Annotated in this window: 36 protein-coding genes and 1 tRNA gene (2 of these 37 cut by a window edge); 23 read left to right on the plus strand and 14 right to left on the minus strand. The window is 42.2% G+C overall.

Features of this window, described 5'->3' with window-relative positions; translation table 11 throughout:
- From MusilaSJ_RS25590 to MusilaSJ_RS25600, 3 genes are all read left to right on the plus strand, one after another.
- Positions 1–425, plus strand: the 3' portion of a protein-coding gene (locus MusilaSJ_RS25590) for a hypothetical protein (RefSeq protein ID WP_274987591.1). The gene continues 10 nt to the left of window position 1, outside the view; the window shows 425 of its 435 coding nt (coding positions 11–435); its start codon lies beyond the left edge, outside the window; the stop codon is at positions 423–425.
- Positions 426–717: 292 nt separating this feature from the next.
- Positions 718–1,377 (plus strand): tRNA1(Val) (adenine(37)-N6)-methyltransferase, encoded by a 660-nt coding sequence (locus MusilaSJ_RS25595; protein WP_274987592.1) that lies wholly within the window; start codon positions 718–720, stop codon positions 1,375–1,377.
- 65 nt (positions 1,378–1,442) lie between these two features.
- The gene (locus tag MusilaSJ_RS25600; protein ID WP_274987593.1) at positions 1,443–1,934 is read left to right on the plus strand and encodes a metallophosphoesterase family protein; all 492 of its coding nucleotides are present in this window, start codon (positions 1,443–1,445) and stop codon (positions 1,932–1,934) included.
- 46 nt (positions 1,935–1,980) lie between these two features.
- Here the strand turns inward: MusilaSJ_RS25600 and rnhA are convergent, their stop codons facing one another.
- The gene (gene rnhA / locus MusilaSJ_RS25605) at positions 1,981–2,451 is read right to left on the minus strand and encodes a ribonuclease HI (RefSeq protein WP_274987594.1); all 471 of its coding nucleotides are present in this window, start codon (positions 2,449–2,451) and stop codon (positions 1,981–1,983) included.
- Positions 2,452–2,554: 103 nt separating this feature from the next.
- Complete coding sequence (locus MusilaSJ_RS25610) at positions 2,555–4,651, minus strand: heavy metal translocating P-type ATPase (RefSeq protein ID WP_274987595.1); 2,097 nt, start codon at positions 4,649–4,651, stop codon at positions 2,555–2,557.
- 121 nt (positions 4,652–4,772) lie between these two features.
- Here MusilaSJ_RS25610 and MusilaSJ_RS25615 point away from each other — a divergent pair.
- Positions 4,773–4,846 (plus strand) — tRNA-His (locus MusilaSJ_RS25615).
- 325 nt (positions 4,847–5,171) lie between these two features.
- On the opposite strand, the gene MusilaSJ_RS25620 is transcribed toward MusilaSJ_RS25615, so the two are convergent.
- Together MusilaSJ_RS25620 and MusilaSJ_RS25625 are read right to left on the minus strand one after the other, a co-directional pair.
- A complete protein-coding gene (locus MusilaSJ_RS25620) occupies positions 5,172–6,005 on the minus strand; it encodes a DUF4249 domain-containing protein (RefSeq protein ID WP_274987596.1) in 834 nt (277 codons plus the stop codon).
- Between the two features lie 32 nt (positions 6,006–6,037).
- A complete protein-coding gene (locus MusilaSJ_RS25625; protein ID WP_274987597.1) occupies positions 6,038–8,413 on the minus strand; it encodes a TonB-dependent receptor in 2,376 nt (791 codons plus the stop codon).
- 478 nt (positions 8,414–8,891) lie between these two features.
- On the opposite strand from MusilaSJ_RS25625, the gene MusilaSJ_RS25630 reads away from it, so the two are divergent.
- The gene (locus MusilaSJ_RS25630; RefSeq protein ID WP_274987598.1) at positions 8,892–9,938 is read left to right on the plus strand and encodes a sensor histidine kinase; all 1,047 of its coding nucleotides are present in this window, start codon (positions 8,892–8,894) and stop codon (positions 9,936–9,938) included.
- A gap of 1 nt (position 9,939) precedes the next feature.
- Positions 9,940–10,662, plus strand: coding sequence for a LytR/AlgR family response regulator transcription factor (locus MusilaSJ_RS25635; protein ID WP_274987599.1), 723 nt, complete (start codon positions 9,940–9,942; stop codon positions 10,660–10,662).
- A gap of 106 nt (positions 10,663–10,768) precedes the next feature.
- On the opposite strand, the gene MusilaSJ_RS25640 is transcribed toward MusilaSJ_RS25635, so the two are convergent.
- Positions 10,769–11,440, minus strand: coding sequence for an NUMOD4 domain-containing protein (locus MusilaSJ_RS25640; RefSeq protein WP_274987600.1), 672 nt, complete (start codon positions 11,438–11,440; stop codon positions 10,769–10,771).
- A gap of 887 nt (positions 11,441–12,327) precedes the next feature.
- Here MusilaSJ_RS25640 and MusilaSJ_RS25645 point away from each other — a divergent pair.
- The 14 genes from MusilaSJ_RS25645 (at position 12,328) to MusilaSJ_RS25710 (ending at position 39,032) form a co-directional block, all read left to right on the plus strand.
- Entirely contained in the window at positions 12,328–13,146 is an 819-nt protein-coding gene (locus MusilaSJ_RS25645; protein ID WP_274987601.1) for a hypothetical protein, read from the plus strand.
- A complete protein-coding gene (locus MusilaSJ_RS25650) occupies positions 13,143–13,877 on the plus strand; it encodes a hypothetical protein (protein WP_274987602.1) in 735 nt (244 codons plus the stop codon). The genes MusilaSJ_RS25645 and MusilaSJ_RS25650 overlap by 4 nt, the downstream gene beginning before the upstream one ends.
- A gap of 13 nt (positions 13,878–13,890) precedes the next feature.
- Positions 13,891–17,733 (plus strand): hypothetical protein, encoded by a 3,843-nt coding sequence (locus tag MusilaSJ_RS25655; RefSeq protein ID WP_274987603.1) that lies wholly within the window; start codon positions 13,891–13,893, stop codon positions 17,731–17,733.
- 85 nt (positions 17,734–17,818) lie between these two features.
- Positions 17,819–21,553 carry a DUF6443 domain-containing protein gene (locus tag MusilaSJ_RS25660; protein ID WP_274987604.1) on the plus strand — a complete coding sequence of 1,245 codons (3,735 nt, stop codon included), beginning with the start codon at positions 17,819–17,821 and terminating at the stop codon, positions 21,551–21,553.
- Positions 21,554–21,557: 4 nt separating this feature from the next.
- Positions 21,558–22,409, plus strand: a complete 852-nt coding sequence (locus MusilaSJ_RS25665; RefSeq protein ID WP_274987605.1) for an ankyrin repeat domain-containing protein — start codon at positions 21,558–21,560, stop codon at positions 22,407–22,409.
- 116 nt (positions 22,410–22,525) lie between these two features.
- Complete coding sequence (locus tag MusilaSJ_RS25670) at positions 22,526–23,020, plus strand: HI_0983 family protein (protein ID WP_274987606.1); 495 nt, start codon at positions 22,526–22,528, stop codon at positions 23,018–23,020.
- A gap of 1,429 nt (positions 23,021–24,449) precedes the next feature.
- Positions 24,450–25,724, plus strand: coding sequence for a group II intron reverse transcriptase/maturase (ltrA, locus tag MusilaSJ_RS25675; protein ID WP_274985539.1), 1,275 nt, complete (start codon positions 24,450–24,452; stop codon positions 25,722–25,724).
- Positions 25,725–26,280: 556 nt separating this feature from the next.
- Positions 26,281–27,996, plus strand: coding sequence for a putative phage tail protein (locus MusilaSJ_RS25680; protein WP_274987607.1), 1,716 nt, complete (start codon positions 26,281–26,283; stop codon positions 27,994–27,996).
- 15 nt (positions 27,997–28,011) lie between these two features.
- Entirely contained in the window at positions 28,012–29,877 is a 1,866-nt protein-coding gene (locus MusilaSJ_RS25685) for a glycoside hydrolase family protein (RefSeq protein ID WP_274987608.1), read from the plus strand.
- An 83-nt stretch (positions 29,878–29,960) separates the two neighbouring features.
- Complete coding sequence (locus MusilaSJ_RS25690; protein ID WP_274987609.1) at positions 29,961–30,494, plus strand: RNA polymerase sigma factor; 534 nt, start codon at positions 29,961–29,963, stop codon at positions 30,492–30,494.
- A gap of 38 nt (positions 30,495–30,532) precedes the next feature.
- Complete coding sequence (locus MusilaSJ_RS25695; protein WP_274987610.1) at positions 30,533–31,657, plus strand: FecR family protein; 1,125 nt, start codon at positions 30,533–30,535, stop codon at positions 31,655–31,657.
- 227 nt (positions 31,658–31,884) lie between these two features.
- Complete coding sequence (locus MusilaSJ_RS25700) at positions 31,885–35,334, plus strand: SusC/RagA family TonB-linked outer membrane protein (protein WP_274987611.1); 3,450 nt, start codon at positions 31,885–31,887, stop codon at positions 35,332–35,334.
- A 23-nt stretch (positions 35,335–35,357) separates the two neighbouring features.
- On the plus strand, positions 35,358–36,827 hold the full coding sequence (locus tag MusilaSJ_RS25705; RefSeq protein ID WP_274987612.1) for a RagB/SusD family nutrient uptake outer membrane protein: 1,470 nt from the start codon (positions 35,358–35,360) through the stop codon (positions 36,825–36,827).
- Positions 36,828–36,866: 39 nt separating this feature from the next.
- Entirely contained in the window at positions 36,867–39,032 is a 2,166-nt protein-coding gene (locus MusilaSJ_RS25710; RefSeq protein WP_274987613.1) for a glycoside hydrolase family 2 protein, read from the plus strand.
- On the opposite strand, the gene MusilaSJ_RS25715 is transcribed toward MusilaSJ_RS25710, so the two are convergent.
- The 9 genes from MusilaSJ_RS25715 to MusilaSJ_RS25755 all read right to left on the minus strand — a co-directional run bounded on the left by MusilaSJ_RS25715 (position 38,963) and on the right by MusilaSJ_RS25755 (position 49,047).
- Positions 38,963–40,483 carry an FGGY family carbohydrate kinase gene (locus MusilaSJ_RS25715; protein WP_274987614.1) on the minus strand — a complete coding sequence of 507 codons (1,521 nt, stop codon included), beginning with the start codon at positions 40,481–40,483 and terminating at the stop codon, positions 38,963–38,965. The two genes, MusilaSJ_RS25710 and MusilaSJ_RS25715, sit on opposite strands and share 70 nt — an antisense overlap.
- Positions 40,483–41,457, minus strand: a complete 975-nt coding sequence (locus MusilaSJ_RS25720; RefSeq protein WP_274987615.1) for an ABC transporter permease — start codon at positions 41,455–41,457, stop codon at positions 40,483–40,485. Before MusilaSJ_RS25720 ends, MusilaSJ_RS25715 begins: the two co-directional genes overlap by 1 nt.
- Positions 41,458–41,466: 9 nt before the next feature.
- Positions 41,467–42,972 carry a sugar ABC transporter ATP-binding protein gene (locus MusilaSJ_RS25725; RefSeq protein ID WP_274987616.1) on the minus strand — a complete coding sequence of 502 codons (1,506 nt, stop codon included), beginning with the start codon at positions 42,970–42,972 and terminating at the stop codon, positions 41,467–41,469.
- Positions 42,973–42,975: 3 nt separating this feature from the next.
- Entirely contained in the window at positions 42,976–43,599 is a 624-nt protein-coding gene (locus MusilaSJ_RS25730) for a DUF2291 domain-containing protein (RefSeq protein ID WP_274987617.1), read from the minus strand.
- A gap of 6 nt (positions 43,600–43,605) precedes the next feature.
- Positions 43,606–44,544, minus strand: coding sequence for a D-ribose ABC transporter substrate-binding protein (locus MusilaSJ_RS25735; RefSeq protein WP_274987618.1), 939 nt, complete (start codon positions 44,542–44,544; stop codon positions 43,606–43,608).
- A 10-nt stretch (positions 44,545–44,554) separates the two neighbouring features.
- Positions 44,555–45,523: a transketolase family protein gene (locus MusilaSJ_RS25740; RefSeq protein WP_274987619.1), complete on the minus strand. Its 969-nt coding sequence runs from the start codon at positions 45,521–45,523 to the stop codon at positions 44,555–44,557.
- 11 nt (positions 45,524–45,534) lie between these two features.
- Entirely contained in the window at positions 45,535–46,359 is an 825-nt protein-coding gene (locus MusilaSJ_RS25745) for a transketolase (protein WP_274987620.1), read from the minus strand.
- 11 nt (positions 46,360–46,370) lie between these two features.
- Entirely contained in the window at positions 46,371–47,783 is a 1,413-nt protein-coding gene (locus MusilaSJ_RS25750) for an L-fucose/L-arabinose isomerase family protein (protein WP_274987621.1), read from the minus strand.
- 499 nt (positions 47,784–48,282) lie between these two features.
- Positions 48,283–49,047, minus strand: a complete 765-nt coding sequence (locus MusilaSJ_RS25755; protein WP_274987622.1) for a DeoR/GlpR family DNA-binding transcription regulator — start codon at positions 49,045–49,047, stop codon at positions 48,283–48,285.
- A gap of 306 nt (positions 49,048–49,353) precedes the next feature.
- Between MusilaSJ_RS25755 and MusilaSJ_RS25760 the strand changes: the two genes are divergently transcribed.
- The 3 genes from MusilaSJ_RS25760 to MusilaSJ_RS25770 all read left to right on the plus strand — a co-directional run.
- Positions 49,354–53,544 carry a hybrid sensor histidine kinase/response regulator transcription factor gene (locus tag MusilaSJ_RS25760; RefSeq protein WP_274987623.1) on the plus strand — a complete coding sequence of 1,397 codons (4,191 nt, stop codon included), beginning with the start codon at positions 49,354–49,356 and terminating at the stop codon, positions 53,542–53,544.
- Positions 53,545–53,837: 293 nt separating this feature from the next.
- Positions 53,838–56,933, plus strand: a complete 3,096-nt coding sequence (locus MusilaSJ_RS25765; protein ID WP_274987624.1) for a SusC/RagA family TonB-linked outer membrane protein — start codon at positions 53,838–53,840, stop codon at positions 56,931–56,933.
- Positions 56,934–56,944: 11 nt separating this feature from the next.
- Positions 56,945–57,671, plus strand: partial view of a RagB/SusD family nutrient uptake outer membrane protein gene (locus MusilaSJ_RS25770; protein WP_274987625.1) — the 5' portion only. It continues 725 nt past the right edge of the window; the window shows 727 of its 1,452 coding nt (coding positions 1–727); its start codon is at positions 56,945–56,947; the stop codon falls past the right edge of the window.

The following is a 57,671-nucleotide window of genomic DNA, read 5'->3' on the forward strand; positions in this document are numbered from 1 at the left end:
TATTTCGGCATCCCACAGAACAAGTTTTCTTCGTTTTTAAAATTGCTTCTGTTGTTATTAACAATCATCGGCCCGCTCAATCGCCGCGGGTTGGCTTTGTTCTTTTTCTTGATAAAAAGAACCAAAAATCAAGTCAGCAGATAGGCTTCTTTGCCGCACAGGCCTTTGCCCTGCAAACCGGGCAGAACCACGGGCTGCAATTATTTTGCCCTGCTTCGCCCGCACTTAGCCCATGCTTCTGCAAAAACTTGCTATGCCCCTGCAGCCGCACAAGGCCACCATTGTTCTGCCCGCTTTCGCCCGAAGCTTACCTGCTGACGGGGTTGGGAAAAGATTCAGGAGATCAGGATGCAAGAGACAAGAAAGAGGTGGGGAAAAAGAAGCGAGAAATCGATATATTAGAAGTAAGGCAACTGCTTCCTTAGGAGAAAAAAATAACCTTACGATTCCCAAATCAAAAGCGGGCAGAGGCCCGGCAAAAAAGCGGGCCAGGGAGTATGGCCTCCCGATGGGCATCGGGACAGGTCGTGGGGGGAAGCATTTTTTTGCCTTGATGTTTGGTTACTTTGCATCTAAGGTAAAGTAACTGGCCTCGCCCGGCCAAGAGGGCGACGATGTAAGTTATTTAGCAGAAATGTAGTTTATTCCCAACCAATAGATAACTTCGCCCTCATGTTCCGTTTCAAACAATTCAGCGTTGATCAAACCGGTTGTGCTATGAAAATCAATACTGATGGTGTATTGCTTGGCGCTATGGCCGGTGAGGGCGAGCCGTTGAATATACTCGATATCGGCACGGGTACAGGTGTAATAGCCCTGATGCTGGCGCAACGCTTTATGAACGCCAAAATTGATGCAGTTGAAATTGATGAGCAGGCGGCTATAACAGCGAAAAACAATTTCAGCAATTCGTCATTTGAAAGCAGGTTGACGCTTCACGCACACGGGTTTGAACAATTTTTTGAAGATCATCCTGAAAAGAGATATGACCTCATTGTATCAAATCCGCCGTTTTATATTAATTCTCTTCAATCACCGGGAGTTAAAACTAATTTAGCCAAACATGCTGCTGATGGTTTCTTCGAAAAGCTAATATCGGTAGTTGCCCCGCAGCTTACCGAGCAGGGTATTTGCTGGCTGATACTGCCTGTAGATACTTCGGCACTGGTGAAAAACCTCGCCTTACAAAGCGGACTTTATCTGAAAAAAACGATCAGTATTCACTCCTTTAAGGATGATGCAGCGCACCGGGAAATTCTTGCTTTTGGAAAAAGCAACACGCCGACGCAAACCGATAAATTTGTAATCTACAGCGAACCAAAAGTATATACGGAAACATACCGGGAAGTGCTAAAAGATTTCCTGACGATATTTTAGCACCGTCTCGAATCTTAATTCTTGACTCTTAACTCTTGCTTCTAATTAAATTCTAACTTTACCGCATGACCCGCATAGGCCTAATTTCCGACACCCACAGCTACCTTGACGATGCCGTATTTAAACATTTTGAAAATTGCGACGAGATTTGGCATGCAGGCGATTTCGGTACGATTGAACTTGCAGACAGGCTTGCTGCTTTCAAACCCTTAAAGGGCGTATACGGCAATATCGACGGTAAAGATGTACGAATTGTTTACCCCGAACATTTACGCTTTAATTGCGAGGAGGTGGATGTTTGGATGACCCACATCGGTGGCTATCCCGGCAGGTACAGCCAAAATATCAAAGCCGAAATATATAGCAATCCGCCTAAATTGTTCATCACCGGGCATTCACACATCTTAAAAGTGATGTTTGATAAAAAGATCAACTGTTTGCATATGAACCCCGGCGCGGCAGGCAAGCAGGGCTGGCATAAAGTGCGTACCCTGTTAAGGTTTAATATTGATGGTGATAAGATCCAGGATTTACAGGTGATTGAATTGGCGGGTTAAGATGTGTAGTTGATTGGGTTGATTAAGTGAGTGGTTAATACGAGAATCACGCCATCCCCGCTTTTGCGTTCTCTGCCTCAAAAACCGAATCAATAAGCAGGGGAGGGCGCTTGCCTGCTGCTACGGCTAATTGGTCGCAACGCTCGTTTTCCGGGTGTCCGTTATGACCGCGAACCCAGGTAAATTTAATTTTATGCAGTTTACTAAGTTCTAAATAGCGCATCCACAGGTCTTTGTTTTTTTTGCCTGCGAAACCTTTTGCCACCCAGCCGTTAACCCAGCGTTTTTCGATAGCATCAATAACATATTTGGAGTCGGAGAAGATCATTACATCCTGGTTGGGCGCTTTAAGAGCTTCCAGGCCTTTAATAACGGCCATTAGCTCCATCCGGTTATTGGTGGTTTTGCGGAAACCCTCGGATAGCTCTTTATAATGCTGTCCCGAACGCAATATCACCCCATATCCACCTGGTCCTGGATTACCGCTTGAAGCTCCGTCTGTAAAAATCTCGATCATATTTTAAGTCCATGGACGATAGTTGATAGTCCATGGCAAAAGTAAGAAACTTTAAATCATACGTTGTATTGATCTAAAGCAAATAAAAACTATGGGCTATAGACTATGGTCTATCGACTTTCTTAATCTTCAACCTCAATGAATTACCTATAACTACAACATCTGAAAAAGCCATGGTCAGTGCGCCAATCATAGGATTAAGGAAACCCATTGCCGCCACAGGAATGGCTATGATATTATAGGCAAAGGCCCAGAAAAGGTTTTGTTTTATGGTAAGCAGTGTATGCCTGCTGATCTGCAAAAACTTGATCACCGAATGCAGGTCGGTATTTAATAGCACCACACTGGCCGACTGAATTGCCACCTGGCTGGCATCGTTCATAGATATGCCGACATCGGCATGGGTGAGGGCAGGGGCATCGTTAATGCCATCGCCTATCATAATGGTTTTACCTTTTTGTTTATAAATGTCAATTACCTTCAGTTTTTCTTCGGGAAGTCTTTCGCCATGAATCTCCGTGATACCTAATTGATGAGCTATGTTAAGGCAACGATCTTTTTTATCTCCGCTTAACAGTACCGGGGTAATGCCCATTCGTTTAAGCTGTGTTATAAGTGTGGCTGCTTCGGGTTTTACCTGGTCATCAACGGCTATCTGTGCCATTAGTACCTGGTTTTTATATAGCACAATGTTGAAATTGGCCAGGTGATTTGTTTTGGCAGTACCTAAAAAGTAATGATTGCCGTTAATATCTTCCGCACGCATACCAAGGCCTTTTTCTTCCTTAACTGATTTTAAAATGAGCTTTTGCTGCGGCAAGCCTTTTAAACCGTTTACAAGCGATTTAGCTATGGGGTGATTAGATCGTTCCTCGATAGCGGTGATCATGCCCCTGATGTGTTCTATATCGGCACCATCCTCAATTTTGATCTCATTAACAGTAAACTTGCCGGTTGTTAAGGTGCCTGTTTTATCAAACACTACATATCTGGTATTGGTAACGGCTTCAATCGTATCTCCGCCTTTTACCAGGATGCCGTTCCTGGCTGCCCTGCCCAAACCAACCATAACAGCAGTAGGTGTGGCTAAGCCCATAGCGCACGGACAGGATATTACCAGTACTGCAATGGCATTCATCATAGCATGTTGAAAACCGGCGTTACCGACAAAATAAGTGAGAATAAAGGTGACCAATGCTATCAGTATTACCGCCGGTACAAATACAGCTGCAACCTTATCGCCAAGTTTTTGAACTGGAGGTTTAGCTGCCTGGGCTTTCTTCATGAGGTCGATGATCTGGGAGAGGATGGTATTTGACCCAACACGGGTTGCCAGCATGTGGAAATTACCGTTAATTAGTATAGTGCCGCCAATAACTTTATCATATTTCTGCTTTTCAACCGGGATACTCTCGCCAGTAAGCATAGCCTCGTCAACAGAGCCCTGGCCAGAAAGGATTTCGCCGTCAACAGGTATTTTATCACCCTGGTTAACCAACAGCGTATCGCCGGGGCGAACATCTTTGGCATTAATTATTTCGATACTGCCATTTACCATGCGATTAGCATTCACCTCCTGAAATTTGATCAGATCTTTTACTGCCGAGGTGGTTTGACCTACCGAACGCTTTTCAAACACATTGCCAAGAAGTACCAGGGTAATTATTGTAGCACAGGTTTCATAAAATTGGTACTGGGGACCAAGGTTTTGGACGGTGCCAATAAGGCTATATATAAATGCCGAGGTTGAGCCAACAAAAATAAGCACATCCATATTAGGGACGCCACCTTTAAGCGAGCTGATGGCACTTTTACCAAAATGTAAACAACCAACAATAAAAACCGGCAGACATAATAGCAACTGAACTATGGGTTGATGAAGAAAATGCCAGGGCATCACCATGTGCAGTAAAAGCGGAGCGGTAAAGATGGCGCAGAAGATAAATTTGTTTTCTACCCGTTCATAAAACGGCACCGAGTGGGTATTGATGTCATCAACAACTTTAAATCCTAAATTTTCTATGCCTTTGATTACTTCGGGGAGCCTGCATTCGTCATTGGTTGAAAATTTTACTTCTTCGCTCGCGAAATCAACCAGGATATTATGTAAGCCCTTTTTTTCGAGAAATTTATGGACAGACATGGCACAATTATTACAATGCATGCCGGTTACATTCAGTTCAATTAATTGCTCAGCCATAATTACAAAACTACCGATTAATCATAATCGTTCTAAACTGAATAGGTAAGTTTAATGTAATTTTAAAAAAGAGTTTGCAAATAGCCGGGAGATTCCTATTTTTGCACACCCGAAACAAATGGTAGGCATAGCTCAGTTGGTTAGAGCACCAGATTGTGGTTCTGGGGGTCGTGGGTTCGAGCCCCATTGCTTACCCTTTATGGGGCAAGTCATTAAAAAATGATTTTGCCCCATTTTTTTACTATTTAATTGTTGTTAATCAGGTATATGGGGGCGGCTGCATCGGTTAGCTTTCCGGTTCGATGTTGCATGCCGTCAAAACACAATTTTTCACGGAAGATCGAACCGATAATTTCTCTTTTCCTGGCAATATTTGCCTTTAGGTATATAGAATGAATTACGCACAAAAATATTTGTCTATATGCTTTATGGCATCGCTTAAATTGCACCACAATATGAGGTAATCAGACTTTTAATACAGCGAATGGTTTTTGTTTTTTATTCCACGCACAAAACTTAATTACTTAATCGTATAGCTTTTAGTAGCTACTTCTGCCAGCCTGAAATAGCCAAAAGCGTAATTGTTGTCATTGGTCTGATTGATAATATTACCCCGGACTGCACTTGGTGTTGTAGGGAAAGGGTTGCCATCATTGCCGGTAGCCAATATTAATTTGAACATGTAATTGTAATAGCTTTTTGAAATTCCGTACAGTTTAAAGTCTACCTGGTCCCCAGGTTTTAACTTTTCATGCGAAAAGGACTCCTGCATTAAATTACCATTCGTGTGTTCATCATCTTCAACTTCAAGTTCGGGGAACGGCGAGTGCGGCTGGGTAATACTGTTTAGATAAGAATTTGCCTGACTTGCATCATCCTTATAGTAAAATGTTACTTCGATTTCATCACCCATTTCACCCCCTTTGTCCTTCTGATCAATATTATCTTCAATTTTTGGAACAGGGGTAAATGTTTCTGATGCCGTATAGGTTTCGCCGTTTATTACAATTTTTAAGTTGTAAGTCTGGCCGATAACAGGTAGGAAATTATGACAAACATATTGCCCCGTTCCGGGAGTTTCTACAAAATTAAAAACCGTGTTAGACGCGTTTGTTACCGTAATTACTGCTCCTGAAACGCTTGGAAAATCGGAGCTGTAATAACCTGTTGTTGTCGACAATACGATCTTTTGTTCATTGCCTGCTGTATTTTTAACCCAATCAATAGACGCATCTATAACCAATCTTGGTGGTGCTGTTTTAAGAGGCACATTAATAGCTTTCTCGCATCCTGTCACAAACAGTCCAAAGGATAATCCAACAGTTAGAATTATAATTTTTTGTAGTAGTTTCATTTTTTATCTTTTTATAAATAGGTGAGTTGCTTTTAAAATTTTACGTTATAGGTTACGCTCGGAACAATACCAAAAATGGATACTCTTCTTGTCTCGCTTGTTCCCGTATCTTCATTCTGTCTGAAAGCGTACGATGCTGCATTGTTCCTGTTATAAAGATTGTAGATGCTGAAATTCCATTCACCCTGCCATCCTTTTTTCTTGTTAGGTTTAGGCGTATAAGTTGCGGATACATCTAAACGGTGGTACGCAGCTAAAGAATTTCCATTTCTTTCGCCGTAACTCGCCACATTAACGCCCTGATATTGGTATTTTCCATCAGGAAAGGTTGCTGCTTTGCCGCTCTGGAAGGTTAAAATAGCCCCAAAAGACCATTTCGGACTTACAGCATAAGCACCCGTAACTGATAAATTATGCAGTTTGTCATAATTTGCCCGGTACCATTGCCCGTTATTTATACCGGGTTCATCTCCATTTCTGCCTGGCGTTCTTTGTTGCGCTTTAGAAAGCGTATAGGATATCCAGCCCGTCAGCCTCCCTGTATTTTTTTTCAACATCATTTCCAGACCGTACGCTCTTCCTTCTCCGTTTAAAAGCACGCTTTCTACAGCATCGATTCCTAATAAATCTGCGCCGTCAATATAATCTGCCTTGTTTTTTACTTTTTTATAGAAGGTTTCAGTTTCCAAGGAATATTTACCGTCTTTAAAATTGTGAAAGTACCCCAGTGCTACCTGGTCTAAAATTTCCGGTTTAAGGTATTGATCAGAAGGCGCCCATATATCAAGCGGACTTGCAGAAGCAGTATTAGAAATCAGATGAACATATTGGCTCATTCTATTGTAACTGGCCTTGATAGATTGGGCATTGTTTAGCGAATAAGCAATGGCAAGTCTTGGTTCCAGATTATCAAAACTGGCAATCTTTTTATTTTTCGCATAGTATATTGTTCCTGTGGAGGTAGCCTCTTCATAAATATGAAGCTCCTTATTGTACACAACCGGTTGATGATTAGCATAGGTGTACACTTCCTGCGCGCCTAATCTTTGAAAATTACTGTAGCGAAGTCCGTAATTCAGTGATAATTTGTCAGAAAGGTTTTGTTCAGCGCTGATGTAGGCGGCATTTTCAAAAGCATATTTTTTGGCCAACTGGTCCGGATTTACACTTGAAATCATTCCGAACGGCCTGATCGTTCCCGGATTAAAATTGTAGTAAATTGTATTTACACCATAATTTAAGGTCAGGTTATTTGAAACATAATGTTTGAAATCATATTTGAAATTGTAATTTTTAACCTCTGCTTTCCAGTCAAGACCGGCGGATTTTACTTTGATCTGATAATCATAATCACTATAAATGGCTGATGTATTAGAAAAGATCTTATCTGAGAATATATGGTTCCACCTGAGGTTAAAAAGTTTGTTACCATAAGTGTTTATAAAACTGTTATTGAAATTCAGGTTGTCGTTGCCAAAATATCCTGATACAAAAACATTGTTTTTATCGTTGAATTTGTAATTGAACTTGGTGTTCAAGTCGTAGAAATAGGCTGAATTTGGTTCATTCGCCATTTTCAAAAAAAGATGTGCGTATGATCCCCTTCCCGCAACCACGAAAGAACTTTTATCTTTAACGATAGGACCTTCAACAAGCAATCGGCTTGAGACTAATCCAATCCCCGCGTTAACGTGATACTCCTTGTTATTCCCTTCTTTTTGATAAATATCCAGTACTGATGATATACGTCCTCCAAAATTAGCGGGAATTCCTCCTTTGTAAAGTTTTAGATCTTTGATTACATCGGCGTTGAAAACAGAAAAGAATCCGAATAAATGCGAGGTATTGTATACAACAGCTTCATCAAGCAGTACCAAATTTCCATCAACAGAACCTCCCCTGACATTAAATCCCGACGCACCTTCCTGAGCATTGGTAACCCCCGGGAGTTGTAAGATCGATTTTAGGACATCTACTTCACCCAAAACGGCCGGCATCTTTTTTATCGTGGCAATAGATAGTTTATTGGTGCTCATTTCAGGTTTTCGGATGCTTGCTTGTGCTGTATTGGATTTAATTACAACTTCACCCAATGTCTTAGTACTTTCTATCATTCCAAAGTTCCTCTTTGTGTTTTCGGCCAGCCTGATAGTTTCTTCTATATTATCAAAACCCATGTGGCTTATGATAACGGTGTAAGTCCCTTTTGGCACTGTTGTGGTATAAAATCCGTAAGAATTGGTAGTGACGCCGACTTTCGCTTCCAGAATGTAAATGGTTGCGCCAATTAGTGTTTCGGTATTGGACTTATTAGATATTGTGCCCCTAAGGGTAACTTTTTCCTGCGCATAGGCATGGCCTGCAAAGGCAAAAAAGAGTATTAGCAAGGATAGTATTCCGCTTTTCATTTATTAATGTTTAGAGTTAAATGTTATGATTTTCGGCTAAACTAAATTTTTGCAGACCTCGCATATTTAATATATACGAAACGCGTTTCTTTATATATTAAAGAAGCTTTCACATATAGTAAAATAAATGCGCACTAAGACTTCAACGAAAGAAGCAATACGGGAAGACTAACATCGTAATCCAATACCGCATGTAGTTTTGCAGCAACTTTAGCGGTTTGGGAAACGCCCCGCGAGGTATATCCAGACAAAACGGATGATGCGCACATGCATTTGGCAAATATTTCGCTTAAACTCAGAACTCTCCTCCCAGCGAAACTTGCCTGCTAAGCAGATGATCAGTTGATATGTTCTTATTCAAACCTTAAAAAAGGTATATCATCTTTAAATCTTATTTTGGTATATAATTAATGGGCTTTTGTATAGTAATTTTTTTTATTTCTGACGTATCGCTTCATTTGCTCTAAATTTTAAGCTTATGGGTAAACCTTTACATAATAAAACTATGGATACCAATTGGATGCTTCAGTTGATCATTTCAGAAAAATATCGATTTCAACGTCATTTGTTTGTACTTGCATTTTGTATCGTTGTTTTGTATTACAGCCCGGCAGACTATGTAGAACCTTTCGAAAGCTACAATCGGCTGGTTATTTTTTTCCAGATAATTTTGTTGGCCTACAGCAATATGTATTTTTTTGTGCCTAAACTTTTATTCAAAAAAAGATACCTGAGTTATGGTCTTTCTGTGCTTTTAGGCATTATCCTTTCGTTCTACATTCATGAGTTTTTTGCTTATTATTTTAAGGCTGATTCACTGCCTTACCAGGATGACAGTATTAATTTTTTTACCTTTTCCTTTATGATCATGATGCTTATTGTTGCATCGGCAGCAGTTAAAATATTCCAGCAGTGGATCTCTGATGCTCAACTGATCTATGAACTGGAACTGGCAAAAACTAATGCTGAACTGGAACAGCTCAAGAACCAGATCAATCCGCATTTCCTTTTTAATATGCTCAATAATGCCAATGTTTTAATTGAAGATGATCCTAAAAAAGCTTCACAGGTTTTGATGAAATTAAGTGACCTGTTGCGCTATCAGCTTTATGACAGCTCAAGAGATAAGGTTTTATTAACAGCAGAGATCCATTTTTTAGAAGATTTTCTGAACCTGGAAAAAGTCAGACGTGACAACTTTAACTTTTTAATATCTAAAGAAGGTGAACTGAGCGGTGTTCAGGTGTCGCCTTTATTATTTATTTCATTTGTTGAAAATGCTGTTAAACACAATAATGACTCAACGAAATCATCCTATGTTAATTTATTTTTCGATGTTCGCCCGACTGAGGTTTTTTTCAAATGCATAAACTCAAAACCCGCTGTAAAAGCAGTTAATAAATCCGGAGGATTAGGTCTGGACAATATTAAAAGAAGATTAGAACTCCTGTTCCCTTTTTCACATGATTTGAAAATAGAAGACAATTCAGAAACATATTGCGTTACCTTAACTTTAAAATTATAATATGAACTGCATAATAGTAGATGATGAGCCATTGGCAAGAAAAGCAATCGAAAAGATGGTTTATCAGACAGATAATCTTGAAGCTATAGCTTCATTTAACGGAGCCGATGCTACAAGAGATTTTCTGACAAAAAATGCTGTTGATTTAGTATTTCTTGATATCCAAATGCCGGGAGTAAATGGAATTGAATTTGCCAGAAGTATTCCTAAAAAAACTTTAGTGGTGTTTACGACAGCTTTTCATGAATTTGCTTCTGAGAGTTATGAGGTCGACGCCATTGATTATTTAATCAAGCCTATAAAATTAGAACGCTTCCAAAAAGCAGTTGAAAAAGCACAAACCTATTGCAAATTATTCCATACGGATTATATAAACAGTAATATAGAAAACATAAGTGATGATTATATTTTCGTAAGGGCAGAAAGAAGAATTCATAAAGTACATTTTAGTGACATCCTTTTTATCGAGGGGTTAAAAGATTATGTGGTTATTTATTTAGAAAATCAAAAAGTGATTACGCTGATGAACATCAAAACTATTCATGATTTAATTCCAAAAAGTTTCTTTGTCAGAGTTAGCAAATCTTACATCATCAATGTCAATAATATAGATTCAGTGGACAACAATACAGTGTATATTGGAAAAAATGAAATCCCAATTGGAAATATATATAGAGATTTCTTTTTTAATGAATTTGTAACCAAAAAGATTTTGACCAAGTAATACAATCAAAAAAGCATAAACTATTTCAGGCCTAAGATATATCGCTTTAGCTGACTTAGGAACCCCACATTGACCTTACCGCATGTTTTTTGGGAAGATTTCATTTTCATAGATATTTCCAAACAAAACCGTTCCATTGTTTATACATTCCTTTAGCTACCTGGATAATGGCTTTATCTCCCAAATTTACCTGCCTGGATGCTTCCTTAATGCTTGGAAATTTTTTGATTAGGTTTCCTTCCAGATCATATTGTGCAACCGGCTTGCTGGTTGAATAGTTCTTTTTCCAGCCAGACCGGTCAGCTGTTTTAAGATAAGGGAGTACGCGGTCCCTTAGCACGGCCCGCTTTTGCTTTTCACTTTTGGTTACGAGCTTTAGATTGTCCGGGCTATTGTTGTATCCGTTATTATCTACATTAATCACATATAAGCCATTTTTCCTGTAATCCAGGTGCGGGTCAAGAAAGGTTAGATAAATGAGTCTCCGGGTATTGAAATAATATGCCCTGTTTTCGATAGTAAGTGTTACCCGTAGATCGATCATGGGTTCACCCGTCACCAGGTTATTATTTTTATGAATGGATTGACTTAAAATACGGCCTTTTACAAATTGCGTATAAAGCCGGGGATGCCTGATCGTCCGGTCCAGCGATTTTACCCTCCCAAGTGTGGAAGCCTGGTAAGAGCCTTCAAAACGAGGTACATCTTTCCAAACTTCACCGGGCAAATCAGCTAATGATTTATTCAGGTAAATAGTATTGACATCTAAATCTGACATGTTAATTTTTCAAAGTCTTGCAAATTCCGTTAACTGATCTTACATAAAAATAAAGCATAAAGGCGTTTGCTTTGGTAGAATACAATGATAAAGAAAATTGAAAAATCTTCATATGATTCCTGATGCATCTTCAAATACGCTGTATCAACTATTCACAAATAAAATTGATTTCTCTTTTATTGATGCCTTATTTGAGTAAAATTTATCCGTGCCGGTAGCAGGCCAAAATAATTAGCATCTAAACATGTGTGAAACCAAAGCAGAATTGGCATAACAGCTAAGAATGTTATACTCACGCAGTATATAAAGTCGCATATTGAAAATAACTTCCTGATTAATTTTCTCTCACTTTTCGTTTATGATTTTGATTGATATTTAAAAATATTGCCCATAGCTATATTTTCAAATATAATTGTTGTTTTAACATTTTAATAATTAACATTGAATAATAAAAATGCTACTGCATCTGATTTTAAATGGCAGCCAGGCAGTAAGTAATAACAATAAACCTTAAACCTTTATCACAAAGTATATGAAAAAAACTTCTGATTCTTATTTTACTCCTGATCGTTTTTCCGGCGGCGAATTCTCCAAATATCTTTAACTACCGTGTTTCAAATTATCCCTCCTGGCTTGATGTGCCGGAAGAAACAGCCATGAGCTGTAGGTAGTTTTTGCGAAGATCGATGGTGTTTGCTCTTATCCGGTGTATGCCCCAATAACGGCATATGCCTATTATCCCCAATAAGCATGATGAGCATAACAGACCTCTTTAAGGGATGGTTACAAGTAAATAATAATAACAACAAAGTATCAGGGGGTAAGACGAAAACATTTTCAAAACATAGAAAATCATTACCCCGGCCAACAACATTTAAATAACCCTCATGAAAAGATTAACCTTAATCACAATCCTGTTCATTTTTATATCAAACTATCTTTTTGCACAATGGACAACAAGCGGCACCACTATTTACAACAATAATACGGGCAATGTGGGGATTGGAACGACAAGCCCTAAAACCCTTTTAGACGTCGGCAAACCATTGAACCCCGGCGATGTAAGCGCCGTTTGGGCACGGCTGTCGGAGGGTAATACTACAGGCGGAGGTACGTATCTCGGTACCGTAGGCTATAACACGCAGCCGGGCGGAACGATCACCGATTTGACGGATGTGAAAAGCTTTGCGATTGAGCACAGCTTTTACGGATCGACGAACAGCTCTATTAACTTTTTGAGAGGTGTAGGTATGATTGGAGGAAGCATTTCTTTCAATACTAACGACAATACTGAAAAGATGAGAATTTTATATAATGGGAATGTGGGTATTGGCATAACTCATCCACAAAATAAACTGGATGTGAACGGAACTATTCATGCAAAGTCTGTAAAGGTTGACTTGAATGGCTGGGCGGATTACGTGTTTAAGAAGGATTATCAGCTGCCATCATTAAGCAGCGTGAAAAGCTACATCGACCAAAACCACCATTTACCAGAGATTCCTTCAGAACAGGAAATGGTTAAGAATGGGCTTGATGTGAGTGAGATGAACAAGCTGTTAATGAAGAAAGTGGAAGAACTGACCCTCTACCTGATCGAAAAAGATCAGCAGGACGAGGAAAAGGACAAGGTCTTGGAAAACATGCAGAAACGAATCGCGCAGCTTGAAAAAAGCAACTCAAAATATAAAACACACAGAAAATGAAAAAAACTTTATTATCACTATCATTTTTATTCGCTACATCAATCGTAGCCCATGCCCAATGGACTACCAATGGTACGGTAACAACGACCACGAATTCAGTTGCGATTGGCACTTCGACAGCCCCCGTTTCTGTATTCCAGGTTAATAGTGGCCCTTATAAATTTTCTGCTGGTAGTGCTCCACAGGGTGACCTAAATTATGGTACCTCGTACATTGGCTTCAATGCTGCGAGAATAGGAACTGCAGGATCCGCAAACTGGACAATTGAAGGGGACGGGTCACATAATGGCGGTGGAGTAATCTATACAGATATTTCAGGGAATATTTATTTAGTACCGCTCGTATCAACCGGAACTGGCTCAAGAACACTCACCGATCTCCAGATTAAGAGTGCGATTGCATTTAAGGTTGCCAACAACGGAGCTGTCTATGCAAAAGCGGTATCTGTGCAGACAACGGGCTGGCCGGATTACGTGTTCAAAAAAGACTATGAACTACCGCCGTTAAGTGAACTAAAGAACTATGTCGACCAAAACCAGCACCTGCCGGGAATACCATCAGCTGAGGAAATCGCCCAAAACGGGCAAAACCTGGGGGAGATGAACCGGCTGCTGCTCAAGAAAGTCGAAGAGCTGACTTTGTACCTGATCGAGAAAGATAAACAGGATAAAGAGCTAAGAGAACAGCTTGGTGAATTAAAAAAGCAAATGCAATTATTAAAAAAACGATAGTCGATTCCTTATCATGAAAAAAAGTTATTTGATCCTTGCAATGCTGTTTGCCGGTTATCGAGCTTCTGCACAAAATCCCAAAGTCACGCCGGTATCTCCTGAAGCATCCGCATTAGCGAAAATGGTTAACTATCCTGTTAATTTAAACACGGGTATTCCAGATATTTCTATTCCGCTTTATAAAATAGAAAGTGGCGGTTTAACATTGCCAATAACACTGAACTATCACTCCGGAGGTTTTAAAATCAATGAACGCTCTACAAACGTTGGTTTGGGCTGGTCCCTAAGCTGCGATCTGCAAATTACAAGGGCCATAAATGGACTTGATGACATTCTGGGTACATCAACCGGTGGCGTTGGTTATATAGCCAATACAAAAATGAAAATTGGGCCAAGTCCCAATTATGCAGGTGATCCTTCAATCGCTTATCCTTTAAATGATGGCAGTCGTAGCGCCTACGACTTAGCCGCTGGTCTTGTAGATGGTATGCCTGATAAGTTTAATTACAGATTACTCAACAAGTCAGGATCGTTTTATTTTCAAAAAGATCAATCTGGAAGCGGATATACGATAGTGCCGGTACCTTTCGACAATTTAAAAATAAGCTATGACAGTACCAACGGCGGTTTTATTATTATTGATACAGACGGAACAAGCTATACTTTTGGCGGTTCAGCGGCGAGGGAATATTCAACTGCTGCTGATAATAATGTTACCGCCTGGAAATGTACCCAGATCGCAAACCCTACTAATACGGAGGTTATTTCATTTACCTACCAAAGTAAGTCGGCATTGAGGAATGTTATCGCCCAGGACCGGATAGAGTATATCAACAATGAAAACCCTTGTTCTTTGAGAGGTAATGGATTTGATACACAATATATTCGCGCTGGTCAGGTAAGCCCTTCGATAGCAACTTATGAAGCTTTAACTACACAATACCCATCTTATCGGCTGTCATCTCCCAGGTATACCGAGTATTTTGGATACCGGCCTGTGCAAGCGTTATTTCATTTGCCCGACCTGGACGCCCAAAACCAGGTGCTGGATAGAACATTTACTGTTAATCAGGGTAATATAGCTTCAACTTCAACCGCCGCAGGCCTGGCGCTATCCGCAATCTCATTCAGGGGTGGCAATGTTACTTTTTCAGGTGCTGATCAACTATATTCAATTAGCATAAACGATGGAAATTCGGAAATAAGATCTTTCTCTTTTTTTCAGTCAAACGCTTTGCCGGTTAGCATTAACGGAGCAAGAACTGTGAACGGTGATAGTTTTACCGGCACTTACTATCTGGATTCTATTCAGGTAAAAAGCAACGGGGCTATTTTTGAACGTTATAACTTACAATATAAAGATAAATACTGTTTCGGTAATCACTTATCGGGTAAGGATGCCTGGGGATATCCTAATGATTACACTATCGATAATTCCGCAGCAGCGGATCCTGCAAATTTCTGTAACTCCTGCGACCACACGATCTGGCTACCCGGCGCTGCAACAACTGTTCCGAACCAGCAAATTGTACAAAGGTTTCAAAAAGATATTTATGGGGGCTGTACTAATTCTGTAGATAACGTAACGTTTAAAATAGGTAACATTACAAATACTGAGAAGCCGTCGCTTTCAGGAGCGCAGCACGGGATATTAAAACGGATAGTTTATCCAACCGGTGGTTTTGTCGATTTTGATTTTGAATCCAATAAATATAAACAGTTAACAACGCCCGCTCAGGTGGTTAGGATGGGAGGTGGCCTTCGTGTCAGGTCAATAAATTACTACGACGGGAAGTCTGATTTACCTGTTAGTCAAAAATATTATACTTATGGTGATTATGAAGACGGCATTGGCCTACTGTTAAACTTACCGAGCCGGAACTTTATTGATTCAAAATTTGAATATGATCCATATTCATACAGCCAGACAATCTCTTACCTCTCAGGTCCTGGTTCTGCAAATTTGGGACAGGATTTTGCGCCGGTACCCATAGATTGCACTAGTATCGATTGTATGACCTTGCGATTTTCGGAAAAGAAAACCACTTATCTTCCCGCATCTTCTTTAGACAATACTTATTCAACAGGAGCCCCCATATATTATACTAAAGTAACAGAATACAATAGCGACCTGGGTATAAAAACAGGTAAAAAGGTATCTGTTTTTTATAAACCGGATGCTTTTTCGCCTTATACCTATGGCCCCCAAAGTAAAGTTATAGGTACCAATATCGATGTGCTGCAAACCGACGGGTTAATGGGTGAATTAAAGTATATAAAAGATTATAAATATGAAAATGGAAAGTACCTTCCGCTGCATAGCAAAGAATATACATTTACAAAATATAGCCGTGATCAGATCAGGGTTGCTTACTCTTATTTTAATGTAATTTACCAGGTTTTGGGAGGGAATTATCAGGGAACTCCTAGTGATTTTTATCACAGCGGATATACTAACTATTATTCGAACAGCGAATTTATAACCGGCCAGTACGGAATACAAGTTGGCAGACTCCTGCTGTCTACAGAAACGGAAAAGTGGTATAGAAACTCGGATAGTACTTCTGTGGTTACTCAATATAGCTACGATGGGAACGGGCATATGCAGCCATCGGGGATCGTAACTACCAATAGCAAAGGCCAGCAGTTATCCAAATCGATCAAATATGCTTACGATTTTGTTGATCCGGTATACGTTCAGATGACGACAAATAATATGATTAGTCTGCCAATAGAAGAAATTTTATCCAATACGACCTTAAACAAAGAGATATCGCGGACCAAAACAAATTATGGTTCAATAGCCATCCCGTCGGGGCCGACCTTTATAGGGCCGCTTATCACAGAAAAGTCTGAAGGGGGCAATGCATTGTATACCGTGGCCACTTATGACAAATATGATCTGTACGCTAATATCTTACAAGTTACAGGTATAGATAAGCAACCGATATCTTATTTATGGGGTTATAGTAGTAAATATCCGATTGCTGAAGTTAAAGGAACCACTTATGCCAATGTCGTTAACGCTGTAAATGCTACCAGTGTTAGCATAAGCACCCTGTTAAGTACTACCGATGAAACCCAATTGAGGAATACTATGAATTCGCTTAGAACAAGCTTGCCCAATACGCTCATAAACTCCTTTACTCATAAACCCCTGACAGGTATATCAAGCCAGACCGACCCTGCCGGGGTAATCAGTTACTATGAGTACGATCCATTTGGTCGTTTAAGGCTCGTCCGGGATCAAAGCAATAATATCATAAGAAAACTAGATTATAAAATGCTTAACTCATCCTCATCATGGGCCAGTACCGCATTGTACGCCAATTATCCTATGATGGAAACCTACTACGGCACCTTATATGATGGCACAGCAGCTTCGCTTACCACTAATAAACTCTACAATTTAATATCGCCGGGGGGGAAATACACAACATATGATGCCTTCGGAGCAAATAACCTCGCCCGTGGAGGCAGCGTACTGGATTCCTTAAGTGTTTCTGTTTCACCTGCTAATTTAGCGAATATATCTATGACAAACTGGTCTCCGTCTGATCTGCCGGATCCGGGTTATGTACACCTTGACTTAATACAAAACGGGTCGGTTGTCTTTAGCAAAACATTCCCCCGAGACAGCAATAATAACGCTACCCATACTATAACATTTACCGTTCAAGCGGGGCAATACCAGGTAAGTTTAAGGCAGGAAAGCAACTTTCCGGGAGCCGTTTTGACATACCGTTTTGATAACGGGAGCGGAACACCTACAATTTTTTTAAATACAGCAGACACGATTAATCTCGTCTCCGGGCAGTCATACAACCTGATGCTGTATAACAACTACCCCCATTAAAATAGCAGTAAAGTCAATAATGAAAAACGTATTGATTGCAAGAAAAGGAATCTATGATCAACCTATCACTTTTAAAACTTTAATAATGATACGATATAAAAGAGCCTTAAAAAGGGTGATATTCGCTTTTGGCCTCGCGCTATCAGTTTTATCACTTAAGGCGCAAACATATGTAACAGCGCCTATGACTGGAACACCTGTCGCGGGTTCTTATTATAGTAACAGCAGCATTATATTGAACCCAACCTTCAGCTTTACGGCAGCGGCTGGCAGTAGCTTGAACCTGTATATTGTGAACCCCGATTGTGTGCCTCAAAATATTGCGCCAAGTACCGGTCAAAACTACATCATAACCTCAGTGCCCCGTAATGGAGGATTTATTAATGCCGGAACAGGTATTAATACAGGTGATTTTGCCAATCGCACTACCTGCGATCTGATGCAAACCATTCAATATTTTGACGGGCTGGGCAGGCCATCGCAAACTATTCAACTAAAAGGCTCGCCTTTAGATAAAGATATAGTCCAACCTTTTGCTTATGACGCCTATGGGAGGGAAGCTATAAAATATTTGCCTTATGCGTCGCCGACGGCTGATGGTAGCTACAAGACAGCAGCTATCAGTTCAGAATTAGGAAATTTTTATTATCCTGCGGGCAGTTCAGCAGCGTCAGGAGCTCAACAGGGTAATGCTATTGTTTATAATCCTGTACCTAACAGTGTATTTAATTTTGAACAATCACCATTTAATCGTATTATCGAAAAAGGCGCACCCGGCCATGATTGGCAGCCAGGCGCGGGGCATACTTTGAAAGCGGTTTACACTTACAACAATAATAATGCTTTCAGTGGTACTGATACGGCTACAAGCATGTCGGCGGTATTATATAGCGCCATGGTCAACAACGATCAAAGCCGGACACTTGCCGGGGGCAATTATTACCAATCAGGGCAGTTATTCGTAACAATTAACAAGGATGAGAATTGGAAAAGCGGACGCGGAGGAACTATCGAGGAATACAGAGATATTGAAGGCCATACCGTACTTAAACGCACATATAATTTTACAGGAGGGACCTTACAGCAGCTATCTACCTATTACGTTTATGACGATTTGGGTAATCTGGCCTTTGTGCTGCCACCTTTGAGTCAGGCAGACAATATCACCCCTGATCAAACGACGCTGGACAATTTGTGCTACCAATACCGTTATGATGAACGTAACCGTCTTATCAAAAAGAGGAAACCGGGCAAGGGCTGGGAGTTTATAGTATATAATAAACAAGATCAGCTAGTTGCCACCCAGGATTCAGTACAGCGTGGTAAAGCTCCCCAGGAATGGACTGTAACCCGATATGATGCTCAGGGGCGCATTGTAACAACCGGAATTTATAAATATGGAGCGACTGCCAATCAGAATTATTATGCTGATGTAAAAGGCCAGGCTGAAAATGCAGCATTCAGCATTGCGGAAACATACACCGGAAGCGCCTCCAATTACGGCTATAGTAATACCTGTTTTCCGGCCTCCATTAGCCAGGTATTATCCGTTAGTTATTATGATACGTATGGATTTGCGGGAACAAACCCATACCCTTACAGCTCTGGCAGTAACAAGACGAAGGGATTGCCTACCGGTTCACTAACCAATATATTAGGCAGTACGGACATGCTTTGGAAAGTACAGTACTATGATAATAAAGGCCGGGTAGTCAAAGCTTTCCAGCAGCATTATTTCGGCGGTGTACAAAGTGCTTATAATTATGATGAGCTAAGTAGTACCTATAATGACATAACTAATGAGGTGACGGATAGCAAGCGGGAGCATTATACTAAAAATGCAAACAACACAGATAAAGTGAAAGGAATAACGGTAGTAAACAATTATGCGTACGATCACGTGGGCCGTAAAACCCAAACTAAGGAGCAGATAAATGATGGTGCAAATATTGTGTTGAGCCAAAATGCCTATAACGAGGTTGGGCAGTTAAAAGCAAAACGTCTGCACAGTGAAAATAATGGAAGTTCATTTTTGCAGTCTGTCAGCTACAATTATAATGAACGAGGTTGGCTTCGATCTGCAAAAACTGACGGTAATCTCTTTAATTTCGATTTATACTATAATCAGCCCACGGATAATACCTACAGTAAATTTTACAACGGCAATATTGCTGAAATGGTTTATACCAAAACTGGTGCCGCAAATGTCGCCTTTAATTATAGTTATGATCAGTTGAACAGATTAACCAATGCTACTACTACTGGCAGTAGCACATTAGGAGAACAGGTGACTTATGACATAATGGGGAACATCAAAACCCTTATCCGTACAGGGAATTTGCCCGCCTCTCTTGCCTATAACTATTACAATAGCGACAAAAGTAACCAATTGCAGATTGTTAAAAACGCCGGAAATACCTTTAGGAGCTATAGCTATGATGCGAATGGTAATGCCACGAGCGACGGTGAAACCAAACAAATAAGCTATAACCTGTTTAATCTGCCGCAAACGGTTACTCAAAGCGGCGCGCAGTTGACAAGCTATGTATATGATGCTACTGGTACTAAGATCGGCAACCGGAGTAGTAATGGTTACTGGACCTATATTAACGGCATAGTTTACCAAGGCAGTACAGCAGCCAACGGTACAATCCAGTTTATTCAAACAGAAGAAGGGCGTGCGGTACCCAACGGAACCACATGGAGTTACGAATACAATTTGACGGACCACCTGGGGAATGTAAGGTTATCATTTGATAAGAATCCTAGCACTGGAGCTGCCAGGAGAATACAGGAGGATGAATATTACTCCTTTGGTCTAAGAAATACAGGGGGGTATGATCTTTCAAACAATAACCGTTATCTTTATAATGGAAAGGAAGTCCAAACGGATTTGACAAGCCAATATGACTATGGTGCCAGGTTTTACGACCCGGTGATTGGAAGGTGGGGAAGCGTAGATCCGTTGGCTGAGAAAGGGAGGAGATGGTCACCTTATAACTATGCAGCAAATAACCCTGTCAGAAATATTGATCCTGATGGGATGGCTGTTGAAGGTGCTCAAGGATTGATTGATTGGGCAAGAATGCGGGAATCGCAGAATAGCAGAAGCCAATGGCTGGATGATCAGTTTGGCTTTAGCACAAATGAAGCAGACCCTCGCGAAGATCATAGCTTTTATAATAATGCATTGCTTTCAAGAGACGTTTATAGTTCAAGTAAAATAGGAGTATCGGGATTCGGCACTTTCTTTGTCGCAAATGAGGAATTTCCCGATATGAAATTCGAAGACGAAAATACGGGTTTTAAATCGACGTTATATAAGGATTTAGACGGCAAATATGTTTATGCCACAGCCGGTACAGACATGACGAGCTGGAAAGATTGGTCCAACAATGGAGCGCAGGAGATTGCTATGTCCAAACAATATAAAGAATCAGTCGATAATGCACTGGCATTGCAAAAAAAGCTGGGGAATAAGTTGAGTTTTACCGGGCATTCTCTTGGAGGCGGAATGGCAGCACTTAATGCGATGGTAACAGGTCTGCATGCAACAACCTATAATGCCGCTGGGTTGTCACTCGCTACAATATTAAAGTTTGGTGGGCGCCAAGCATTAAAATTTGATTGGAAATCTCATGTCAATGCATTCATCATGTGGACTGATCCGCTTAACTACCTTCAATTCGTTCAACCCTTATTGAGGCAGGCTCAGGGAAAGAGAACGTATTTTACGCCTGTAACATTGAGCGGCTATTATAATGGTCACAGCATTCAGAATTTTATAGACAATTTTATGCATTATTGGAAATATGAATAAAAAAATGATTGCATATATTTTAGTAGGGATTTTGCTTGTCACAGGATGTACAAGTCGTGATTCGTCGGTGGATAAAAGTAAATTGTTGGGAGTGGATTATCGCCTTTTTCAAGAAACACCTGCCTGGGACCTAGCCAAGGCTGTCGAAGACGGTGACACGATTAAAATAAGAAAGGAAATACATGCCCAAAAAGATCTGATTGATTTTAGGGAACCGCGGTTTGGCAGAACATTGCTGATGCTTGCGGTATTAAATATGAACTATCCTTCGGTCAAAACTCTTCTTGAGTTGGGTGCCAACCCCAATTTACAAGACTTTAGCTATGGGGATTCTCCATTAATGGCGGCGACAGCGTTGGAAGCCCCTGCTTCTGGTTCGGATCCGCGCTTCTTGAAACTATTGCTGGAAGAAGGAGGGGATCCAAATGCAATGCAGGACGGCTCAAAGAAGACAAGGCGGTCCCCTCTAATGATCGCCTCCGAAAATTGCAACTTGGACTTTATGAAAATGTTAGTTGATGCAGGGGCAAAAGTCGATACTACTAATGAATATGGATCCAGCCCTTTAGGCTTTGCGGTTACAGCCGCCGGTCTTTACCGCCGCCCTGAGATCGTTCTTTATTTAATCAATAAAGGAGCGAACTTCAAAAAAGTACTTTATAAAACTTCAGATGGTCAGGAGAAATATATTACCGATGCAATGCGATTTTGGCATTTTGAAATAGGGTCCGTGGAATACAAAAAAAAAATGCAGATCGTCAATTTCCTAAAAAAAAATGGCATGGACTATAGAAAAGCCGAAATACCAAAAGAATATTTCGAAAACTATTCCAAAGACTATTTAGAAAAATATTAATAATTAAAATGAATCGATATCACATTATAAGCTGCTTACTATTTGGATTATGTTATTTCCGAGCAGATGGTCAGTCCAACAATAATATCACAAATTATTATAGCATGCCAACGGGCATGAAATTTAACGGTCTGAATTACACGCTTTCCTGGAGTACACACCCCAATAATATTTATTATAAACAGGAGTATGTGGCCGATGGTCAGAAAGCGGAGCATTATAATGACATGCTGGTAATAGATTTTCTGATCACTGAATTGACGGTTAAGGAGGTTGTTGGTACACAATTGAAGGGTCTTTTAGAACGAAAGCAATCGGATAAAATATGTAACTACCAGGTTGTAAAAAATCAGCAAACCGGAGAGTATATTCTCGATTTCATTGTAAGCGAAGGAAGCGATGACCATATAGATATTATTGAGTGGAATGCTTACCGTTATAAATCTTACACGGATAAGAAAGGGCACAAAGGAGTATTGTTGCTGGGAGTAAGTCATCGTTCATACCAAGATGAAAGCAATATCTTCTTAAAGAATTTGAAAAAATACCGATTTGATGTGATCAACAACCTGTCTGTATACGCATTTCCAGAAATTAATATTAATAAATAAATAGTTATTGGCTACTATAAGTGATTGCTTCTATAAGCTCTCTGGTTTGTCTCCCTTATTTATGAGTATTGCTTTGGAAATCCAGGATATTTATTTCTTCCGGGAATTGCAAAAAAGAAAGTAGTTTTGATTACCACATCGTAACATACTTTGAAGACATGAGCTAATTAAGCTCATGCTTTTTTGCATTTACAAGCCAGGGCGATTTATTTCATCCTGGTTTTTTTATATATTTTAATTTTCCTCCGCTGCCGCAAGCCTCTGGCTTGTGGCTCCTTTGCAAAGTATTGCATATGCAAATCCCGGATGTTGATTTCATCCGGAATTTTGTTGTAAATAGGTAAGCCAATATTCTATATATGGTTATGATAATCCGAACCGGCTACGCTCGGCAGTATCCCCCACCCAGGAGCAGCGGTTAGAGATATTAATTTGATACCGGCGGTCAGACCAAGAACACAAAAAGTTATTCAAATGTGTGATAACTGTAAAGTAATATTTAATAAAAAATAATCCCATTGATAATCGCAAGCATGTGATTTAGCGATAAGTAGTTTTTAATAGGCCTGATAGAGTGGTTAGGCCTGTTTGTGTTGACCTTCGGAATCCTAAACAACCGAAAACGGATCAAAACTTGAACTAGGCTTACTCAAGATGCGCTAATTTTCTGATATTCGGGGTGTAGTTATTTTATGACAAAATTTAGCGAAAACAAGGTGTTAACGTATTGGTTGTCAGTAAAAAAATGTTTATATAGAGGTGACTAAATTTGCGCAATCCGTTGCAGATCGGTTATAAAATTGTTCGAAATTTGTACCATCATTGCCCCGCTTTTATAAGGCTCATTTACATAAGTAAATGGGCTTTTTTGTGTGCCAGGCACGTGTGTCATCTATAGGGTGCAAGTCCCGAAGACGCATTACAGTGGGAAGTCTTAGCTTAAGGCAAGGAGAAAGTGTGTGAACACAAATCTGAAGGAAGCCAGCGGCAAAAGTTCGAGCCTACGAACAGAAACTGCATATCAGGCGGGATAGTATGGGTGATGCTGCAAAAGAAGCAAAAGCCCGACACTGTACAGGATACTATAACGTAAATGCAGAGGCTACATGAACGGAAAGCGGACACACTTACCCTGGGAGGTCTGCGTAACGACGAGTTCGTAAAGCGCAGAAGTCAGCAAACGTCATATTAGTTCCGAAACGAGCTCCGCAAAGCGGAGAGGTCTCACAAAAGGATGAAGGACTGCATGTTAGAATTGGCCAAGACGCTGATGGCTCTGTGTCGTCACCGCTAACAACGGAACCCCATAAGCGAACTGCCTGCAGGAGGATAGGCCGGAAGCCGAAAGTAAAGTGCAGGAGGAGTTGAGGTGCGACATGCGAACAAGGCGGCTGTAAGCCGGAAACAAATGTTTTTTTTTAAAAGAAGTATGCTCGAAGAAATACTTGATTACAGGAACATCAGCAAAGCGCTGAAACAGGTAATGAGCAATAAAGGCGCTGGTGGGGTTGACGGTATGCAGACCGATGAACTTCGCGACTACCTGAACGAGCACTGGCGTCCGCTCAAAACAAGTATTTTAGAGGGCAGTTATCAACCAAGCCCGGTACGGAAAGTAGAAATCCCCAAGCCCACAGGCGGTCGCCGGATGTTAGGCATACCAACCGTAATCGACAGGCTCCTTCAACAAGCCATCAGTCAATGGCTAAGTCCGCAATACGAACCGGAGTTTTCCAAAACAAGTTACGGTTTCAGGCCAGGCAAGAACGCCCGTCAGGCGGTCATGCAGGCCCAGGAGTACCTCAATGAAGGTAAAACAAGGATAGTAGAGTTGGACTTGGAAAAGTTCTTCGACCGTGTCAACCACGACAAACTCATGGGATCGCTATCAAGAAAGGTAAAAGATAAACGCATCCTTGCGTTGATCGGCAGCTATCTGCGCAGCGGTATTATGGAAGGCGGGGTTTCAAGCGTCCGATTGGAAGGCACCCCACAGGGTTCACCGCTTAGCCCTCTACTTTCCAACATTATGTTAGATGAACTGGACAGAGAACTTATACGGCGCGGGCACAGCTTTGTGAGGTACGCCGACGATTGCAGCATCTACCTTAAGAACTGGAAATCAGCTCATAGGGTAGAAGGCAGTATTATCCGGTACGTAGAAAAGGAGCTTAAGCTAAAAGTGAACAGGACAAAGACGAAAGTCAGCGCCCCGGCGAAAAGCACGCTTTTAGGCTTCTCTTTCTATCGCAGCAAAGGAAAATGGGAGATACGGCTATCGAATCTGACGGTAAAACGGATTCAAGGTAAGATTCGCCGGCATACGGAGCGGAAGCACCCGAACCCAATAGCCGAAAAGATAAGAGAATTGGAGACGGTCATCATGGGCTGGATAAATTATTTTTGGATAGCCACGGCAAAATCGCAGATGCGAATGTTGGATGAACTGGTACGAACCCGTTTACGGATATGCCAATGGAAACAATGGAAGCTACCAAAAGCAAGGGTGAAGCGGCTAATAAAGCTGGGCGTTAAGAAAAGGAAAGCTTATGAGTGGGGAAATAGCAGTAAGGGATACTGTCGGGTAGCCCACAGCCCCATACTGCAAACCACGCTTAACAATCTGTACTTTAATAACTTAGGATACACAGGGTTCGAGAACAGATACTTTTGGAAAACTAAACACCAGTTATCTATATTCTGACAAACCGCCGTATACCAGACCGGTACGTACGGTGGTGTGAGCGGACGGTAAGGGAGAATTTCACTCCCTTACTTCCTACTCGATTATGCCCATAGGATAGTTTTTTGCATGGAAATTTGATTTGGCCAAGTTGATCCGCTTGCTCAATTAAATATGAAAAAAAAGCGCTCAACTTGCCGTAATTGTATTACAAGCATATTACAAGAATTACATCATATAACGAACATCCGGTAATATCAGACTTCTAACTTGAAAAGAATTAGCGTAAAACTTCCGGGGGGAATCGGGCAATAAGAGCGTATTCCGTTACAGGTTGACCATAATAACTCGTTGATTTCAAATTTGAAATTATCATTTCTGAACAAAATTCATTGATCTAATCAGCACGGAACCGCATGGTCAGGCGTACCTGGATTAGGATATGCAATATGATGAATACACATTAAAAGCTGGTGACTCATTACGCAATCATTTTAATTTCAAATGCTTTCACCCATCGTTGTAATTTTTTAGTCTGTTAAGTATAATCCAATTAAAACTTACCAATAAACCTGTTATGAGATTTTTATTCTTTTTGTTGTTTCTGGCATTTAGCCAGGTATCCTATAGTCAAACCGGTACAGACGGAACATTTACCGGAACTATTGCCCAGGTTAGGGCGCTTAACGGTTCGGCATATAAACAAGCTGCAACAACTGATTATGGGGCCGGGAACTGGTATAAGGACACTGTTGACCATACAAGTTCAGATAACACGGGCACTATTTTAGTAGATATGAGCGGGAACCGCTGGAAGCGTATCTTTTCAGGGCCTGTTTTTGTTAATTGGTTCGGGGCCAAAGGAGATGGAGTAGCAAATGACGGACCCGCTATACAATCCTGCTTCGATAATGCAGCGCCCTATCAAACTATCAGTTTTAATAAGGGGACTTACAAGTTCGACTCTGTTGCAATGATCAGGACTAATATTAACATTGCCGGCAACAAAGCCAATTTGCTGGGTACTATAAATGTAGGAAATGACACCGCGAAAACATACAACTCTATCATATCCGATTGTACCTTCACCTTGTCGGGAAACGCAATACAGATTAAGAATTGCCGGAAACTGAAAATTACCGGGAACGTGTTCAACGGATGCGACAAATCCATTTACGTAAAGAAGGGAGCTGGCGGCGCGCACTACAATGCCATGATAGAGATTATAGATGCTAATTATTTTAACGATGTGAATTATTGCTTTTATGTAGACCGTGCCACTGCGTCGAGTTGGCTGACCACAAGCGACTGCAGTTTCTCCGGCAATGTAGCCAATAACGCGCTGATCACGGCTGTTTATTGCAATGGTATTGATGGGCTGCGGTATGAGAATAATACCATATTTATGCCATCTACCATGAGTCAGCGGGCAAACAAGGTTAATCATTTAAAGATCATAACCCAGGCTGATTGGGTGATTGTTTCGAACAATAACTTTTTCGAATCCGGTGAAGAGAGTATTGCAGTAGAAAATTGCAAAAACCTGAACATCAGCGGAAATAATTTTGCATGGTGCGGACAAAAAGGTGTTTATAGTCTGATCAAAGCCAGCGGAACCATCACGGACCTGGTGATGAACGTTAGCGGAAACATCATTAACAAATTTTCGGGTAATGTTGTCGAGATCGACAGTACAACGTATGGCCAGGTAAATGTTACCGGTAATACCATCAATTATGCTAATACATTTACAAATTATTTTGGTTCGCAAAACCTTGCGCTGATCAATCACTACATCATTAAAGCCGGTAACGCCTTTACTCAATATTTTCAGAAAAATAATTACAATAGTATCGCTAACTTAAAGGTGTTTTATAAAACGGGGATAGTATCTAACTATGAATCCTGGGGAAACTATGTAGCCGAAAGTAATATGAGTAAAACCATAACAACGGTAAATAATACTACGCCTGTAGACCTATTGGGGGTACTTGACGCGGCTGCAAACACTTCAACTTATGGCGGAACCATTGTTATCAATGCAAAAAACTCAGCTTCCTCCAGTGCCAATACAACCACTTATTATATAATGGTTAACAAAAGCAGCACATCAACATCGCCGGTATTAAGCGTCATATCCAGCCTTGGTCTTACCTCGGGAGCAGCCGCAAGTCATCCGTCTTTTACATTTAGCCTTTCTGCTAACCGCCTTTATGCTACGCCGGTCAACCTTACCAGCGGCACTTTCTATTTCTACAGTAAATCACAAGGAAACCTGATCTTAACCGAATAATTAAAAAATATAGAAATGTCAGCAAAAGGATCCAAGCCGACGCTTTTTTACTGCCGGCTTTATTCAAATAAAGTAATCGCCTCATTCGCGTGTATAAGTGCCATTGTGGTGCTGATATTAAATGCCCCCACACAAGCTCAAACGCCTGTCCTCCAGGGTAAAGGCGAATTTGACGAACGTGTTACGATGGTGATCGATCGTCTGACAGGCAGGAACTATCAGCCGTTTTTCACAGAAGGTTTTGTCCTGGCGGATGTAAAGATTAACAAGGATAACCCACGTCGTTTTTACAATTTCAGCGGCGATTTGTCAGGAAGATATATCGAAGTAATGGCCATGGCCGATAAAGGCAGGGTAAATTTCAATTTGCCGGGGATGGTTAGTAAGCTCATTGCCTGCCAGCACAGCGACGGGCGATATGGAGATCCGCTGCTTAGCTTTTCGGAAGAGCAGATCGGTGCCCCTCAAATGGCGTTGCTTTGGGGAAACGGCCGTTTATTGGTGGGCCTGCTCACTTACTATAAATACTACCATGATCAGCGCGCGTTAAATTCGGCAAAAAAGCTGGGGAATTTTTATCTAAGTGTATGGAAGTCTTGTGTTAAACCCGCCGTTGTGAAACGGCTTGAGGATGCCGGAGCCACGGGCATCATATGTTTAACACAATACATAGAAGGGCTTGTGTTGCTAACCGAAGCCACTGGCGATGAAAAATACGTAACTGCCGCAACCGGAATATATCCTTATTTACCCCCGCGCGGTAACCAGCACACGCATGGCTATCTGACTACGCTGCGTGGTGTTTTGCTGTTATATCAGCACACGCATCAAAAGGAGCAGCTCGAATTTGTTCGAAAGAATTATGAGGAGTTAATTAAATCAGATGATTTGACACAGTTTGGAAGCGTCCGTGAATATTTTGGGCACGAAAAAACCGAACGTGATGAGGGGTGTTCAACCGCGGATTTTATCCGGCTTAGTTTTGATCTTTACCGGCAGGCGGGTGATCAGCGCTATCTTGATCTGGGCGAATTCGCGTTGTATAACGGCCTTTATTTTAATCAGTATTATACAGGCGACTTTGGCCATCATCTGATAAACAATTCAGGCTCAAGCCCAGATTATCTCCATGCCGCCTGGTGGTGTTGCACCATGCATGGCCTCCGGGCGCTTTATGATGTGCGCGCGCATAATATGGTTGAGTATAACGGTAAATACTACAAGATCAATCTCTATTTGGAAACAACCTTTTATGATAACCGTATCACACTTTCCCTTAGTAAAAGGCCTACGGTGAATGAACATCATTTTTATCGTATAATAATCGGCAGGAAACACCACACAAGCGATGCGTTTGTTCTTCGTTTACCCCCATGGGCTGTTGATCCGGTTTTAAAGCTTAATGGCAAACCGATTGATTTCAAAGTAAGTACCGGGCGGCTATTGCCCGGACAAAAGCTGGGGAATGCAGATACACTTGAGGTAGGCTTTAAATATCAATTCAAAGTGATCACAGCGGATAAAGAACAAATTAACGTTGAGGCTATTCGGTCAAAGGTTAAAGGCAGTATTATTTATGGGCCCAACCTGCTTTGTGTTGATGATAAAACTGACCCGGTATATACTGCAGAACCCAACAGCAATATTGTTTATACAACAACATTTAAAGCTGATAAAGAGCAGCTGTATCGCAACTATAAAGAGGTATTTTATTCGCACGCCGGCTATCCATCCTATGCCCGGACATTGCTTAAGCCAGTCGCGGATCTGACGTTCAGCAAGCATGGCTATATTTTAACCAATTTTATTTTGACCCCGGTAAAAGACAAAAATCAGTTTGATCAGGATAATTCGATGCTTGAGCCCTGGCGGGAAAAATAGAATTATATGATATATTTGAGTTATCCCTTTTATAGCCGGTTGTTTACCATTATTTAACCTTATTGTGACCATTCGATATTTTCATGAGCGACGATAATACTTTATTGGAAGAGTTGAAAGCGGGTGACATGAACGCTTTTGAGAAAGTATTTAACAAATACCATAAGCTGCTCAGTATCGAAGCCTATCATTTATTGGGCGATGAAATGGAAGCCGATGATATTGTTCAGGTCCTTTTTATTGATCTGTGGGATAAGAAGTACTATAAACACATAGATCAATCGTTAAAAGCCTACCTTCGGACTGCTTTAAGAAATAAATGCCTCACCCGCCTGTCAAAAGGCATAACAGATAAAAAGCGGCTGGATACTTATATATTGAATACCGATGTGATCTACTTCGATGACAAATTGGAACGGCGTGAAGTGGCTTTAGGTATGGAAACGATCATCAATGATCTGCCCGCACAAAGATTACATGCTTTTAACCTGGTTTACCTCCAGGAGAAGAAGTATAAAGAAGCTGCCGCCGAAATGGGTATAACGCCTAATTCATTAAAAACCCATTTGAAGCTTGCTGTAAAAACACTCAGGGAGAAATTCAGGAAGATTCGATAACATTCAGCTTTATTGACCGCTCAGCCTTAGCAAAGATCATGGATTACGGAAAAGATGAAATAAGAGATTTATTATTGGAGAAGATCGCGGGTACGATCAGCGAACAAAATGATCATTTGGTAAATGAGGCCATTGCCCGGTTTCCGGATATCGAGCGTGAATGGCTGGCCTTGAAAGCGAAATTCGATTCATCTCCGGGAAGTACCTATCTCCATTCGCTGGACACCGGAAAAAGCTGGTCCGCACTAAGATCGAAGCTGCATACGGAACCTTTTAAAAAGCCGGATACGTTCAGGGTATGGATGGCTGCGGCATCGTTCCTGATCATTGGCGGCCTGGCCTCTTATTTTATGTTTTTTTACAACCAGACAAATGGGCTTACAAAGCCGTCAACGGGTCAGGTTCGGCTTGAATTGGCAAATGGCTCGATGGTTAATCTCTCGGATAGCACAAAAACCATATCTGTAGGCCATATGCGGGTTTATAATAAAAACAAGCAATTGAGTTTTACTGCCATGCCGGCCCAGGCTGTTTCCTGGTTAACGTTAGTGGTGCCGGTAAAAGAGTTTTACAAAATAAAGCTCCCGGATAGCACGGAGGTTATTTTAAATGCAATGTCTGCTCTGAAATTTCCGGATCATTTTACCGGCGATAGCCGGGAAGTTTTTTTGACTGGCGAAGCTTATTTTAAAGTAACAAGCAATAAAGAATTTCCTTTTATAGTCCATACGTCATCCGGTAATATTAAAGTACTGGGTACAGTTTTCAACGTACAGGCTTATGACAGCGATAAGCTGGTGACATCCCTGGTAACCGGAAAGGTGTTGCTGCAGTTCGCTGATCAGGAAAAATATCTGCAGGCAGGACACCGGGGGACAATCAGCAACTCCGGCTATAAGGATGAATTATTTGACCAGAACCGCGACCTGGGCTGGCTATCCGGCGAAGCTTATTTAAATAATACGCCGTTGAAGGAGATTGCTCCCTTATTGAACAGGTGGTACGCCATAAAAACCGTGTTTGCCAGCCCGGATATTGCGGATATTAAACTTTCGGGTATTGTATTTCGGGATAAACCGATAACACTTTTTCTGAGCAGTATTGAATTCTCCTCGCATTTAAAGGCAACCTTAAAAGACAGTACTGTTTATATCTCGCATTAGCTTCAGGTTCATCTGTAAATTAAGCATCAGCAAATACTGGCTTAATGATCAGTAATAACCTATCTAATATCTGGGTAATAATAATCAAGCGTTTAATGAACGGGCCTGCATGCTTAATCGATAGATTAATTAAATCCGATAAATAAAGAGCTTTAATGGTTCACCCAGGCGACTTTTTTTTTAGTCTTATTAGCAAAAGCAATTATTAACCACTTACCGAACCAATTATGAAGAAAACTTTATTTTTAGTTTTTTATTTGATTTTTGGGCTATTGTATATACCGGAAAGCTATGCGCAATCGCCCGGTAAATTTACTTTATCTGGAGATCATGTCAGTTTCCGAGATGTATTCGACAGTATCAAAAAACAAACCGGTTATACCGTATTCTATGACAGCCGTACCATCAACGATCAGGAAAAGATCAAAGTTGGCTTTGTACAGGCTGACCTTAAATCCGTATTGAACACCTTGTTCCAGGGCAGGTTTATTGAGTGGGTTATTAATGATAAGCTGATCGTCTTAAAAAAAAGCAGCGTAAGCCCCGGCCCTGTTACTACCGAAAAGACACATACACAAGTAACAGGCGTTATTACCGGCGATGACGATCATCTGCCTTTACCGGGAGTCACAGTCCGGCTTAAAGGCGGTACCAATGCTACGGTGACAGACGTTAATGGTGCCTTCACCATTACAGCCGCAGTTGGTCAGGTGTTATCGTTTTCCTATATAGGTTTTCAAACCCGGGAGGTGGTAGCTGAGCAGCTAATGAATGTTGAGCTCCATAAGAATAGCAGTAAATTAAATGAGGTAGTTGTGGTTGGTTATGGTACACAACGTAAAGCATTGGTCTCTGGTTCGGTTGCGTCGATTACTTCGGCAGATCTGGAACATCAAACCGGCAAAAACATCCTTGACGATATGGCAGCACAGCTACCCGGCGTTTCGGTACAGGATGGCACAGGCCGTCCAGGGGCTAACCCGGTAGTACGAATCAGGGGCACCGGATCCATCAGTGCAGCCAATACACCTCTTTATGTGATTGATGGCTTGCCCCTTGAAAACGCCGACGATATCAATACACTTAATCCTAATGACATTGAAACACTTGACGTTTTAAAAGATGCTGCCTCGGCCGCTATTTATGGATCAAGGGGAGGCAACGGTGTCATTATCATTACCACAAAAAAAGGGAAGACGGGACAAACTAAGGTAGATGTATCGGTAACGGCCGGTGTACAACAAGTATCTAAAAAGATCGACGTTTTGGATCGTGACCAGCATATCGCTTTTGAAATTGAAGGGCAGGCAGCGAACTGGGCATCGGTAGGGGGAGATCCGGCTATCGCCAATGGCTTCCGGACTAAAAACGGGCAGAATTATAATTATCCCGCAGTTTTCAATGATCCTTCTCTTTTGCCCAATACAAACTGGCAGGATGAGATATTCAGGACCGCAGCCCAGGCGAATTATCAGGTTGCGGCACAGGGAGGGAACCAGGCTACAACGTACTATATATCGGGAAATTACTATAAACAGGATGGGATCATAAATGCAACAGGCTTTGCGAGATATGCAGCCCGGCTTAACGTAGCCACCAAAATCGGCAAAATACTGCAATTGGGTACCGACCTGACGCCGAACTACACCACTGAAAATATCAGGCAAACAGACGGGCACCCCACTTCAGGTGATGGGGGCATCATCTTAAAAGCCCTGACGCTTCCTCCCACTGTTCAACCCAGGTATCCGGGCGGCTTATATGGCGGAGTGCTTGGAAATCCTGTTTATGTATCAACAGGTTATTCCCAAATCAGCTCTCCGCTGCAAGTGCTGGAAAACCCGGAGTATTTAAACAGGAGAGAAAGCGGAAGGATTACGGGTGATATATTTGCCGAACTTAAACCTGCCGACGGTATCACTTTTCGGACAAGCCTGGGCGGGGATTTTAGAAATTATTGGCAGAATTATTATCGGCCATCCACAATTAGCATTGGCAGTGTTGCCGCGATGACCCCCGAGTTTCCTAATGGTAATATCAATAATATAGCAAGTACGCACAACGAGAATCGAAGTATGCGTTATGCATGGGCCAACACGCTGACTTTAAAAAAAACCTTTCAACAGGTGCATGACCTAACCTTGCTGCTGGGATTTTCTGCAGAAAAGAACAACTCTGAGGCTTCGGCATTAACCGGGCAAAGCGGAACGTTTGATAATGATCTCGTTAACTATGTTACAGGGGCCTCTATCATTACAGCAGCCGCTAATAAAGAGCAGTGGAGTTTGCTGAGTTACCTTGGAAGGTTGAACTATGCCTTTAAAAACAAATATTTATTAACCGCTTCGGTCAGAAAAGACGGTTCAAGCCGTTTTGCGCCAAATAATAAATGGGCTACCTTCCCCTCCTTATCACTGGCCTGGGTCGCTTCTGAAGAGCCTGTTCTTAAGCAGCTGAACTGGCTTAGCACACTGAAGTTCAGAGGGAGCTATGGCATTACCGGCAACTTTAATATCGGTAATTACAGATGGCAGGCATTGTTAGCCAAATACAATTATAGTTTTGGCACAGGAGATGGTACGCTGGCAACCGGTTATGCTCCCGGCGGTTTCACCAACCCCGATCTGACCTGGGAAGAGAATAAGCAGTTCGATGTGGGTGTTGACCTCGCGGTTTTAAATGGCCGGTTTAATCTTACGCTGGATTATTATAACAGAATTACAGATAACCTGCTATATAGCATCCCGGTACCCTCGATAACAGGCTTTACCACAACGTTCGGTAATGTGGGCAAAATAAGGAATCGCGGCTTTGACATCGACTTTAGCTCCACTAATATTAAAACCAACAATTTTACCTGGACCTCCAGCCTTAACTGGTCTGCCAATCGCAATGTGGTGCTGCAACTGGGCAAAAACAATGAGCCCATTATTGTAACCAGCGAAAATACGGTCTCGCAAATTACGAAGGTTGGTGGTCAGCTGGGAGCTTTCTATGGCTACCCCATTGCCGGGATATTCAGGGACCAGGCTGAGGTGACTGCCCATCCCGAGATGAAATTTAATTCGAGTTCCGGACCGGGGGATACAAAGTTTACAGATACCGATGGCGATGGCAAGATCACTCCTAACGATCGTGTTATACTTGGCAGCAATAACCCGGATTTTATTTATGGAATCACCAATCATTTTTCTTATAAAAGGATTGGTTTGGATATCCAACTGCAAGGAGTGCAGGGAGGACAGGTCTTCTTCCTGGCAGAACGCTTCATCGGTACCAACGGTCTGTCACTCAATCAGCTTACACAATCAGTGCAGAACCGGTGGGTATCGCCCGATAATCCTGGCAATGGAGAGTATACCAAAGTAACACCTGCCAATTCGCTTTCGCCGGGACTGACAGAATCCAGCGTTTCGCGCTGGCTCTACGATGCCTCCTATCTGCGGGTGAGAAATGTTACTTTAAGTTATATATTCCCTGGGGCGCTGCTTAAAAGAGCCAGGATCAAAGCGGCCCGTATTAATATTGGTGTTCAGAACCTGTTCACTTTTTCAAAATACATCGGCTATAATCCTGAAACGAGTATGAATGGCGAATCGGTAACCGCTCCCGGAATTGATTATGGGGTTTATCCTCTCGCCCGAACCTTTACCATCGGCCTTAATCTTTCCCTGTAATATTTTCAAATAAAAGTATCGTTATGAAAAGATATTTCTCCATTCTGATTTTTATAATGCTGTCGCTTTTTATCGGTTGTAAAAAAAGCTATATCGAATTAACTCCTATTGCTGCAGGTACTCAACAGCAATTCTATAATTCGGCAAATGATTTCAAAAATGCAGTTAACGCCACTTATTCGGCCCTGCAGCTTGCGGGAGTGAACGGGGCTGACTTTATATTCGGAGACCTGACATCGGATGACACTTATGCCAATTCTGGTTCTTGTCTTAGCGGACATTGCGATTTTGATAATTTTTTAGTGACTGCATCCGGTTCTGCCGCTTCTGCCATTTTGAATAACAGGTGGAATAACTGTTATACGGGCATTAGCAGAGCAAACGCCATCATCAGCAGAATTGACGCTATTAACATGGATGCTGCTTTAAAAAAGCAATATACCGGCGAAGCCAGGTTTTTGAGAGCTTATTTTTATTTTACGCTTGTTAAAACATTTGGCGGCGTTCCCCTGGTATTAAAAGAATTGAAAACAACAGATGAGGCTTACACCTATACCAGGGAAACGGCAGACAATGTGTATAAACAAATCGAAACTGATCTTACCGGTGCGGCATCGCTTTTGCCCTCGTTTTATAACGCATCTGATGCAGGTCGTATTACAGCCAACGCGGCAAGGGGCATGCTCGGTAAGGTGCTGCTGTTTCAAAATAAGTTTACTGATGCTTTGCCGGTACTTAAGGCTGTGATCGATGCTAATATCTACACTTTAATTAATTATGCTGATATTTTTCACCATAACAACGGCAACAATAAAGAGATATTATTTTCCATACAATATACGCGCGGCGGGATTGGGCAGGGGGCAGCATCTTTTGTGAATTTTGTGCCCGAGAACTCCGGAGATGCGGTTCAGGTAGGGGCCGGCAATGGTTTTAACGCCCCCACGCCGGATATTATCAATGCTTTTGATGCATCTGATGTGCGGAAGGAGGTATCGCTGGCTACTACTTACGTAAATGCTAAGGGTGTTACAGTTAACTATCCATATGTTAAGAAATTTGTTGATAAGGGAATGGTAGCTAAAAATGAAACCAGTGTTGACTACCCTGTACTTAGATATGCAGATATCCTGCTTATGTATGCCGAGTGTCTTAACGAAACAGGTAGCACGGCAATTGCTATCCCATATGTTAACCAGGTAAGGACGAGGGCAAATGTAATCAGCCTTGGCAGTCTTACCCAAAGTGACCTGCGGGTTGCCATCGAAAAAGAACGGCGCCTGGAATTTTGTTTTGAAGGCCAGCGCTTTTTTGACCTGGCACGTACAGGCAGATTGCTGACAGTAATGAACGCCTATTTCGTGAAATACAACCTGCTTGCTCAAGGGGTATTAATTCAGATAAAGGATTATCAAAAAATATTCCCGGTGCCGCAAGCGCAAATTGATATCAACCCGGATAAAATCAAACAAAATCCGGGTTACAATAACTAAGCGGGATAGTGTATGCGCATAAACGCGATAAAACAAAGGATGGGAGATAAGATCTGCCATCCTTTTCGCAAGTCATTCTTTTATTGGAAGGTAGTTGTTCTTGATTTTCTATTGATGATGACGTTTGATGAGTCCGGACAGGCAAAGCAGAACAGGCAGGTTACCAAGGTCTCTTTTAGCGATGAGTTGCCTGCAAGACAACTTATTTCACTTAATTTGGGATGGCGGTTTCATTATCTTTATGATGTACGTAAAATTTTTCAGCAGCAGCAAGTAGATATCCCCCACACCTGGAATAACAGACCGGGGCCTGATACTTTAAATTATAACCGGACAGCGGCTATTTACGAACGGAGCTTATCACTTAAAAAGGAATGGCGCGGTAAAAGGTTCTTTTTGTATTTCGAGGGTGTTAATTCTTCGTGCAGCGTATTTGTTAATAATAAATATGTGGATAGTCATACCGGTGGTTACACGGCATTTTGTTTTGAGATCACAGCATTTGTAAACTTTGAAGCAGAAAACATAATAACTGTCCAGGCAAGCAATGCTTTTAGCTACGGGGCCTTGCCGGTTGCCGGAGATTTTAATATATACGGCGGGGTACACAGGCCGGTATCTTTGTTAATTACTCCTCAAAATTGTATTTCTCCGCTTGATTTCGCGTCGCCCGGAGTATACGTTGCGCCTATATCAGTTTCTGAGAAAACAGCGAAGATTGGTATTAAAACCGTTCTCTCCTTTGCACAGCCAAACAGTAAGCTGCAATTGATGACACAGATTATTGACGCAAAAAATCGAGTCATAAAAGAAAATATTTTACCTGTTTCAGCAGATACGACCTTAAATGATATGCTAACCGTTTCGCAGCCTCATTTATGGAACGGGGTTAAAGATCCTTATCGCTATAAGGTTACTGTCAGCATATTAGCAGGTACTCGTTTAATTGACAGCGTTTCGGTTTATACCGGGTTAAGATATTTTAAAGTAGATCCGAAAAAAGGTTTGCTGCTCAATGGCCATTATCTTAATATCAGGGGTGTTTGTCGTCATGAAGATGTGTTTGGAAAAGGATCTGCGCTGGGCGATGCAGATCAGGAACGGGATATCGCTTTGATCAGGGAATTGGGTGCCAACGGCGTCAGGCTCACGCATTATCCGCAATCAAAGTTGTTCTATGACCTTTGCGACCGATACGGGTTGGTGGTATGGAGCGAACTACCGCTTGTAGGCCCCGGTGGATATCGGGGGGCAGGATTTGTGAATAGCCCGGCATTAAAAAAACAAGCCAGGCAAGTGCTCACGGAGATGATCAAACAAAATTATAATCATCCCGCTGTCCTTTTCTGGGGGCTTTATAATGAGCTTAAGCTTGACTATGATGACCCGCGGAATTTTATTAAGGAACTGGACCGGTTAACTAAACAACTGGATCCGGGCAGGCTGACTGCAGGCGCCACTTTCCTGGATGGCGCGGCATTTAACGGCCTGACCGATTTAATTGGGTGGAACAAATATTATGGCTGGTATGGAGGTGACGCTAAAGATTTGGGAGCTTGGGCCGATCAAACCCACAGCCTGTATCCACAACAAGCATTCGCGCTAAGTGAATATGGAGCCGGCGGAAGCCCTTTTAAACATGCCCCGGAAGGATTACGGCCATTGCCGGATAGCCGTTTTCACCCGGAAGAGTGGCAATCCTCTTTTCATGAAAAAAGTTGGCATGAACTGGCAAAGCGTCCGTTTATATGGGGTAAATTTATTTGGGTGTTGGCTGATCTTGGGTCTTCTATCCGAAATGAAGGAGATCAGCCAGGAATTAATGATAAGGGGCTGGTAACCTATGACCGGGCCATAAAAAAGGATGCCTTCTATTTCTATAAAGCCAACTGGAATGATGAGCCAATGCTCCATCTTACCGAACGACGTTTTGCCGAACGTAAGGACTCTGTGATCAGCGTTAAAGCTTATACCAATTTCCCGATTGCCGAATTATATGTTAATGGAAAGTCGCAAGGCACACTGCAAAAAGACTCGCTATGTCGACTGATATGGCCGGCCGTACGCTTAAAATCCGGTTTAAATCATATTAAGATCATTGCACAAAAAGGGAACCTTCGGCTTGTTGATTCCTGTTATTGGCGACGTTTACTTACAGGGCGTAATGATCCGGTAATGCCCACTCTTTTGCGCCATTCTGAATAATAGAGGCTTATATTTTCGGCATAAAACCCTTTTTTAATGGGGCTGTTTTTGCCAGCCAGGTTTTTTATATATTCAATATCTGCAAAGACACCTGCATTCAGCCCCGCGAGCATGGCCGCGCCTTTTGCCGAAATATCTGGCATATCATTACATATCAAGTTACATGGCAGCAAATCCGCCAGGAAAGTCACCACAAATTTATTTGCGGTGATGCCGCCATGTATCATTAACTCACTTAGGCTGATACCTGCATCGATTTGCATAGCCTCTAATACATCCCTTACCAGGTAGCCGATAGATTCGAGCGCTGCCCTGGTAATATGGTTTTTATTGCAATCGAATGTAAGCCCGGTTATTTCGGCTTTTCTGTCCATTTGCCAATAAGGAGCGCCCAGGCCACTGAAGGCAGGGACAATATAAACGCCGTTATTATCGGCTACTGAACAGGCCATTGCTTCGGTCTCAGAAATCTCTTTAAAAAGGCCCAATTCATTTTTTATCCACTCAACGGTAGCGCCGCATGAAACGATGACGCCTTCCAGGGCGTAATCAACCCTGTCTTCGGTGCTCCAGCAAATGGTGGTAACCATGCCATTAGCAGATGTTTTAGCGGTGTTCCCTATATTCATCAGAATGGAACATCCTGTACCCAACGTGGCTTTTGCTGTTCCCGGTGCGAAGCAACCCTCGCCGAATGCAGCTGCATGGGAGTCACCGATCATTGCGGTGATATTTACAGGTATATCAAATATTCCACCGAAATTTGATTGGCCATAAAGCGAAGAGGAGGGTTTAATTTCAGGAAGATTTAATCCGGATAGCCCGAATGCGTTTAAAATTTCGATGTCCCACTGTAGTGTGTGCAGGTTAAAGAACAGTGTGCGCGAGGCATTGGTGTGATCGGTATAATATTGAGTGCCATTGGTGAATTTATACAGCAGCCAGGTATCTATCGTTCCAAAATAAGCTTCACCATTATCAACAGCGTTGGTTATAGCTTCATTATTTTTATAAAGCCACAGCATCTTGGTGCCCGAAAAATACGGATCTATGATCAACCCTGTTCGTTCCTTTATTAACGGTTCCAAGCCGTCAGCCTTTAAAACTTCACAAACACCCACCGATCTTTTGCATTGCCAAACTAAAGCATTGTGCAGTGGCATACCATCCTTATCCCAAACTAAAAAAGTTTCGCGCTGATTGGATATACCACAGCAACTTATATTAGCCAGGTTGCCGCCGTTTAGTTTAAAAATATCCGTGCATTTTTTTATTGCATCAAGTACGTTTTGATAAATGGCCTCTGGTTCCTGCTCCACAAGTCCGCCGCCAAGGTAATGCGTTTTTAATGGCTCAGTAACTTTACAAACCACTTTACCCTGTCCGTCAAAAACAAGGCATTTGGTACTGCTTGTCCCCTGGTCTACTGCCAAAATATATTGCTTGTTCATTATTCGCTTTTTGAGTTGGCTTTATCAATAATTACGGCTAAAAGTATGACGAAACCTTTAACTACTTGTTGCCAGAATGGTGAAACATTCAACAGCACCAAACCATTATTCAGTACGCCAATGATCACCGCGCCCAGCACGGTACCCCAGATACTGCCTTTGCCGCCGGATAAAGACGTACCGCCGATAACCACAGCGGCTATGGCATCCAATTCATAACTGGTGCCCGCGTTAGGTTGTGCGGAATCCAGCCGGGAGGTTACGATCAGTCCGCCTATGGCGGCCAGCGCACCGGCAAGGCCATATACAATTATTTTAACCTTGCTGATGTTAATACCCGATAGTTTAGCGGCATTCTCATTACCACCTATGGCGTAAATGTATCTCCCCAGCGGCGTTTTACCGGTGATTAAAATGGCCGTCAAAACAACAATGGCCGATATCCATACCGGTACAGGTATCCCCAGGAGCCAGCCGGTACCTATATAAGCAAAATGATTTCCCAATACCGATATTGGGAAGCCTTTGGTCCATAACAGGGCGAGGCCACGGGCGATGGTAAGCATAGCCAGCGTAGCTACAAACGGGGGTACCTTAAAACGGGTTATCATCCAGCCGTTAAACGCGCCAATGAACGAACCTGTAAGCAAACCGGTAATAATTGCCCCTAAAACCGTGAAGCCGATAAATAAATTGGCGGCGGGTATCGCTATGCCGTTTTTCAACAGCCCCGCTGTGATGGCGCCGCATAGGGCCAGAACCGAACCAACTGAAAGGTCAATCCCCGATGTCAGTACTACGAGCGTCATCCCGACCGCGATACAGATGTTGACGGAGATCTGCCGCATCACGTTCCAGCCATTATCAACCGTCATGAATTTATCCGACAGGAATGCCAATACCACACAAAGCACAAAAAGCGCGATCAGCGGTTGAAATTTAATTAAGTAGGGGCGATATTTATTAAGATTCATCAGGTGCTGTTAATTGGTTTTAGGGATGGCGGCCTTTAATATATTATCTTCGGTTGCGTTGGCTGCAGAAAATTCGGCTGTGATTCTTCCTTCCGACATAACGAGTATACGATCGGATAAAGCCAGGAGCTCCGGTAATTCCGATGATACTACAATTATTCCAAGTGACCCGGCGGCCAGTTCAAGTATCAGCTTATAAATCTCATTTTTTGCATGGATATCAATGCCGCGCGTTGGCTCATCCAGCATTAATATTTTGGGCGATGTTGCCAGGCATTTTGCAAGCACAATTTTTTGTTGATTACCTCCGCTCAGATTTTTTACCGCCTGGTTTGCCGAGGGGGTCTTGATTTTTAACAAGTCGATATATTTCTGAGCAAGCGCAGCTTCTTTTTCCTCGTTGAGCCAGCCAAATTTTTGCAGTTTATGAAATGATGTTAAATTGATATTAGTTTTTACGTTGAGGCCCAATACCAACCCATCGCGTTTGCGGTCTTCGGGCACCAGGGCTATACCTGCTTTCATCGCTGCCGCAGGCGATGTGAATTTTACAGTCTGGTTTTTAATTTGTATGGTACCCGGCGAAGTTTGATGATGTAAGCCATATATAGTTTCAAGCAACTCGGTTCTTCCGGCGCCCATCAGCCCAAAAATGCCCAGCACCTCGCCGCGCCTCAATGAAAACGAAACGTTGTTCACTAATAAGCGCCTGGCACTTTCGCTATGCTTCAGGCTAATGTTTTGTACCGATAATAATGGTGTGTCATCAGCACGGGTGCCCGCCTTTTTAAGTATATTTAATTCGCGGCCTACCATTTTTTTGATCAGGGCATCATGCGTCATACCCTGCATATCGCCTGATTCAATGGTACAGCCATCGCGGAGCACAATATACCTGTCGGCTATTTTAAAAAGCTCATCTAATTTGTGTGAAATGTAAACAACGGCTTTGTTCTCTGCTTTAAGCGACGCAATGATCTCAAATAAAACAGCCACCTCACCTTCGCTGATAGCCGATGTAGGTTCGTCCATGATGATTACATCGCAATCGGTAAGCAAGGCCTTTGCAATTTCAACAACCTGCTGCTGGCCAACCTTAAGCCCGGCGATAAATGTATCAGGGTCAACATCGAGTTTCAGCTGCTTTAATAATTCAGCAGTTTTAACACGCATGGCACCACGATCGAGAAAGCCCCAGCTATTGACTATCTCCTGTCCTAAAAAGATATTTTCTGTGATGCTTAAATGCGGAACCAGGTTAAGTTCCTGGTGAATGATCGCAATCCCGGCCTGCTGTGCCTCACGCGGGTTTGTAAAGTTTACTTGTTTACCCTTCAATATTACCCTGCCTTCGTAATCCGGGTAAACCCCCGAAAGGATCTTCATTAGGGTGGATTTCCCGGCGCCGTTCTCACCTAAAATTGCGTTTACCTTGCCGGGATGCAACTCCATGCAAACATTGTTGAGTGCGGTGACACCCGAAAACTTTTTGGTGATATTTTCTGCGACAAGCATATATCAGCGCATAATTTTTAATGATACGGGTATAAATTCCGAGCCTGCAACGTCAAGGTGTGCGCTGTTCAATTCAACTGCGCCTGAAAATTCTATTTCATCCCCCTTTTTTGCCTTAGCTTTAAAGGGCGGTAAAACCTGCCGCCGGATAAGTTTATTTATCTCTGCGGATATATTATTAAGATCGGCGGTGCTGCCAAAATCATTAATATGTATCAACCCTGTTGCATCACGCACAGCGTTGCCAAATACGTATTCGGTGGCTATATTAATAATTGCATGCATGCTATCCGTTTGCAATGTTACGTTTTCCTCATTTACACTAACGACCCTTCCTCTGCCTTTAACCCAAAAGAAGCGGATGGTGCCAATATCCAGGGCATTCGAATAAGTATCAAACGTTTTTTGAGGGGCCGATTGCAGGTCGGCCAACAAACGGTCAACCGGTATAGCCTTGCCCATTAAGCCCGGCAGTGTTATATTTAAATAATTTGATGCATATGCTGCGGCGTTAAAATTGCCGGTATTAACCGCCTTCATGCTATGAAGTTTCTTAAAGTAGATGGATTTGTAGCCGATAAAGACCAGCACCACCATCCATAAAATGCACTTCAGTGTTTTGTTCATACCTGATTATTTTTTACCGAAGGCAATGTAATCATTCACGTTATGTGCGGTTACCAGTTCCACGCTTACCGGTATTTTCCTCGGAAAATCGCGCTTGCCTTTAAAATATTCATCGGCATAGATTGCCGCGGTTTGCGCCATGATTTTTGGAAATTGCATGCCGGTAGCGGTTATCTTCCCGTCTCTGATGGATTGTACCACGTCGGCCGCCCCGTCAAAGCCAAAGACTTTTACTTTACCGGCTTTGCCTGCGGCTACCAGCGCTTGGTACGCGCCTAAGGCCATTGCATCGTTGCCGCAAAATATCCCATTAATATCCGGATGCGCCTGCAATATAGATTCGGTAACTTCCATTGCCTTGTTTTGGTCGAATTCTGCGCTTTGCTGCGCCACCATTTTTAATGCCGGGTAAAAATCAACTACGCTATGAAATCCTTTAGACCGGTTCCATGTATTGTTATCAGATACCAAACCCAGCAGTTCAACATACTTCCCCGTTTTGTGCATGGTTTGTACAAAATATTTTCCTACATCGGCACTACCCGAATAACTGTCAGAAAGTATTTGCGATGTTGCACCATCGGTCGAATTAACCTCCCTGTCCATACAAAAAACGGGTACCCCGGCAGCTTTAGCTTTATTTACGTTTACTATCGAGCCATTGGCATCGGTAGGATTAAATAAAATGGCTTTATAGCCAGTAGCAATGGCGTTTTCAAAATGATCAGTTTCTAATGCAGTATTGTTTTGCGAATCGAAAATACGGCTGTCATAACCCAGCTCTTTAGCCTTAGCTGCCGCTGTTTGCGCAAGAAACACAAACCAGGGGTTATTTAGGGTGGAAACGATAATCGCCACCTTTTTAGGCTGACTTGTGTTATTTGCCTGGTTTTTGCAGCCAACGATCATAACAATCAACAATAACCAAACTGATAGTTTTCTCATAACTTCCAGGTCAAATTGTTTTTAATAGTTGGATAGCGGCATCAGCAATGCCATCTTTTGATATATGATAATGATTTAATATTTCTGCCTGGGAGCCGGTAACGGTATATTCGTCAGGAATACCCATAATTTTAAAAGGTTTTTTGTATCCGTGCTGAAGCAGGTATGAGGCACAGGCTTCACCCAAACCACCATACACACCGTGTTCTTCTACTGTTATGATGGCACCAGTGTCAATTGCCAGTTTTGCTAACAAAACGGTATCCAAAGGTTTTATGGTATGCATGCTTACTACGGTCGCGTTTATGCCATGCTCATGATGTAATTTTTCAGCGGCCTGCAATGCAGGATAAACAGTTTCGCCATTGGCAATGATAGCAAGGTCGTCACCTTCCCTAACTATCCGGCCCTTACCAAATTCAAACGAAGTTTCACATGGATTAAGGAGCGGCATCGGTTTCTTGCCAAATCTTAAATAAATCGGCTTATTGATTTTTGCACTTAACCGTGCGGCTTGTTCTGTTTCGAAGTTATCGGCCGGTGCAACGATTATAATATTGTTAATCGCCCGCAAAACTGCAAAATCATGAAGGCTATGGTGGGTTGTTCCCAACGGGCCGTAACTTACCCCGGCACTGATGCCTACCAACCTCACCGGGTTATCAGAATAGGCTACGTCATTTTTTATTTGTTCCAATGCCCTTGCTGTCAAAAAACATGCGGGCGAAACAGCAAATGCTTTTTTTCCGGCAGAGGCCAGTCCTGCCGCTACACCTACCAGGTTTTGTTCTGCTATACCTATCTCAACAATTTGTTCAGGGAACTTTTGTCCAAAGGGCACCAGTTTGCCCGACCCCCGTGAATCGCTGGTCACAACAACTATCTGCCCGTCGTTAGCTGCGAGCTCCTGCAATATGCCCGAAAAAACATCCTGGTTTGATCTCGTAGTTACTACTTCATTATCAATTACTGCACCCATCTCTATTTAATTTATACCAATGCCAAAGCGTTATTCAACTCGTCCACTGCATCGATGTATTGGTCCTTATTCGGCACACCATGGTGCCATTTTATTTGGTTCTCCATAAAACTGATGCCTTTGCCCTTCACTGTATGAGCTATTATCAAATTTGGCTTGCCAGTTTCGAAGGGGATTTTAGCAAGTGTTTCGTTCAGTGCCTTAAAGTCATGACCGTCAACCTCGGTTACCGACCAGCCAAAGGTCTCAAATTTTTTATCCAGCGGGTCGGTATTGCACACATCGGCCGTAGGCCCCGTTATCTGAAGCGTGTTTTTATCGACAATGGCGCACAAATTATCCAGTTTGTAGTGCGATGCAGTAAGCGCTGCCTCCCAGTTTGATCCTTCCGGTAATTCGCCGTCTCCTAAAAGAGTGAATACGCGATAGGCTTTTTTGTCCATTTTTGCAGCAAGAGCAGTTCCAACCGCAACTGGCAAGCCATGACCTAATGCGCCGGTATTTTGCTCCACACCGTGTACTTTACGTGTTGGGTGACCTATGTAATGCGATTTGTATTTGCAAAGCGTTTCCAGGTCGCTTTCTGCGAAAAATCCTTTGTCTGCCAGTACCACAAACAGCGCCTCAACGCAATGGCCTTTGCTTTGGATATACCGGTCCCTATCGGGAGAGGCAAAAGTTTCCGGGCTTACATTTAAAAAATTATTATACAGCACGTTTAAAATATCTATACATGACAAACTCCCCCCTGTATGCCCGGCATTTGCACCCACAATATATTTCAGGATATTTTTGCGGTACGCTATCGACTTTTGTGCTAACTCCCTTTCAGTCATAATTATAATTTTTAGCCGTTGTGATGGTGTACTTCCCATCCCATATAATTTCCAAGCGCTTCTTTTAGTATCCCGGCAGTTTTTGATGCGTTCATCACTACGTGATGTTCAAAACCGTTGCGGCAAACATATTGCATCAGGCCCTGCATATCATTTATTTTGGCCACAGCGCGGTTGCCAAAAGTGTTCAGCGGATCATCCGTCAAGTCACCTTCGCCTATGTATGCCTTAATAATTCCCCGGCAATCGTCAGTACTGATCCTGCCGAAGGTAAGCGGTGAAGCCGGTGTGCGCCCGGCTAACGCACCGAAGGTGTTCTCTTCGCCAACAGAGGTGCCGATGATTGGCGCGGTGCTGATCTCAATATCCGGCAAAAAGGATTTGGCCCAGTTACCGCAATGAAACAGCACACATTTATTTTCATCGTCAGCGTAATTATTATTCCAGTCAACCAATGCGCTTGGTGAGCCGGAGGCAAGCTGCATGGCGTACATGCTTAGTGTGCCTGTAACATCAACCTCGCAGGCGCTTGGCAGCATGTTTTCGCTCATAATGCTCATGCTGGTGCACACGTTACAGCCATAATTTTGCTGCAGCGATGTCCAGCATTGTATAGCGGTGGCATCCAGTTCATTTTCCTGCATAAAGTTGTTCAATACTACATCCAGCTTCGCTATTTGTACCAAAGCGTCGTCTGGTGTTCGCCCTTTTGGGGCATAAGCCAATATTTTATCAATACGTTGCTTAACAATCTGGTCGTCTTTAGTGAGTTTGTTAGCATTGCCCAAAATTTCGGAAAGGTCAACCGTAACCACCGATATCCCGCTGCGCTGTAGCAGCTTTTCGCTGTAGCGGACCGTATTAAAGCCGCCCGGTCTTGCACCCACAGCGCCGATACGTACTTTACGAAGTCCTTTTACTACACGGCAAACGGCCACAAAATCCAAAAGCTCCTTGCTGAAGGCTGCATCAGAGGGGTGGATAACGTGTTGGGCTGTAATGCTGTATTTTATACCGTATTGGTAAAGGTTATTGCAGGCAGATATTTTACCACACCACGCGTCACGTCTGCGGGCTACGTCAAGCTTACTCAGGTCGTCAGGGTAGGCTTGTACCAGCACGGGCACGTTCAGGCCGGCCAGTTTAAGTGTCTCGGCAATACCACGCTCGTCACCGAAGTTTGGCAATATCACCAGTATTCCCATAATTTCGTTTTCGTGTTGCTTAAACAATGCGGCACAACGCTGCGCGTCTCTAAAGGTTTCAACACCACCAAGCTTGGTTTCGTGCTCATCCAATAAAATCGGTTTTAGATTCAGGTCATCAAAAACGCGGAGTATATCAATCCTGGCCTCGGTTACCAGCCTGTCAGGAAAAAAATCCCTGTTGCCTATGATAATCCCAAAGCTTCCCTTTTCCATCATAAATTGTATTTTAATTAAATATTGTAAAACTTAGGTAATTCGATAATTAGTAACCGCACTTTAGCTCAGCAAGGGCGTTATTTCAGATGGTCATTAAATCATCCTGTCAATATTCAAACCGATAAATTTTTCCTTTGCAATATGGCCGGTAAGTTCCCGTTAATGCAATTTTCTTAATATATCTTTTTCGAATTAAACAAAAATAGAAAATAAAAGAAAATAAACGAAGATTTTTATTTGAAAAAGAAAAAAATGTTAGGGTAAGCTGGGGTTTGTAAAGTTTAAGATCGCAATTTGTAATTATAATTGCACAGGGTTTGTTTGCGGTGCAGATATATGTTTAAAAGGGTAATATACAGCTGACAAGGGCGCGGGTTGATCGGCCGATTAAAACTGCTATATTAATCCATCAGCCGCATTGAATTCTCATAGATGTATCTTTAAGATTCTGTACCTCAAAGGATCGAACAAATAAAATAGAAAATACCGTGTGTTTTTTCTATTCTGCTATTATTAATTTTATTTCGTTTTGCTTTAAAACCTCGGTATGTTTTGGTTCAATATCTGCATCGGTTATAATATAATCGATAAGTGAAAGCGCACCCAGGCTGGCAAATGAGCTCTTCCCGATTTTGGTAGAATCTGCTACCAAATATGTGGTTTCTGCAGAATCAATCATCGCTTTTTTTACTACCAGGTCGCTGATGCTGGGATAAGTAAGCCCCGCCTTCAGGGAAAGACCGGAAGTTGCCAAAAAAAGTTTCTGCACAAAAATTCCCTTAAAAAAATCAGCCGCCTTTTGCCCGGTAAGGGACAATGTTGGCGGTTTAAACTCACCTCCGGTGACAATCAAATCAATGCCTGGTTCTGTTCCCAGCATCATTGCTATATTTATTGCATTGGTTATAACCGTGAGATTCCTAAATCCCTTTAATAGCTTCGCTATCTCCGTGGTGGTAGAGCCGGAGTCTAAAATGATGCTGTCGCCGCTTTCAATAAACTCCAGGCTTTTTTTTGCGATCAGCTCCTTTTTATCCATGTTTTCCTGGTGCGTCAGCGAAAATGCCCGAACCTGGTCTTCAATATTCTTAAGGTATGCGCCGCCATGTTCCCTCAAAATAAGTCCCTCTCTCTCCAGTTTTTCCAGGTCTTGCCTGATGGTCACCTCTGTGACTTTAAATATTTTTGCAAGGTCAATCACCTTTGCCGAACCGTCTTCTTTTATTAATTCAAATATTTTGTCTTTTCGCTGATTAGGAAGCATGGATTGAAGATTAAAAAGTCAAAGGTAGTAATCGAAACTCCAGAAAAGAATAAACCAGGCTTTTAAAATGCTTTGCTGGAACTTTAGTAGCTGCATGATAGCCAGATAAGCCAATTTTGGTATTTTTTATTTTCTTTATTTCTTCTTTTGTTTTTTTAATATTTGTTTTGTTTGTTTTTTTTTTGATCGTGTCGGTAGCTAATCCAAAACTTCCCGCGGGCTAATAGTTGTTATTGTTCATTTCTCCTCTATAAGAATTATGTTGAATCGTTTTTAAACAGCCTATAGGAACCATATATTTAATTCATGAACAGACCAAAATTGAGCCATGGTGAAAAATTGAAACGTGTGGTACTGATTTTTTGCTCTTTATTAGTTTCTTTTAACGCTTTTACCCAACAAAATCCGCTAAAATTCTCCTATTTAACGGTTGATGACGGACTATCACATACCGATGTTAAAGATGTTAGGCAGGACAAGCTGGGGTTTATCTGGATTGCCACACTTTACGGTCTTGACCGGTTCGACGGCCACGAAATAAAAAGGTTTTATAATACGACTATCCCCAAAAATTACGCATTCAAGAACAGGATCAGGAGTATGTGCCTGGACGAAAATGACCGGATTTGGTTAGGATCTGAGGATGGGATCCAATATTTTGACCCCAGGACTGAGCGGTATGTCAATATGGAAAATACCCCGCATCGTATCGGCAAGAAAAACTATGTGCGTTTGATCTGTCTGAAGGGAGGGTATTTGGCAACCCTCGGAGAAGGCCGGTTCCGGTTATATAAGATCAAGGACAGGCAACTAACAGATGTAGCACTGAAATACCCTCCGGGCGTAAATTTTTCTGATATGGCCCTTGGGAAAGATGGCACTATATGGCTTGCCGGTAGCGATGGGGTTTGGGTTTTGAATAAGTCGTTTCAATTGTCCCGATACCGGAATCCTGATAACAACCGCGTAATTTTGAGTGACCTGCTTAAAATCAGTATCAACAGAAATAACCAGGTACTGATAGTTAAAGGCACTAATATACAACTTACCTCAATAACGACCGGTAATTACCCGGGTAAACATTTTACACTACCATATGATAAGCCCACACAGGTTGCCATACCTGGCTGTTCGGTAATCAATGATATTATTCAGGATAAGAATTTAAATTATTGGGTAAGTACTGATGCGGGATTGGTCCTTTTAGACAGGGCTCTGACGATCAGGCAAATTATTACCAACAAAAGTTTTATTAACAGCATCAATACCAATTTCCTGAATAACCTTTTCATTGACAGAAGTGAATGTCTTTGGGTGTGTACATTTGGCGGTGGAATTGATTATTGTGATTTAAATGAAAAGCATTTTTATACATTTCAGCATAATCCCGAAAACCTTAATACACTGTCGGGAAATCATACCCGGTCAATATTGGAAGAATCGGGCAAAACACTGTGGATAGGAACAAACTCAAATGGCTTGAACCGCTACGATTTCCGCAATAAGAAATTTACTCAGTTTAATAACCGGGATACGAAGCCGAAATTAAAGAGTAACGAAATAGATGCACTTGAGATGGATGATGATCACAATTTATGGATCAGTTCGGATAAGGGTATTGAGATATTAAATCAGCAGCGTACGGCAATCCTTCATCCCGGTGGTTCGGAAAAGTTCCCTGAACATTCCGTTTCCAGCATAGTTAAAGATTGTTATGGAAACATTTGGTTTGGGAGTTATTATGATGGATTTGGAATTATTACACGCGATAAGGACAAACAATATAAAGTTTCCTACAAAGGAACCGGATCCGGCTATTACGTTTATGCTGATAAAAGTAAACCGGAAATCCTTGTTTCCAGTATCAATGGCCTGCTGCGGTTAGAAATCGACAGTATAGGAAATATACTACAGCGTTTCCACTATGGTGTAAACAACGGACCAAATTCGTTGAGCTCTGATTATATTTTCCCGATACGGAGAAACCAGGCTAATTCCTACTGGGTTGGAACAATAGGCGGGGGGCTTAATTTCCTGAAGCTTGATCATGATAATAATTTTAATGTGAAAATTTTTGATCATGCCTTCGGGGTTTTTAATGATGTTGAAGCCATTGAACTTGATGACCATGGTAATGTATGGATGGGCGGAAACGGCCTGGAACGATTTGATCCCCTTACCAAAAAACTGACCAGGTATGATAAAAATGACGGGTTACAGGGAAACAGCTTCAAAGTCGGGGCCTCGTTCAGAGGGGCTAATGGCAGGTTATACTTCGGCGGAATAAATGGTGTGAACTATTTTTACCCGGACAGTATAAAAAATAACAACATTCATGCGCATCCAACCTTTACTGATTTAATGATTAACAATAATAGGGTGCATGTTGGTGATTCTGCAAAAGATTCACAGGTAATGAGCACTGCCTTACCTTACACAAGTACCCTGGTGTTGAACTACAACCAAAATAATTTCGTCATCTCATTTTCAGCTATGCATTATGCTAATTCGGCAAAATGCCGGTACCGGTATAAGCTTGTGGGCTTTGATAAGGATTGGAATTATACGTCAGGCAATAAACCTTCGGCATCATATACCAATCTGGATTATAATGATTATCAACTGATTTTGGAAGCCACCAATAATGACGGTATCTGGAGCGAAGAGCGGGCGGAAATGACCATTGTGGTCAGGGCCCCATGGTGGAAATCGGATCTCGCCAAATCAACTTACCTGGTATTGATCATCGGTGGTCTCGTGGGGGTTTATTTTTACCAGGCAAGATGGTACCGGCTTAAAAATGAACTTGCTGTAAGAGATATTGAAGAAAAAAAGCGCGAAGAAATGCATACCCAGCGCGAAGAATTATACCGTCAGCAATTACAGTTCTTTGCCAACATATCCCATGAATTTCGTACACCACTTACGCTGATCCTCGGTCCGCTTGAAAGCCTGATCGCTGAATTAAAGGATAAGGCTTTTCTGCACAGGTTTCAAATTATGCATCGCAATGCGAAACGGCTGATCAACCTCATCAACGAACTGATAAACTTTCGGAAGGTGGCAGATGATGCCGTGAAACTTGGCGTCTCAGAAATCTTAGTCAATGAATTTGTCCAGGCTTTGCACGACGAGTTTCAGGAACTCGCAGACCATAATCAAATTGAATTTTTGCTGCGATCGCCTGCCGGCGAAATAATTGCCTTTCTTGACGAACGGGTAGTAGAAAAGATTATGTTTAATTTGCTTAATAATGCTTTTAAATATACGCCGCCTGGCGGAAAAATAATTTTAGAAGTATTTACTGACCCTGCGCTCATTAAACCCGCATTTACACCTGAATATAAGTACTCATTTCAAAAACGGGCCGAACATTATATTTATTTCAGGGTCAGCGACACTGGGGTGGGAATTTCAAATGAATCCATCGGGCATGTATTCGACCGTTATTACAGGGTAAATAACAGTCATATTGGCTCCGGTATCGGGCTGGCCCTTGTGAAAAGCCTTATTGAATTGCATCACGGCGATATCTGGGTTTACAGTGAGCGGAATATCGGGACCGAAATTTTTGTTGCGCTCCCAAAAGATCTGAACGATTATAACGACACAGAGATCGACTTTGAGCAAAAAAAAGGCGCCGGTGTGCAGTTGGAAGCCCTTGATAATTCTGTAGAGAGCACTGTGTCATTCCCGCTAACAGAGCCGGCAAATACACCGGTAGCTGATACAGTTAATAAAGAACATGTATTGATTGTTGAAGATAATGATGAGCTCCGGGCATTTTTAAAAGGAGTATTGGAGAAAAAATACACCGTCTATGAGGCTATTAACGGTAAGGAAGGTTTTGATCTGGCTGTCAGGAACAATCCCGATCTGATTATCAGTGATGTAATGATGCCGGTGATGAGCGGCGTTGAGTTTTGCCGCAAAATCAGGCAAACCTTTGAAACCAGCCATATTCCTTTCCTGTTCCTGTCTGCAAAAGATGCATTGGAAGCACAGCTGGAAGGTATGGGATCGGGAGCTGACTTTTATATTTCAAAACCTGTCAGTATAGATCTTTTAACGTTGACAATCGCTAATTTATTTGAACAAAACCGGAAACTCAAATTAAAATATACAGAGGATTATTATGCAGAAGCATCGGAGCTTGTCCACTCTGAACAGGACAAGGAGTTCATCGGGAAACTTATCAAGCTCATAGAGGATCATATTGCAAACCCCGATCTGGATGTTGATTTTATCTGCAGCAATATGTACACAAGCCGTTCTTCATTGTATAAAAAAATAAAGGCGATATCAGGTCAGTCCATAAATGAATTTATCAGGACGGTCCGTCTGAAAAAAGCGGCTTATATCCTCACGCACGAGGACATCACCCAAAATGAACTGGTTGACAGGATTGGCATTTTAAGCGTTTCTTACTTCCAAAAAGCATTTAAAAAAGAATTCGGAAAAACACCTACCCAATTCCTGCAGAGTTTAAATAAATAACATGCCATATTGTTCTCCTCAACGCCGGCAACCCTGTTGGGGGCAAAAAATTCCGGTACCACAATAGGGTAGTTAAATTGTAAGGCTTTTATTAGGGTCATCGTTGTTAAAACTGGTGTGATAATATAATACAAGAGGTATAATTACCAATTTGAGCTTAATTTATACCTAAAACAGCGCATAATTCCCGCGCAAACGCCTCTTTATTTGTACCAGCCAATTGATGAAAGCTAACCGAACGGATCCGGGGCAGTTTTCATCCTTAACCAACTTTAATTTAATTCTTACAGTTTATGAGTAAAATCTTACCAATTTTTGGTGGCCGAAATATTTTTGAGCCACACTTTTCCCTTAAGCTCCGGCAGCCGGCCCGGACGGTTACAAAATTGTTTTGCCTGTTATACTTCCTTGTGCTTTTACCCTTATTTTCGGCAGCACAGGGCTCAACGGTAAATGGAACCGTTAAAGATGAAAAAGGAGGAAATATGCCAGGTGTTTCGGTCGGGCTTAAAGGTACCTCTGCCGGGGTTGTTACAGATAATAATGGCCATTTTTCTTTAAATATTCCCGGGGGAAACGGCACACTGATTTTTTCTTACATCGGTTATCTGAAGCAGGAAGTGAACGTAAAGCAGGGAAGCACCGTTACCATTACGCTTCAGCCGGATAACAAAAATTTGTCTGAAGTAGTTGTAGTGGGCTATGGCACGCAAAAAAAATCTGATGTTACAGGTGCACTATCAAGCCTTTCGGCAAAAGATTTCAAAGACCAGCCTGTTACAAGGCTTGACCAGGCGTTGCAGGGCAGGGTATCCGGTGTTCAGGTTGTAACTAACTCCGGCGCTCCGGGCGGCGATGTAAAGATCAGGGTGAGGGGATCAAATTCAATCCTCGGTGATAATAACCCCTTGTATGTAATAGATGGTTTTATCGGCGGCGATTTTAATAACCTCAACCCCGACGATATAGCCAATATTGAGGTGTTAAAGGATGCATCCAGTACCGCGATTTATGGTAGCAGAGGTGCAAACGGGGTGGTGCTTGTTACCACTAAGAGGGGCAACGCCCAAAAACCTGAAATCACAGTTTCTTCTCTTTACTCCAGTTCAAAGGTATCTAAAAGATATAACCTGCTAAATGCGGCCGATTATGCAACCGTTGTTAATCAGCGCGCAACTCAACTTGGTGTGGCACCTACTTACACTGATGATCAGATTGCAGGTTACAGGAAAAATGGGGGTACAAACTGGCAGGATCAGATTTTCAGAACCGCTCCGACCCAGGAATACAAAGTTGGCGCCTCAGGCGGTACGGCAAAGTCACAGTACCTTGTTTCGTTGGATTACCTGAACCAAAAAGGCATCGTGCTTAATTCGGGCTATAAAAGATATGCAGTAAGGTCAAACCTGAACTCGCAGTTTACTGATAAGTTGGCGGTTAGGTTTAATGTTTCGGGAATGAGGAGGGAGAACCTCAACAATCAGGGAGGTGTAAGCAGCCCGGTAGTTCAGGCGCTTGGCTGGGCACCAACTACGCCTGTACGAACCGCGGCGGGTACATACACAATAAGTGATCCTGTTGGTTCGATATTTCAGAATCCTGTAGCGTTGGCCACCGATCAAACCAATATCCTTAACAACACCAGTGCCAACCTGGTGGGTGGAACGAATTATCATTTCTTCAAAGATCTTTCACTCGATGTTAGTTTCGGGGTAGATTATCAGAACCAGCAGGGTGAATATTATTCGGGCCCAACCATCACTAACAATGTGCCGACTGCCAGCCGTACTTCGGCCGAATTGCTGAACCTGCAAAATACAAATACATTAAACTACACCCATACTTTCAACAAGGTGCATAGTTTAAATGTAACAGCCGTGTTTGAACAGCAAAAATATACTTCTACTATGTTCAACGCCAATGCTACAGGTTTAACATTCTACAATCTGGGCTTTGATAATCTCGCCCTTTCTTCTACACAGTCTGCCGGATCTTCGTATTCAAGGTCTAACCTCATTTCGTATTTAGGCAGGGTGAATTATGCGTATAACGACAAGTATTTGTTAACCGTGTCTGTAAGGAGGGATGGTTCATCAAAGTTTCAGCCTATTAACCAGGAAAGTACCTTCCCGTCGGTTGCTCTTGGATGGAAATTGTCAGAAGAACCTTTTATCAAAAAACTGAATTTCTTCGACCAGTTGAAATTGCGCGGAAGCTGGGGCTTAACCGGTAGCCAGGCCATCAGTCCTTATGCAACATTGTCAACTTACCTGAGCGATCTTTTTTCCGCAGCCACCAGTTTCAACTCGTCAAGCGTATCGTCAGGTATTGTTCTTGGTAATGCTGCCAATCCAAAACTTAAATGGGAAACTACCGAAGCTAAAGACCTTGGCTTTGATATGACAATATTTAAAGGCAGGCTGAGCCTCAGCGCCGATGCGTACGTGAAACATACCCGCGACCTGCTGCTTTCCTTGCCTTTACCTGCCTTTGCGGGCGGAGGGAGCATCGTTAGCAATGTTGGCAGGGTAAAAAACAGCGGCATCGAGTTTAACCTGAGCGGGGTACCTGTAAGCTCGGGGAAATTTACCTGGAGCAGCGCTTTTAACATTTCGTTCCAGAAAAACCTGGTTGAAAACATCGGCTCTTTAAAGAACATCTTCTCGACCGGCAATGCAGGCGCAGGCCTTTCATCACAGCCCGAGTTTACGATTGTAGCAGGGCAACCCCTTGGTTCTTACTGGGGATTAAGGTATCTCGGAACCTGGAAACCCTCACAAGCTGCCGAAGCTGCTAAGTTTGGTGCCAAACCTGGTGATTCAAGATACCAGGACCTTAATGGCGATAATGCCATTACAGGTTCGGATTTTCAGATCATTGGAAACGGGCTTCCTAAATATTCGCTGGGTTGGAACAACACGTTTACTTATGGTAATCTTTCCCTCAACGTGTTTTTTCAATCCCTGCTTGGCTATGACAAACTTGATTATTCGTACGGAAAGACAATTACAGCCAACCCCGAGGCGAGGCAGGCCACCAACGCTGCAATTACAGGCAGGTACATTCCTGGTGTAAATGAAACGTCAAACATTCCTGCTTTCAGCTCCACCAACAAAGACTACTTCCAGTCTACCCGGTTTCTGGAAAAAGGGGATTTTGTGCGGCTTAAAAACATCAATTTGTCATATGATTTTCCTAAAGGTACAATACCCAATGTTGGCCTGAAGGTTTTCGTAGGGGCTACCAATCTCATTACCATAACCAAATACAAAGGTTTTGACCCCGAATCTACCAACGCGGGGTCGGGATCAGATATAACCCAAAGTATTGACAACGGATCATATCCGAATTCGAGGACATTTACAGCAGGGGCTGTGTTTAAATTTTAACTAAACTAATCATGAAAAAGATCTTATTTGTTTTATTGGCACTGGCATTTGCCGGCTGTAAAAAATCTTTGAAGGAAGACCCTCGCGGCCAGGTTGTAGGCAGTCAGGCCCTAAGCACCGTTGCCGGGTTGAACGCTGCCCTGACCGGGACCTACAAACCTTTGGCAACAACCTGGGTATCGGGTTTTACTACCGCGGCAATAGATGCCGTATTGATGGGATCTGATGATCTGACTACCCATCCGGCAAGTAACAAGCAGGATTTCCGTGAGTTTGACCAATATAATGTTTCCAGCTTGAACGGCCGTATGGTAAACATCTGGAATGGCTGTTATAAATCAATTCAGGGTGCCAATAATATTATCAATAATTATAAAACCACTTCTGGTGATGCAGCTATTATAAACCAGATAGTTGGTGAGGCCTATTATCTTCGTGCGCTTGACTATTACTGGCTTATCAGGTTATGGGGTAAAATTCCATTAATAACTTCAGAGGTTTATGACCCGTCAGTTTTGAAAGTATCGGGGACGGGGCCGGCAGAAGTTTATAAACTTATTGAAAGTGATCTCATCAACGCGGAGAAGCTTATGGCGGATAAAAAGAAAGATGACGGCAGGGCATCAAAAGGTGCTGCATCTGCGTTGCTTGCTGATGTTTACCTTACAGAGGGGGGGTGGCCTATTAATGATAATTCAAAATATGCACTCGCCGCTGCTAAAGCTAAAGAGGTGATCG

This window comes from Mucilaginibacter sp. SJ (genome assembly GCF_028993635.1).
Taxonomy (GTDB): Bacteria; Bacteroidota; Bacteroidia; order Sphingobacteriales; family Sphingobacteriaceae; genus Mucilaginibacter.

What these genes read in the sequence shown, in the direction of transcription:
- MusilaSJ_RS25665 (WP_274987605.1), top strand. Translation starts at nt 21,558, where the DNA reads ATGATTGCATATATTTTAGTAGGGATTTTGCTTGTCACAGGATGTACA.
- MusilaSJ_RS25725 (WP_274987616.1), bottom strand. Translation starts at nt 42,972, where the DNA reads ATGCTTGTCGCAGAAAATATCACCAAAAAGTTTTCGGGTGTCACCGCA.
- MusilaSJ_RS25760 (WP_274987623.1), top strand. Translation starts at nt 49,354, where the DNA reads ATGAACAGACCAAAATTGAGCCATGGTGAAAAATTGAAACGTGTGGTA.
- MusilaSJ_RS25765 (WP_274987624.1), top strand. Translation starts at nt 53,838, where the DNA reads ATGAGTAAAATCTTACCAATTTTTGGTGGCCGAAATATTTTTGAGCCA.
- MusilaSJ_RS25740 (WP_274987619.1), bottom strand. Translation starts at nt 45,523, where the DNA reads ATGGGTGCAGTAATTGATAATGAAGTAGTAACTACGAGATCAAACCAG.
- MusilaSJ_RS25610 (WP_274987595.1), bottom strand. Translation starts at nt 4,651, where the DNA reads ATGGCTGAGCAATTAATTGAACTGAATGTAACCGGCATGCATTGTAAT.
- MusilaSJ_RS25670 (WP_274987606.1), top strand. Translation starts at nt 22,526, where the DNA reads ATGAAATTTAACGGTCTGAATTACACGCTTTCCTGGAGTACACACCCC.
- MusilaSJ_RS25600 (WP_274987593.1), top strand. Translation starts at nt 1,443, where the DNA reads ATGACCCGCATAGGCCTAATTTCCGACACCCACAGCTACCTTGACGAT.
- MusilaSJ_RS25755 (WP_274987622.1), bottom strand. Translation starts at nt 49,047, where the DNA reads ATGCTTCCTAATCAGCGAAAAGACAAAATATTTGAATTAATAAAAGAA.
- MusilaSJ_RS25715 (WP_274987614.1), bottom strand. Translation starts at nt 40,483, where the DNA reads ATGAACAAGCAATATATTTTGGCAGTAGACCAGGGGACAAGCAGTACC.
- MusilaSJ_RS25595 (WP_274987592.1), top strand. Translation starts at nt 718, where the DNA reads ATGAAAATCAATACTGATGGTGTATTGCTTGGCGCTATGGCCGGTGAG.
- MusilaSJ_RS25655 (WP_274987603.1), top strand. Translation starts at nt 13,891, where the DNA reads ATGAAAAAAAGTTATTTGATCCTTGCAATGCTGTTTGCCGGTTATCGA.
- MusilaSJ_RS25640 (WP_274987600.1), bottom strand. Translation starts at nt 11,440, where the DNA reads ATGTCAGATTTAGATGTCAATACTATTTACCTGAATAAATCATTAGCT.
- MusilaSJ_RS25735 (WP_274987618.1), bottom strand. Translation starts at nt 44,544, where the DNA reads ATGAGAAAACTATCAGTTTGGTTATTGTTGATTGTTATGATCGTTGGC.
- MusilaSJ_RS25750 (WP_274987621.1), bottom strand. Translation starts at nt 47,783, where the DNA reads ATGATGGAAAAGGGAAGCTTTGGGATTATCATAGGCAACAGGGATTTT.
- MusilaSJ_RS25730 (WP_274987617.1), bottom strand. Translation starts at nt 43,599, where the DNA reads ATGAACAAAACACTGAAGTGCATTTTATGGATGGTGGTGCTGGTCTTT.
- MusilaSJ_RS25630 (WP_274987598.1), top strand. Translation starts at nt 8,892, where the DNA reads ATGGGTAAACCTTTACATAATAAAACTATGGATACCAATTGGATGCTT.
- MusilaSJ_RS25690 (WP_274987609.1), top strand. Translation starts at nt 29,961, where the DNA reads ATGAGCGACGATAATACTTTATTGGAAGAGTTGAAAGCGGGTGACATG.
- MusilaSJ_RS25700 (WP_274987611.1), top strand. Translation starts at nt 31,885, where the DNA reads ATGAAGAAAACTTTATTTTTAGTTTTTTATTTGATTTTTGGGCTATTG.
- MusilaSJ_RS25660 (WP_274987604.1), top strand. Translation starts at nt 17,819, where the DNA reads ATGATACGATATAAAAGAGCCTTAAAAAGGGTGATATTCGCTTTTGGC.
- MusilaSJ_RS25635 (WP_274987599.1), top strand. Translation starts at nt 9,940, where the DNA reads ATGAACTGCATAATAGTAGATGATGAGCCATTGGCAAGAAAAGCAATC.
- MusilaSJ_RS25680 (WP_274987607.1), top strand. Translation starts at nt 26,281, where the DNA reads ATGAGATTTTTATTCTTTTTGTTGTTTCTGGCATTTAGCCAGGTATCC.
- MusilaSJ_RS25685 (WP_274987608.1), top strand. Translation starts at nt 28,012, where the DNA reads ATGTCAGCAAAAGGATCCAAGCCGACGCTTTTTTACTGCCGGCTTTAT.
- MusilaSJ_RS25710 (WP_274987613.1), top strand. Translation starts at nt 36,867, where the DNA reads ATGGGAGATAAGATCTGCCATCCTTTTCGCAAGTCATTCTTTTATTGG.
- ltrA (WP_274985539.1), top strand. Translation starts at nt 24,450, where the DNA reads ATGCTCGAAGAAATACTTGATTACAGGAACATCAGCAAAGCGCTGAAA.
- MusilaSJ_RS25720 (WP_274987615.1), bottom strand. Translation starts at nt 41,457, where the DNA reads ATGAATCTTAATAAATATCGCCCCTACTTAATTAAATTTCAACCGCTG.
- MusilaSJ_RS25620 (WP_274987596.1), bottom strand. Translation starts at nt 6,005, where the DNA reads ATGAAACTACTACAAAAAATTATAATTCTAACTGTTGGATTATCCTTT.
- MusilaSJ_RS25625 (WP_274987597.1), bottom strand. Translation starts at nt 8,413, where the DNA reads ATGAAAAGCGGAATACTATCCTTGCTAATACTCTTTTTTGCCTTTGCA.
- MusilaSJ_RS25645 (WP_274987601.1), top strand. Translation starts at nt 12,328, where the DNA reads ATGAAAAGATTAACCTTAATCACAATCCTGTTCATTTTTATATCAAAC.
- rnhA (WP_274987594.1), bottom strand. Translation starts at nt 2,451, where the DNA reads ATGATCGAGATTTTTACAGACGGAGCTTCAAGCGGTAATCCAGGACCA.
- MusilaSJ_RS25650 (WP_274987602.1), top strand. Translation starts at nt 13,143, where the DNA reads ATGAAAAAAACTTTATTATCACTATCATTTTTATTCGCTACATCAATC.
- MusilaSJ_RS25705 (WP_274987612.1), top strand. Translation starts at nt 35,358, where the DNA reads ATGAAAAGATATTTCTCCATTCTGATTTTTATAATGCTGTCGCTTTTT.
- MusilaSJ_RS25695 (WP_274987610.1), top strand. Translation starts at nt 30,533, where the DNA reads ATGGATTACGGAAAAGATGAAATAAGAGATTTATTATTGGAGAAGATC.
- MusilaSJ_RS25745 (WP_274987620.1), bottom strand. Translation starts at nt 46,359, where the DNA reads ATGACTGAAAGGGAGTTAGCACAAAAGTCGATAGCGTACCGCAAAAAT.